This window comes from Haloarcula pellucida (genome assembly GCF_014647235.1).
In the GTDB taxonomy this organism is placed as follows: domain Archaea; phylum Halobacteriota; class Halobacteria; order Halobacteriales; family Haloarculaceae; genus Haloarcula; species Haloarcula pellucida.
In genome coordinates this window covers 328,495-381,450 of sequence record NZ_BMOU01000001.1, presented here as the reverse complement: position 1 = coordinate 381,450, position 52,956 = coordinate 328,495, and the positions used below count along the sequence as shown (strand labels likewise).

62 protein-coding genes (2 of these 62 cut by a window edge) are annotated in these 52,956 nt (G+C 66.3%); 33 read left to right on the top strand and 29 right to left on the bottom strand.

Annotated features, from left to right (window positions below; genetic code table 11):
• On the bottom strand, positions 1–1,437 hold the 5' portion of the coding sequence (locus tag IEY28_RS02060; protein ID WP_188994083.1) for an RtcB family protein. 24 nt of this gene lie to the left of the window's left edge; only the first 1,437 of its 1,461 coding nucleotides appear in the window; its start codon is at positions 1,435–1,437; its stop codon lies off the left edge, out of view.
• Between the two features lie 216 nt (positions 1,438–1,653).
• Here IEY28_RS02060 and IEY28_RS02055 point away from each other — a divergent pair, with 216 nt between their 5' ends.
• The 3 genes from IEY28_RS02055 (at position 1,654) to IEY28_RS02045 (ending at position 3,072) form a co-directional block, all read left to right on the top strand.
• The gene (locus IEY28_RS02055) at positions 1,654–2,178 is read left to right on the top strand and encodes a DoxX family protein (RefSeq protein WP_188994081.1); all 525 of its coding nucleotides are present in this window, start codon (positions 1,654–1,656) and stop codon (positions 2,176–2,178) included.
• Between the two features lie 15 nt (positions 2,179–2,193).
• Positions 2,194–2,481 (top strand): hypothetical protein, encoded by a 288-nt coding sequence (locus IEY28_RS02050; protein WP_188994079.1) that lies wholly within the window; start codon positions 2,194–2,196, stop codon positions 2,479–2,481.
• Positions 2,482–2,607: 126 nt separating this feature from the next.
• Positions 2,608–3,072: a redoxin domain-containing protein gene (locus tag IEY28_RS02045; RefSeq protein ID WP_188994077.1), complete on the top strand. Its 465-nt coding sequence runs from the start codon at positions 2,608–2,610 to the stop codon at positions 3,070–3,072.
• On the opposite strand, the gene IEY28_RS02040 is transcribed toward IEY28_RS02045, so the two are convergent.
• On the bottom strand, positions 3,069–3,602 hold the full coding sequence (locus IEY28_RS02040; RefSeq protein WP_188994074.1) for a GNAT family N-acetyltransferase: 534 nt from the start codon (positions 3,600–3,602) through the stop codon (positions 3,069–3,071). The genes IEY28_RS02045 and IEY28_RS02040 overlap by 4 nt on opposite strands.
• Before the next feature lie 112 nt (positions 3,603–3,714).
• On the opposite strand from IEY28_RS02040, the gene nth reads away from it, so the two are divergent.
• Complete coding sequence (gene nth / locus IEY28_RS02035; protein ID WP_188994072.1) at positions 3,715–4,401, top strand: endonuclease III; 687 nt, start codon at positions 3,715–3,717, stop codon at positions 4,399–4,401.
• An 18-nt stretch (positions 4,402–4,419) separates the two neighbouring features.
• Here nth and IEY28_RS02030 read toward each other — a convergent pair whose 3' ends face one another.
• The 3 genes from IEY28_RS02030 to IEY28_RS02025 form a co-directional block, all read right to left on the bottom strand.
• Positions 4,420–4,938, bottom strand: coding sequence for a universal stress protein (locus IEY28_RS02030; RefSeq protein ID WP_188994070.1), 519 nt, complete (start codon positions 4,936–4,938; stop codon positions 4,420–4,422).
• Positions 4,939–5,042: 104 nt separating this feature from the next.
• Positions 5,043–5,177 carry a hypothetical protein gene (locus tag IEY28_RS20730; protein WP_268239414.1) on the bottom strand — a complete coding sequence of 45 codons (135 nt, stop codon included), beginning with the start codon at positions 5,175–5,177 and terminating at the stop codon, positions 5,043–5,045.
• Positions 5,174–5,656 carry a DUF7321 family protein gene (locus IEY28_RS02025; RefSeq protein ID WP_188994068.1) on the bottom strand — a complete coding sequence of 161 codons (483 nt, stop codon included), beginning with the start codon at positions 5,654–5,656 and terminating at the stop codon, positions 5,174–5,176. Before IEY28_RS02025 ends, IEY28_RS20730 begins: the two co-directional genes overlap by 4 nt.
• A gap of 85 nt (positions 5,657–5,741) precedes the next feature.
• On the opposite strand from IEY28_RS02025, the gene IEY28_RS02020 reads away from it, so the two are divergent.
• The 8 genes from IEY28_RS02020 to IEY28_RS01985 all read left to right on the top strand — a co-directional run bounded on the left by IEY28_RS02020 (position 5,742) and on the right by IEY28_RS01985 (position 10,928).
• The gene (locus tag IEY28_RS02020; RefSeq protein WP_188994066.1) at positions 5,742–6,611 is read left to right on the top strand and encodes a DUF7319 domain-containing protein; all 870 of its coding nucleotides are present in this window, start codon (positions 5,742–5,744) and stop codon (positions 6,609–6,611) included.
• A 61-nt stretch (positions 6,612–6,672) separates the two neighbouring features.
• Entirely contained in the window at positions 6,673–7,338 is a 666-nt protein-coding gene (locus IEY28_RS02015; RefSeq protein ID WP_188994064.1) for a halocyanin domain-containing protein, read from the top strand.
• Positions 7,338–7,757, top strand: a complete 420-nt coding sequence (locus IEY28_RS02010; protein ID WP_188994062.1) for a DUF7318 family protein — start codon at positions 7,338–7,340, stop codon at positions 7,755–7,757. Before IEY28_RS02015 ends, IEY28_RS02010 begins: the two co-directional genes overlap by 1 nt.
• 1 nt (position 7,758) lies before the next feature.
• Complete coding sequence (locus tag IEY28_RS02005) at positions 7,759–8,619, top strand: ubiquinol-cytochrome c reductase iron-sulfur subunit (protein ID WP_188994060.1); 861 nt, start codon at positions 7,759–7,761, stop codon at positions 8,617–8,619.
• 3 nt (positions 8,620–8,622) lie between these two features.
• A complete protein-coding gene (locus tag IEY28_RS02000) occupies positions 8,623–9,426 on the top strand; it encodes a cytochrome b (RefSeq protein ID WP_188994058.1) in 804 nt (267 codons plus the stop codon).
• A 4-nt stretch (positions 9,427–9,430) separates the two neighbouring features.
• Positions 9,431–10,198: a cytochrome b family protein gene (locus tag IEY28_RS01995; protein WP_188994056.1), complete on the top strand. Its 768-nt coding sequence runs from the start codon at positions 9,431–9,433 to the stop codon at positions 10,196–10,198.
• 126 nt (positions 10,199–10,324) lie between these two features.
• A complete protein-coding gene (locus tag IEY28_RS01990; RefSeq protein WP_229783065.1) occupies positions 10,325–10,663 on the top strand; it encodes a DUF7315 family membrane protein in 339 nt (112 codons plus the stop codon).
• Complete coding sequence (locus tag IEY28_RS01985; RefSeq protein ID WP_188994054.1) at positions 10,656–10,928, top strand: DUF7314 family protein; 273 nt, start codon at positions 10,656–10,658, stop codon at positions 10,926–10,928. The genes IEY28_RS01990 and IEY28_RS01985 overlap by 8 nt, the downstream gene beginning before the upstream one ends.
• A 145-nt stretch (positions 10,929–11,073) precedes the next feature.
• On the opposite strand, the gene IEY28_RS01980 is transcribed toward IEY28_RS01985, so the two are convergent.
• The 3 genes from IEY28_RS01980 to IEY28_RS01970 are packed head-to-tail and all read right to left on the bottom strand — an operon-like array spanning position 11,074 to position 13,597.
• Complete coding sequence (locus IEY28_RS01980) at positions 11,074–11,535, bottom strand: DUF7313 family protein (protein ID WP_188994052.1); 462 nt, start codon at positions 11,533–11,535, stop codon at positions 11,074–11,076.
• A gap of 51 nt (positions 11,536–11,586) precedes the next feature.
• The gene (locus IEY28_RS01975; RefSeq protein WP_188994049.1) at positions 11,587–12,306 is read right to left on the bottom strand and encodes a diacylglycerol kinase catalytic domain-containing protein; all 720 of its coding nucleotides are present in this window, start codon (positions 12,304–12,306) and stop codon (positions 11,587–11,589) included.
• Between the two features lie 55 nt (positions 12,307–12,361).
• Complete coding sequence (locus IEY28_RS01970) at positions 12,362–13,597, bottom strand: digeranylgeranylglycerophospholipid reductase (RefSeq protein ID WP_188994047.1); 1,236 nt, start codon at positions 13,595–13,597, stop codon at positions 12,362–12,364.
• A 126-nt stretch (positions 13,598–13,723) separates the two neighbouring features.
• On the opposite strand from IEY28_RS01970, the gene IEY28_RS01965 reads away from it, so the two are divergent.
• On the top strand, positions 13,724–14,878 hold the full coding sequence (locus tag IEY28_RS01965; protein WP_188994045.1) for a hypothetical protein: 1,155 nt from the start codon (positions 13,724–13,726) through the stop codon (positions 14,876–14,878).
• 12 nt (positions 14,879–14,890) lie between these two features.
• Here IEY28_RS01965 and IEY28_RS01960 read toward each other — a convergent pair whose 3' ends face one another.
• Positions 14,891–16,258 (bottom strand): cryptochrome/photolyase family protein, encoded by a 1,368-nt coding sequence (locus tag IEY28_RS01960; RefSeq protein ID WP_188994043.1) that lies wholly within the window; start codon positions 16,256–16,258, stop codon positions 14,891–14,893.
• Positions 16,259–16,643: 385 nt separating this feature from the next.
• Between IEY28_RS01960 and IEY28_RS01955 the strand changes: the two genes are divergently transcribed.
• Entirely contained in the window at positions 16,644–16,919 is a 276-nt protein-coding gene (locus IEY28_RS01955) for a hypothetical protein (RefSeq protein ID WP_188994041.1), read from the top strand.
• Here IEY28_RS01955 and IEY28_RS01950 read toward each other — a convergent pair.
• A complete protein-coding gene (locus tag IEY28_RS01950; protein ID WP_188994039.1) occupies positions 16,916–17,779 on the bottom strand; it encodes a 2-oxoacid:ferredoxin oxidoreductase subunit beta in 864 nt (287 codons plus the stop codon). The two genes, IEY28_RS01955 and IEY28_RS01950, sit on opposite strands and share 4 nt — an antisense overlap.
• Entirely contained in the window at positions 17,776–19,554 is a 1,779-nt protein-coding gene (locus IEY28_RS01945; RefSeq protein ID WP_188994037.1) for a 2-oxoacid:acceptor oxidoreductase subunit alpha, read from the bottom strand. Before IEY28_RS01945 ends, IEY28_RS01950 begins: the two co-directional genes overlap by 4 nt.
• Before the next feature lie 142 nt (positions 19,555–19,696).
• On the opposite strand from IEY28_RS01945, the gene IEY28_RS01940 reads away from it, so the two are divergent.
• Positions 19,697–20,332 carry an FAD-dependent oxidoreductase gene (locus IEY28_RS01940; protein WP_188994035.1) on the top strand — a complete coding sequence of 212 codons (636 nt, stop codon included), beginning with the start codon at positions 19,697–19,699 and terminating at the stop codon, positions 20,330–20,332.
• Between the two features lie 77 nt (positions 20,333–20,409).
• On the opposite strand, the gene IEY28_RS01935 is transcribed toward IEY28_RS01940, so the two are convergent.
• Both IEY28_RS01935 and IEY28_RS01930 read right to left on the bottom strand, forming a co-directional pair.
• Positions 20,410–20,604, bottom strand: coding sequence for a hypothetical protein (locus tag IEY28_RS01935; protein WP_188994033.1), 195 nt, complete (start codon positions 20,602–20,604; stop codon positions 20,410–20,412).
• A gap of 55 nt (positions 20,605–20,659) precedes the next feature.
• Entirely contained in the window at positions 20,660–21,103 is a 444-nt protein-coding gene (locus tag IEY28_RS01930; RefSeq protein ID WP_188994032.1) for a pyridoxamine 5'-phosphate oxidase family protein, read from the bottom strand.
• Positions 21,104–21,193: 90 nt separating this feature from the next.
• On the opposite strand from IEY28_RS01930, the gene IEY28_RS01925 reads away from it, so the two are divergent.
• The gene (locus IEY28_RS01925; protein ID WP_166969058.1) at positions 21,194–21,484 is read left to right on the top strand and encodes a transcriptional regulator; all 291 of its coding nucleotides are present in this window, start codon (positions 21,194–21,196) and stop codon (positions 21,482–21,484) included.
• Positions 21,485–21,515: 31 nt separating this feature from the next.
• On the opposite strand, the gene IEY28_RS01920 is transcribed toward IEY28_RS01925, so the two are convergent.
• Positions 21,516–21,932 carry a Rieske (2Fe-2S) protein gene (locus IEY28_RS01920; RefSeq protein ID WP_188994031.1) on the bottom strand — a complete coding sequence of 139 codons (417 nt, stop codon included), beginning with the start codon at positions 21,930–21,932 and terminating at the stop codon, positions 21,516–21,518.
• A 98-nt stretch (positions 21,933–22,030) separates the two neighbouring features.
• Here IEY28_RS01920 and IEY28_RS01915 point away from each other — a divergent pair, with 98 nt between their 5' ends.
• Both IEY28_RS01915 and IEY28_RS01910 read left to right on the top strand, forming a co-directional pair.
• Positions 22,031–22,207, top strand: coding sequence for a hypothetical protein (locus tag IEY28_RS01915; RefSeq protein WP_188995717.1), 177 nt, complete (start codon positions 22,031–22,033; stop codon positions 22,205–22,207).
• 290 nt (positions 22,208–22,497) lie between these two features.
• Positions 22,498–23,769 (top strand): alpha-amylase domain-containing protein, encoded by a 1,272-nt coding sequence (locus IEY28_RS01910; RefSeq protein WP_229783064.1) that lies wholly within the window; start codon positions 22,498–22,500, stop codon positions 23,767–23,769.
• A 56-nt stretch (positions 23,770–23,825) separates the two neighbouring features.
• Here IEY28_RS01910 and IEY28_RS01905 read toward each other — a convergent pair whose 3' ends face one another.
• From IEY28_RS01905 to IEY28_RS01885, 5 genes are read right to left on the bottom strand one after another with little or no spacing between them, the layout of a single operon-like run.
• Positions 23,826–24,698 carry an aminotransferase class IV gene (locus IEY28_RS01905; RefSeq protein ID WP_188994029.1) on the bottom strand — a complete coding sequence of 291 codons (873 nt, stop codon included), beginning with the start codon at positions 24,696–24,698 and terminating at the stop codon, positions 23,826–23,828.
• On the bottom strand, positions 24,683–25,351 hold the full coding sequence (locus IEY28_RS01900; RefSeq protein ID WP_188994027.1) for an anthranilate synthase component II: 669 nt from the start codon (positions 25,349–25,351) through the stop codon (positions 24,683–24,685). The genes IEY28_RS01905 and IEY28_RS01900 overlap by 16 nt, the downstream gene beginning before the upstream one ends.
• Complete coding sequence (pabB, locus tag IEY28_RS01895) at positions 25,348–26,820, bottom strand: aminodeoxychorismate synthase, component I (protein WP_188994024.1); 1,473 nt, start codon at positions 26,818–26,820, stop codon at positions 25,348–25,350. Before pabB ends, IEY28_RS01900 begins: the two co-directional genes overlap by 4 nt.
• Positions 26,821–26,868: 48 nt before the next feature.
• Positions 26,869–27,336 (bottom strand): helix-hairpin-helix domain-containing protein, encoded by a 468-nt coding sequence (locus IEY28_RS01890; protein ID WP_188994022.1) that lies wholly within the window; start codon positions 27,334–27,336, stop codon positions 26,869–26,871.
• Between the two features lie 50 nt (positions 27,337–27,386).
• Positions 27,387–28,184, bottom strand: coding sequence for a shikimate dehydrogenase (locus IEY28_RS01885; RefSeq protein WP_166969042.1), 798 nt, complete (start codon positions 28,182–28,184; stop codon positions 27,387–27,389).
• 114 nt (positions 28,185–28,298) lie between these two features.
• Between IEY28_RS01885 and IEY28_RS01880 the strand changes: the two genes are divergently transcribed.
• The 7 genes from IEY28_RS01880 to IEY28_RS01850 all read left to right on the top strand — a co-directional run bounded on the left by IEY28_RS01880 (position 28,299) and on the right by IEY28_RS01850 (position 34,981).
• Positions 28,299–29,684, top strand: a complete 1,386-nt coding sequence (locus IEY28_RS01880; protein WP_188994020.1) for a sodium:calcium antiporter — start codon at positions 28,299–28,301, stop codon at positions 29,682–29,684.
• Positions 29,684–31,039 carry a D-aminoacyl-tRNA deacylase gene (locus IEY28_RS01875; RefSeq protein WP_188994018.1) on the top strand — a complete coding sequence of 452 codons (1,356 nt, stop codon included), beginning with the start codon at positions 29,684–29,686 and terminating at the stop codon, positions 31,037–31,039. The genes IEY28_RS01880 and IEY28_RS01875 overlap by 1 nt, the downstream gene beginning before the upstream one ends.
• 103 nt (positions 31,040–31,142) lie before the next feature.
• Entirely contained in the window at positions 31,143–32,303 is a 1,161-nt protein-coding gene (ftsZ, locus tag IEY28_RS01870; protein ID WP_188994015.1) for a cell division protein FtsZ, read from the top strand.
• 123 nt (positions 32,304–32,426) lie between these two features.
• Positions 32,427–33,965 (top strand): methyl-accepting chemotaxis protein, encoded by a 1,539-nt coding sequence (locus IEY28_RS01865; RefSeq protein WP_188994013.1) that lies wholly within the window; start codon positions 32,427–32,429, stop codon positions 33,963–33,965.
• A gap of 69 nt (positions 33,966–34,034) precedes the next feature.
• On the top strand, positions 34,035–34,301 hold the full coding sequence (locus tag IEY28_RS01860; protein ID WP_188994010.1) for a hypothetical protein: 267 nt from the start codon (positions 34,035–34,037) through the stop codon (positions 34,299–34,301).
• Between the two features lie 58 nt (positions 34,302–34,359).
• Positions 34,360–34,539: a protein translocase SEC61 complex subunit gamma gene (locus IEY28_RS01855; protein ID WP_166969032.1), complete on the top strand. Its 180-nt coding sequence runs from the start codon at positions 34,360–34,362 to the stop codon at positions 34,537–34,539.
• A 4-nt stretch (positions 34,540–34,543) separates the two neighbouring features.
• Positions 34,544–34,981 carry a transcription elongation factor Spt5 gene (locus tag IEY28_RS01850; RefSeq protein ID WP_166969030.1) on the top strand — a complete coding sequence of 146 codons (438 nt, stop codon included), beginning with the start codon at positions 34,544–34,546 and terminating at the stop codon, positions 34,979–34,981.
• A gap of 143 nt (positions 34,982–35,124) precedes the next feature.
• Here IEY28_RS01850 and IEY28_RS01845 read toward each other — a convergent pair whose 3' ends face one another.
• Complete coding sequence (locus tag IEY28_RS01845; protein WP_166969028.1) at positions 35,125–35,415, bottom strand: DUF7565 family protein; 291 nt, start codon at positions 35,413–35,415, stop codon at positions 35,125–35,127.
• A 101-nt stretch (positions 35,416–35,516) separates the two neighbouring features.
• On the opposite strand from IEY28_RS01845, the gene IEY28_RS01840 reads away from it, so the two are divergent.
• Entirely contained in the window at positions 35,517–36,278 is a 762-nt protein-coding gene (locus IEY28_RS01840) for a PHP domain-containing protein (protein ID WP_188994008.1), read from the top strand.
• Here IEY28_RS01840 and IEY28_RS01835 read toward each other — a convergent pair.
• Complete coding sequence (locus IEY28_RS01835; protein WP_188994006.1) at positions 36,275–36,781, bottom strand: metal-dependent hydrolase; 507 nt, start codon at positions 36,779–36,781, stop codon at positions 36,275–36,277. The two genes, IEY28_RS01840 and IEY28_RS01835, sit on opposite strands and share 4 nt — an antisense overlap.
• Positions 36,782–36,818: 37 nt before the next feature.
• Positions 36,819–37,328: a CinA family protein gene (locus tag IEY28_RS01830; protein ID WP_188994004.1), complete on the bottom strand. Its 510-nt coding sequence runs from the start codon at positions 37,326–37,328 to the stop codon at positions 36,819–36,821.
• A gap of 80 nt (positions 37,329–37,408) precedes the next feature.
• Between IEY28_RS01830 and IEY28_RS01825 the strand changes: the two genes are divergently transcribed.
• Together IEY28_RS01825 and IEY28_RS01820 are read left to right on the top strand one after the other, a co-directional pair.
• Positions 37,409–37,552 carry a hypothetical protein gene (locus IEY28_RS01825; protein WP_188994002.1) on the top strand — a complete coding sequence of 48 codons (144 nt, stop codon included), beginning with the start codon at positions 37,409–37,411 and terminating at the stop codon, positions 37,550–37,552.
• Between the two features lie 37 nt (positions 37,553–37,589).
• Positions 37,590–38,708 carry a pyridoxal phosphate-dependent aminotransferase gene (locus IEY28_RS01820; RefSeq protein ID WP_188994000.1) on the top strand — a complete coding sequence of 373 codons (1,119 nt, stop codon included), beginning with the start codon at positions 37,590–37,592 and terminating at the stop codon, positions 38,706–38,708.
• Between the two features lies 1 nt (position 38,709).
• On the opposite strand, the gene IEY28_RS01815 is transcribed toward IEY28_RS01820, so the two are convergent.
• Genes IEY28_RS01815 through glmS form a run of 7 tightly spaced genes read right to left on the bottom strand, consistent with a single transcriptional unit; the run spans position 38,710 to position 45,865 of the window.
• Entirely contained in the window at positions 38,710–39,498 is a 789-nt protein-coding gene (locus IEY28_RS01815; RefSeq protein WP_188993997.1) for an ABC transporter permease, read from the bottom strand.
• Positions 39,491–40,477 carry an ATP-binding cassette domain-containing protein gene (locus IEY28_RS01810; protein ID WP_188993995.1) on the bottom strand — a complete coding sequence of 329 codons (987 nt, stop codon included), beginning with the start codon at positions 40,475–40,477 and terminating at the stop codon, positions 39,491–39,493. Before IEY28_RS01810 ends, IEY28_RS01815 begins: the two co-directional genes overlap by 8 nt.
• A gap of 47 nt (positions 40,478–40,524) precedes the next feature.
• Positions 40,525–41,571 (bottom strand): L-malyl-CoA/beta-methylmalyl-CoA lyase, encoded by a 1,047-nt coding sequence (citE, locus tag IEY28_RS01805; RefSeq protein WP_188993993.1) that lies wholly within the window; start codon positions 41,569–41,571, stop codon positions 40,525–40,527.
• Entirely contained in the window at positions 41,568–42,656 is a 1,089-nt protein-coding gene (gene mch / locus IEY28_RS01800) for a 2-methylfumaryl-CoA hydratase (RefSeq protein ID WP_188993991.1), read from the bottom strand. Before mch ends, citE begins: the two co-directional genes overlap by 4 nt.
• Complete coding sequence (locus IEY28_RS01795) at positions 42,653–43,978, bottom strand: methylaspartate ammonia-lyase (RefSeq protein ID WP_188993989.1); 1,326 nt, start codon at positions 43,976–43,978, stop codon at positions 42,653–42,655. The genes mch and IEY28_RS01795 overlap by 4 nt, the downstream gene beginning before the upstream one ends.
• A complete protein-coding gene (locus IEY28_RS01790; RefSeq protein WP_166968980.1) occupies positions 43,968–45,422 on the bottom strand; it encodes a methylaspartate mutase subunit E in 1,455 nt (484 codons plus the stop codon). Before IEY28_RS01790 ends, IEY28_RS01795 begins: the two co-directional genes overlap by 11 nt.
• A gap of 2 nt (positions 45,423–45,424) precedes the next feature.
• A complete protein-coding gene (gene glmS, locus IEY28_RS01785) occupies positions 45,425–45,865 on the bottom strand; it encodes a methylaspartate mutase subunit S (protein WP_188993987.1) in 441 nt (146 codons plus the stop codon).
• Positions 45,866–45,986: 121 nt separating this feature from the next.
• Between glmS and mct the strand changes: the two genes are divergently transcribed.
• The 5 genes from mct to IEY28_RS01765 all read left to right on the top strand — a co-directional run.
• On the top strand, positions 45,987–47,177 hold the full coding sequence (gene mct / locus IEY28_RS01780) for a succinyl-CoA:mesaconate CoA-transferase (protein WP_188993984.1): 1,191 nt from the start codon (positions 45,987–45,989) through the stop codon (positions 47,175–47,177).
• Between the two features lie 200 nt (positions 47,178–47,377).
• Positions 47,378–49,348 (top strand): methyl-accepting chemotaxis protein, encoded by a 1,971-nt coding sequence (locus IEY28_RS01775; protein WP_188993982.1) that lies wholly within the window; start codon positions 47,378–47,380, stop codon positions 49,346–49,348.
• A 129-nt stretch (positions 49,349–49,477) separates the two neighbouring features.
• Entirely contained in the window at positions 49,478–51,922 is a 2,445-nt protein-coding gene (locus tag IEY28_RS01770) for an ATP-dependent DNA helicase (protein WP_188993980.1), read from the top strand.
• A 90-nt stretch (positions 51,923–52,012) separates the two neighbouring features.
• Positions 52,013–52,174, top strand: coding sequence for a DUF7563 family protein (locus IEY28_RS20885; RefSeq protein WP_262176004.1), 162 nt, complete (start codon positions 52,013–52,015; stop codon positions 52,172–52,174).
• 117 nt (positions 52,175–52,291) lie between these two features.
• Positions 52,292–52,956 carry the 5' portion of an ArsA family ATPase gene (locus IEY28_RS01765; protein WP_188993978.1) on the top strand. The gene runs 412 nt beyond the window's last position, so the window shows 665 of its 1,077 coding nt (coding positions 1–665); it begins with the start codon at positions 52,292–52,294; its stop codon lies beyond the right edge, outside the window.

Sequence of the window (52,956 nt, the reverse complement as noted above, 5' to 3'; positions counted from 1 at the left end):
GACGGCGTCTAACCACTCCACGACCGCCGCGGTCGGTTCGAGGGCGTCGACGATCCGCCGGGCGTCCTTGTAAGCCATCGGTGCCTCGTCGCGGACGCTCTCGACGACGGACTCGGAGTAGACGTCGGCCATCGCGTCGGCGAAGTCGTCCATATCGACCACGTCGTGGGCCTCGCTCCGACTCATCACCCGCCCCGCGCCGTGCGGGGCCGTCTGGTGGTACGCGTCGTTGCCCTTCCCCCGGGCGAGGACGGACCCCTCGGCCATGTTGAACGGGACGACGAGTCGCTGGCCCTCGCGGGCCGGGGTCGCACCCTTCCGGATGGTCAGGTCGCGGAAGTCGACGTAGTTGTGAATGCTCTGGAACCGGTCGACCGGGTCGACGCCCAGCGACTCACAGATGGCGTCGCTCATCAACTCGCGGTTCCAGCGGGCGTACTGCTGGGCGAACAGCATGTCGACGTAGTAGCCGTGGGCCTCCCGCCCCTCCAACCAATCGAGGTCACTGTCGCGGCCCTCGTCGTCCCCACCCACGTGCGGGCCGAGCGACCCCAGTGCGTCGAAGGCGTCTTCGATGTCGCTTCCGTCGAGTTCCCGTCGGAGTCGGTCCTTTCGGATGTGGGACTCGCCCTTCCCGCCCGTGACCCACTCGTAGAGGTCCGGGTCGCTCACCGTCTGGGGGTCGAACTTCAGGAACTCGGCGTACTGGTCGGGAATCCGCTCGCGGATAGCGCCGATGGCGCGGCGGTCCGTGGCTTTCGACTGCCAGTACTCGGCGACGGACTTCCCCAGATAGCGCGAGCCACTGTGGACGACCACCCAGTAGTCACCGCTCTCGCGTGCGCGTGCGAACTCCACGAAGTGATTCCCGCCGCCCAGCGTCCCGGCGCTCTGGATGACGTGCCCCATCCCCTGTCGCTGATCCGCGAGGACGCGGTCACACAGCGACTCGAAGTACTCGCCGTCGTAGCCGTCGAAGTCGAACTCGATGGGATCGACGCGCTCGCCGAACCGCTCGGCGAAGGCGTCGTCGAACTGCTCGAACACGCGGTTGGCTCGCTCGAACGGGAATTCGTCGACGAGGTGCGGGGCGTCGTCGTAGTCGTGGACGTCTCGTCCCATCGGGACACCCTCGCGGACGCGGCGCTCTCGCTCGGCGTCAGACAGCGGTAGGTCCGGGCCGATGTTCGTCGCCGCCATCCCACACCCCACGTCGACGCCGACGATGTTGGGGACGATGCGGTCACCCAGCGGCATCGTAAAGCCGATGGGCGCACCGGCACCCCAGTGGGTGTCGGGCATCACGCGAACCGGTTCGGTGAACGCCGGGTGATCGACGAGACGCTGGATCTGGTCGCGACAGCCGGCCTCGACCAGCGACTCGTCCTCGACCATCACACGCGCCGTCGTGTACGCACCCTCCAACTCCAGTACCATCTCGATGGAGGGTAGTCGAGTCGGTGTGTTGAACCTCACGGTGGGGTGTCGAGCGGTCCCACCCACGTTCGACATAAAAACCCGTAACCGAACGGGGCCGTGTCACCGACCATCCGCAATTCACCATTCTCAGCCGCTCAGAACCGTTTTCAGTCGGTGGGAACGCACTTCTGATTATATCAGTATAGCATGCGGACGTCTATATGTGAGGTAACGATGTCCTATCAAGCAACCAACCCCCTGGCCGACGAGTTCGAACTCGCACTGGACGGGCCGTTGACGGCGTACTGGCTGGCGTTCCTGCGAGTGGTCACCGGATGGTGGTTCTTCCACGCCGGCGTGACCAAACTCATCGAGGACGGTCTGGCCTTCAGCTACGGGCCGGCCTACATGCAGCAGATGACCGGCACCGCGCTGGGCCCCATCCCGGTCTGGATGGGCAACAACCTCGCGTGGCTCATCGCGCCGGGCGTCCCGCTGTTCGAGACGCTCATCGGGCTGGCCCTGATGGTCGGCGCCCTGACCCGACTGGCGGCCTTCGGCGGGGTCATCTTCATGGTCCTGTTCTGGGTCGGCAACGCGGGCTTCGGGCACGGCCTCGTCAACGGCGACCTGATGGGCCTGCTGCTGTTCGCCACGATGATGGTCGTCGGCGCCGGCCGGTACTACGGCCTCGACGCCATCGTCGAGAAACTGGCGTTCGTAGAGCGCCACCCCAAACTCCGGTACATACTCGGCTAACGAGGTGACAAAACCATGACTGACATAATCGACAAGGCGGCAATGGCACTGAGCGGCGGACTGATGCTGCTGGGCATCGTCGGATTGGGCATCGTGGAGATACTCGCCGGCCCGCCCTACGGGGCGGCCCCAGTGACGAACGACGCGGGCGAAATCGTGGCGACGCCGATGGTCGATCCCACGCTTCGGACTGGCCTCGTCCTCGCCGGACTGGTCGTGCTGGGCCTGTACGCGGCCTACAAGCTAGCGACCCCGGTCGAGGAGGCCGACACGGCGAAAGGCGCCGAGACGATGGCCGACTGAGAACCGTGCGGCCCGACTACCGACCCTGATTGTCCTCCGTTATCGTGACGCCGACGAGCGACCGCTGTCGGCGGACCGAGCGCCACCCGCCCGTAGGCTTTTTTCGCCGCCGTGCGTCCGGCCGGTATGCTCGACGCAGGTGACCCGGCACCGGACTTCGACCTCGACGGCACTGCCGGTGCCGGGGTCGGTTCGTACCGTCTCTCCGCCGCGAGCGAGCAGGTCCCCGTGGTCGTCGCGTTCTACACCGAGGACTTCGCGCCGGCCTGTACCACCTATCTCGAAGCCCTCCGTGACACCGACTGGGGGGCGCTGACCGACGCTATCGCCGTCTTCGGCGTCGCGCCCGGCACGCTGGACGACCATCGGGCGTTCGCCGCGGACCTCGACCTCCCGTTCCCGTTGCTGGTGGACCACTCGGGCGTCGACGCCCAGTTCGGCGTCCAGCGACCCGACGGCAGCACGCGACAATCGGCGTTCCTCGTCGACGCGACCTGTCGAGTCCGGTTCGCGTGGGCCGACGACCCGGAGCGGCCGTCGGACGCGCCGCCGGACATCGGTCCGGTGCAGGACGCCGTCGCGTCGCTCTAGTCCCGCCACTCCGGTTCGAGGAGGCCGTAGACGTGGACGTCCTCGTGGGTGCCATCGCGGTACCAGTGGTCCCGAAGCACGCCCTCTCGCTCGAACCCGACCTTTTCGAGGACCCGCTTCGAGGCCGCGTTACCGGCGAAGGCTTTCGCCTGTATCCGGTGCAGACGCAGTTCGGCGAAAGCGTAGTCGACGAGGGTCCGTGCCGCGTCGGTGGCGTAGCCGTTTCCCCACGCGTCGGCAGCGACGTAGTACCCGAGTTCGCCGATGCCGGCCCGTTCGTCGACGCCGTCCAGACCCACGGTACCGACCGGGTCGCCGTCGGCACAGATCAGGAGGTGCACGTCGTCGGCGTCGGGGTCGGCGACGGAGTCGACCCACTCGCGCTCTGCCTGTGCGGTCTTCGGGCGGGCGAAGGCGAGTCCCGCGCGGACCGCTGGGTCGTTGATAGTCGCACAGAGGAAGTCGACGTCGGCGTCTTCGACGACGTGCAGCGTCACGTCCTCGCCGTGGAGGAAGGCTGGGCCGGGCATACGCCCCACATCGGTGGTATCGGGCAACAACGTTTCGCTGCGGTGACACGGAGCCCCACACCGGCCTGCCGCGAACGATAGCCCAAAGAGTGGGCCGTCCCGTCGTGGTACCATGGGAACACCGCTGGCGAGTCGCGAGGCACAGGCCGAGGCAGTCGTCGAGCGACTCCACGGGGAGTACCCTGACTCGACCATCTCGCTGAACTACTCGAACCGGTTGGAACTGCTCGTCGCCGTCGTCCTCTCGGCACAGTGTACCGACGAGCGAGTGAACGAGGTCACGAAAGACCTCTTCGAGAAGTACCGGACCCCGGAGGACTACGCCGCGGCAAGCGAGGACGAACTGGCCGACGACATCTACGGCATCACGTTCCACAACAACAAGGGTGGCTACCTCAAGGGCATCGGTGAGAAAATCGTCGCCGAACACGACGGCGAGGTACCCGACGAGATGTCGGCGCTGACCGACCTGCCGGGCGTCGGCCGCAAGACGGCCAACGTCGTCTTGCAACACGGCCACGACGTCGTCGAGGGCATCGTGGTCGACACGCACGTCCAGCGGCTTTCGCGCCGTCTCGGATTGACCGAAAAAGAGCGGCCCGAAGCCATCGAGCAGGACTTACTCGACGTGGTGCCCGAGTCGGAGTGGCAGCAGTTCACCCACCTGCTCATCGACCACGGGCGAGCGGTGTGTGGCGCTCGGTCTGCCGAGTGTGGTGAGTGCGTGCTGGCCGACATCTGCCCCTCGGAGAAGGGCGACAGCGACGTCGACCTCGCCTCTGGCGAGGCGTGGAACTAGCGCTCTCTGGGCCGGGGATTAGGAGTCTTCCGACCCCTCTTGCAGACGGACAGTCAGGACCGGGACGTCGGCGCTCCGGACGACTTTCTCGGTGACGCTCCCCAGCAGGAACCGGTCGATACCGCGTCGGCCGTGGGTCGGCATCACGACGAGATCGACGTCGGCGTCCTCGGCGTAGTCGATGATAGCCCGATACGGGTTTCCGCGACGGACCGACGTGACCGTCTCGACGTCGTGGTCCGCGAACACGTCGGCCGCCGCAGCGACGAGTTTCGTCCCTGCCGCCTCTAGCTCGTCCATCCTGCCGCTTCCCGTCTCGGTCATCCCCGACTCGCGCTCGATCTCGTCGGGTTTGACCATCCCGGAGAAGCCGGTGTCGTCGTCGCGCATCACCATGTGCGAGACTTCGTTCTCGCTGTCGGCCACGTAGAGCACGTGGACCGTCGCCCCGCACAGCGACGCGAGGTCGATAGTCTGGTTCATCGCCGCTTTAGCACCCGGGCTCCCGTCCGTCGGAAAGAGGATTCGGTCGTACATGGGCCGTCACCTAACAGTTCGGCTGACGTTGTTGTCAACCTACCGTCGTTTCTACGAGTCCGGCCGGCGAATCTGGGGCTGTGGGAACGATTCGTACAGAAACACTACGGGTCGCCAGCGATGGAGACGACATCTTTGACGAGCGTGTACAGTGCCACCGTGCCAGCGAGGACCTGCGACAGCGTCGCGGTGTCGGCGGTCGGCGGCGTCAAAAAGAGGTGGCGAGCGCTCCATCTCACACGACGTAACGCAGGACGTACCGGGAGACGCCGACGACGTACGCCAGCATCCAGAAGATGACGTACCCGAACACGCCGATCCGGAGGCGTGAGCGCCAGTGGCTCATCTGGTCGCCGCCGATTTCGTCCAGCAACAGGTCCTCGTCGTAGTCGTTGTACAGGTCGTGTTCCCGTTTGGCCCGGAAGATGCGGACGATACCGGTCCCGCCGAATAGGAGGAGCGCGTACGCCTGCAGGCCGAGGTAGGCGTGGACCGCCGACAGTCCCCCCAGTTGCTCGGGCAACCGTGGCGCCATCCAGACCAGCATCGGTACCGTCGTCAGGACGAGTCCGGTGACGACGAACTTCAGGTGGTGCAACAGGACGTCCCACGTGACCGGTTCCGTCTCGATGATGTAGTACGCGCCGTAGACGAAACAGGGGAAACTCAGCGTCACCGACACGAGCGCGACTGAAGCTACGACGCCGTCCGACACCATATCCCGGGTTAGGACAGGGCGCGCTAAAACGTGCCGGATACGGAAGGTCAGAAGGCGTAAGTCGGAGGAAACCCTATCCTCGCCAATGGCAGACTCCGACTCGACGTCGCCCGAGGCGGACGCTGACGCGGACAGCGACGCCGACCGGTCACGGCCCGCTCGGGCGGCGAGCGAGCGTGCGGAGATGGACGAGGTGGACACCGAGGCGCTCCGCAAACAGGTCGAGGAGAAGTACGACTTCGACGACTTCGGCCCGGCCGACATGGCCGAGATGACCGCCGAGGAGTGGGACGTCGCCTTCGACGAGGACTCGTGGATAACCGGCGACGAACTACTCGACCGAGTGACCCGGGACCTCCGGAACCGCGTCTCGACCCGCGACGTGTTCGCGCGCATCGAGCGCCACCAGACCCCGCCGCGAGTGCTCGCGTACTCCGACGAAGGGTACGCCATCGTCTATCCGGACGGAAGCGTCGAGGGCGAGGGGACGGTGTTGCGGGACGTCAAGCCGACCGTCGCGCTCTGCTCGATGGACTCCTACGACGTGCCCGAGTCGGTCCCCGACAACCCGCTCCCCGAACCCGAAGCCGTCCCGGAGGGCGGCGGCGAACTCGGCAACCGGATGTTGCAGGTCATCGCCGGCGCCCAGCTGCTTGCCGGCCTCGGCCTCCTCGCCGGTGGCGTCCTCGCCATCGCGGGCGTCGTCGGCGGCCCGGGGGCAAACATCGTCGCTCTGTTCGTCGCCGGCCTGGCGTTCGTCGGCATCGCGTTGGTCCTCTTTTTCACCGTCGCGAACGCTCGGCTCTCCGATAAGTTTCGGGCCGAGGAGTACCGCGACCGACTCAGAGCGGTCGGCCTCGAAGACGGGGAGCGACCCGACTTCGTTCCCGAGCTAGCCCCCAAGAACGGAGGGGAGAACTCGGAGAACGACGAGACGGACGAAGCCGCGGCGTGACGGTGCCTGCGGGCGGTATCCGGTGGGTTTATACAAACACAGTCCTGACTTCGGGACGTACATGAACAGGCGGGAGTTCGTCCGGACTGCAGGGGGTGCCGCAGGCGCTGCGGCCACCCTCGGTGCCGCCGGCACAGCCGCTGCCCAGGAAGAGGGCGGCGGTGACGGCGGCCAGACAGCACCGGACTACGGCGGCTATCTCGATCAGGTCGGGAACTTCTCCGGCCCCACGAGCACTGTCGACGCGACTGGACAGGACACTGCCACCGTCGAGGTCGGTGTCAACGCGAACGGCGGGGCCTACGGGTTCGGCCCGCCCGCGATTCACGTCGACAACGGCGCGACCGTCCAGTTCGAGTGGACCGGCGAGGGCGGCGGCCACAACGTCAAGTCCGACGGTGACGGCCCGCTGGATTCCGGATCGACAGTCGCGTCCGCCGGCGTCAACTACGAACACACGTTCGAGAACGACGGTATCTACCCGTACTACTGCGCCCCCCACGAAGGGCTGCAGATGAAGGGCGCTATCGTCGTCGGGGAGGACTACCCCACACAGACCATCGGTGGCGGCGGACCCAAGGAGGTCAACCCCCACGAGGCAGGGGTGCCGATTCAGCCCCACTACGTCGGCTTCGGCGCCGGGCTGGCGGTCATCATCCCGCTCATATTCACCTTCTTCCAGTTGAAGTACGGTGAATCGCCACACACCAGCGGAGGGAACAACTGATGGCATCCGAAGGCTCCACCTACGGCGACATCCATCGGTACGAACCGCCACGCGAGAGTACCGCAGCGGCGGTCGGCATCGTCCTCCTGACGGTCATCCAGATCGTACTCGTCGGGCTGTTCACCTACGGGATGCTCATTGGCTGGGCGTCCGGTATCGGGACGTCGCTGACCGTTCGCCTCATCGAGGCCAACATGTTCCTCGGTGGCGTCCTGACCGCAATCTTCCTGGACCTGGCGTTCATCATGCTTCTGTACCGCAAGGAGTTCCTCCCGGACGTGATGATCGTCAAGAAGCGCCGTCGCAAGTGGGAAGACCTCTACATCCGACAGGAAGACGTCGAGGGCGAGACGCTCGCAGACGAAGAGCAGCTAGTCGAGACAATCAAACGCGCAGTCTACCCCTACTACAAGAAGTAATATGCCACTAGACGAAGACAAGTATCCAGCCGAGACGGGTCGGCGTCGTTTCGTGAAGGGCGTCGTCGGCAGCGCGGCCCTCACCAGCGTCGGTGTCGGTGGGGCCGCCGCCGTCGACGCGACGACGGACGCCGCCGGCGAAGGTGGCGGGACGACGACGTTCGTCGGTGTGGAGAACACCGACGGGCCGGCACCGCGCGGGATGCCCATCATCCCCATCCAGATAGACGGCGGCGAACTGAAGGGCATCTGGCCCGAGTTCGACTCCGAAGCCGGCGTCGCCATCGCTCGGGACTTCGGCGGTAGCGGCATCGACTACTCCTCGGCTTGGTTCCAGTACTGTGGTATCCAGAGTTCTTCGGGTATCTACCCGCAGGCCGAGCGAAACAACACCTTCCTCAACAGTCCCGGGTCGTTCACCTGGCAGGGCGAAATCGAACAGGGCGCGCCGCTCACCGTCGACATGTTCGAGGACTATCAGGAGTGGGGCAACGGCATCGGGAAGTCCGGCCTCGGGAAACCGGCGAGCGCCAACTGGCGCGACGGCGAGGGCGGCGGCGTCCCGGTACAGCTGATCCGGTCCGTCGAAGTCGAGAAGATGGCAAACGGCGAGGGCAAGTACGGTGACCTCCCGAGCAGCGTCCAGAGCTTCATCTCGGAGGCCACACAGGACGGGTTCATCGCCTGGCTCAACAAGTGTACGCACTTCTGCTGTGTCCCCGGCTTCAAGACACAGGAAGGGAGCGTGAACTTCGGCGCCGAGGACCGAATCTACTGCCAGTGCCACCAGTCGGTGTACAACCCGTTCAGCCCGGTCCAGAAACAGTTCGTGGCGCTCCCACGCCCGCCACAGGAGGGCTAACCCATGAGCTTAGAACGCAAAGACGAACACGACCACAAAGGCTGGATGGAATCGCGCGAGCTGTCGCCACTCGAATCGATATACCTGACCACGCTCATCTGGCTCGATAAGCGCCTGCGCGTCGTTGACTACCTCGAGATTCTCGAGGACCTGTACTACAAGGTCAACATGCAGATGCCAAAGAGCCACACTGAGCAGTACAACCTCGACAACAAGTTCTGGTACTGGTACCCACTGTACGCGCTCGGGTCGTTCTCCACCATCGCGTACATTGTGGCTGCCATCTCCGGCGCGTTGCTCGGGTTCTACTACGCCCCGGCCGCAGCGGCCGCCGACGGGTCGCCGACCGTCGCGTATGACTCGGTGATGCTCATCATGGGCCAGTTGAACCTCGGGTACTTCCTGCGCTCGGTCCACCGCTGGGCCGCACAGGTCATGGTCGCGGCGGTGTTCCTCCACATGCTGCGCGTCTACTTCACGGGCGCGTACAAGGAGCCCCGTGAGCTCAACTGGCTCATCGGCATCATCCTCATCTCGCTGACGCTGGTGTTCGGGTACACGGGCTACCTGCTCCCGTGGAGCCAGCTATCGTTCTGGGCCGGCCAGATCGGCGTCGAGATGTCACTGTCCATCCCGCTCATCGGCGAGTGGGTCGCACAGCTGATGTTCGGGGGGTTCACCCTCTCGCAGGCCACGCTACAGCGGATGTACATCCTGCACGTGTTCTTCCTCCCGTTCATCACGACGGCACTGATCGCCGTCCACATCGGCATCGTCTGGATGCAGGGCATCGCGGAACCACACTGATACAATGAGCACCAACGACACAGACGACGAGGTTCGCACAGACGGCTCGGGCGGCGGTATCGTCGCGCCTGACGACGAGACGCCGACGTGGTCCGAGCGCAAACAGCGGTCACAGGGCCTCTCGCGACTTACCTACGAGTACTTCGAGCGGTCCCGTCGTGAGGATCAGGACCTGCGCCAGCAGTCCGACTACGTCGAACGCGACGTCCTCGCGTTCCCGGCGTGGCCCCACGAGATGATTCGGAACCTCGCTCTGACGAGCTTCTTCGTCGGGATGATCCTGTTTCTCGCGGCGACGCTCCCGCCAGAGATGCCGAACCCGGCGAACTCCGCCGTGACGCCGGCCATCATCCTGCCGGACTGGTACCTCTACTGGTCCTTTGGCCTGCTCAAACTCGGGCCGCTGAACCCCGACCTCTCGATACTGGGCGGACAGAAGCTGATGGCCGACCGAACGTACGGCGTACTGGCCAACGTGGTCGTCGTCGGCTTCGTCGCCATCGTGCCCTTCATCAACAAGGGGTCGGCGCGACGACCGGTCGAGCAGCCCTTCTGGGCCGCCGTCGGGATGTCCGGCGTCATCTTCAGTCTGACCATCGCCGCGCTGTCCATCAAGAACCTCATCCCGATGGACTCGCACCTGCTGTTCGACCTGACGTTCCTCGTCCCCATCGTCAGCGCCACCATCACCTACGCGGTGCTGAAGACGATGCGCGAGGGCTACATGTTCGACCTCAACCGCCGGTACTACCGGCTCCGACCGCCGAAGTAACTCGTCGCCGTTTTCTCCCGCCTTCGTCCCGACGTGACTGCGCTTCGAGAGCGGTCGCCGTCTCCATCGCCGACCGACTTGCCCCGTCTCGCCGCAGTAAAGTACCTCGCGTCCCTAGCTATCGTGATGACCGAGGACCAGTCGGGCGTGCCGACGACAGAGGCCGAGGCCACGGAGGACGCCGGGCGGTCCCGAGAGGTCGTGGTCCCGCTTCGCGTCTACAAGACCGTCACGGTGTTCTCGACGCTCATCGCGGTTTTCAGCGTCGTCGGTGGGTTCATCCTGGTCGACGTCGCGACCAACCGAGCGTCGGCACCGGCCTCGGAGATAGACGTCCCGGTGGCTATCGCCGGCATCGGCCTCATCCTCTTGGGCACCGTGGTCTATGCCTTCTCGACGCGCTTTCGCACCGAAGAGATGGGAAAGTCTAAAGACGACGCTGACGAACTGTCCGATAATGGCTGACGAGTTCATCAAAGGGTTCGCCGCGCTGATGGTCGGCGGACTCGGTTGGATGACCATCGCGGGCTGGTACCGAACACCGAGTTTTGAGGGCGCACAACTCATCGGCGAACTGCCCCCGGCGGAGACGCGGACGGTGTTCGACAACATGGCCATCGCCATGATGGACGTGTTCTTCTGGTTCGCCGTCCTCGGCTGTCTCACCTTCTGGGTCCTCATCCCGCTGTTCGAGGAGGCCCGCAACTACTTCAGCGAGCGGTCGGCCTGAGGCGATACTTCTCCCCGTTGTCGACACGTCGAGTAGCGGCGGCTACAGTCGGCTGCTGTGGCGAGTCGTCCGGAAGCGTCGGTACCGTCGATACGTAGAGCGACCGCTGGCGAGCGAGGAGAGCGCGGAGAACGCCGTCGGCCCGTCAGACGATGGCGGACCAGGGGCCCTTGATGACCCAGAAGAGGCTCTGGTAACCGGCATAGAGGAAGACCACCATCGCGGCGACCAGTGCGCCCTTCGGTCGTTCGAGGGTGAGGTCACGGCGCGCTTCGACCTTGCGGGACTCGAACTCGAAGAAGTCGGTAATGACCATGCCGAGGACGAGCACCGACAGGACCATCCCGCCGTGGTGAGCGAGAGTCAGGTAGTAGAACGACGTGACGACCAACAGAACGTTGCTCACGACGTGGACCGGATGCCGACTGATGGCCTCGGCCCCACCGTCGTCGTACTGAGCGGTGTAGCGTCTGTGTGCCAGCATACGCGTCCCGAAGTTGGCGACCACCAGCGCGAGGAGGACGTACTCGACGAGGAGCACGCCACCGGGACCGGTGGTCCCCATGATGGTGTCCAGTGGCCCGAAGAGGGTGACGGATGGCTGCATACGCAATCCTCTGTCCGAGGGCCATTAGTGTCTTTCCAATCTCAGCAGGAATCAGGCGAAGCGGGACCGGCTCTCGGTGACGACGGCGACCCGCATCGTCCCGGTCCGCGAGATGGAGATCGTCTGTCCGCAGGCGACGGTGCCCTCGTCGACACCGTCGACGTACAGCGCAACGGTCGCCTCGTCGCGTTCGACAGAGACGGTGAGGTCGTCCAGCGGGAGTACCCAGTGGTCGGGGTTCGTCGCGAATGGCGCGATTGGCGCAGTGACGCCGACCGCTCCCTCCGGCCCCAGCACCGGACCGCCGACCCGGCGGGCGTACTCCGGCGACCCGGCGGGCGTCGCGATAGTGACGCCGTCAGCGCGGAACTGGCCGACTGAATCCGTCGGCGTCGCTACTGCGTACTCGGAGATCCGGGCGGCGTCTGCGGTGACGGCAGTCACGTCCCACACCGCCTTCCCGACCGTGTCGCCGGCGGTCGTGACCGACACGACGGGATGTCGCTCTACGTGGGCGTCGTCCATGGATCGGACAGCCGCGAGAACGGCGTCCCGCGTCACCGATCTGACGCCGCGCCCGGCGGCGACGGGGAGCAACAGCGGGTCGTGGCCGCTCGTCCCGACCCCACTCACGGCCGTCTGGCCGACGGCGACGACCCGGTCGGTACTCGGCGGGTCCGCCGGCGACCCCGTCACGACGGAGACGCCGACGTCGCGGAGGCGGTCGGCGACGGCCTCGTCTCCGACGACACCGAGCGCGCTGTCGCTCATTGTCAGAGGGTTCGACCGGCCGGAGAAAAAGTTGCCGCACCGGGTTCGCCTGCCATCAGTTCGTCAGGCGCCGGCGGGCGTATCTGGCCAACAGCGGGACGTCAGAGAGGTGCGTGAGCTTCGCGATGGCCCGACGGTCGCCGTTGTTTATCTGCGTGAGCGTATCGTCGTCGGTCCGCCGGAGGTCGGCCATCAACTGGTCGTATCGCTCGTTCGGCGCGAGATACAGCAGTTCGGTCATCATCAGGCGCGAGGAGTGCTTCGGGGCGACCTGACTGTGCCACAGTTGGTCGTAGACCGACAGCGACTCGGCGGAGGTGTCCGGCGTCTCGGGTGTCAGCGCCGCGTCGACGGTCGCAGCGGCGGCCCGGGCGGACTTCATGCCCTTGTGGATGCCTTCGCCCCACAGCGGGTCGATAGTCGGGACGGTGTCACCGATAGCCATGAAGTTGTCCGTGCTGAGCGACTTCGGCGGCTGGATGTGGGCGGACCCGCGGTGGGCCTGCGTGCCCTCGATCTTCTCGGCGTCCTCGAATCGCGGGTCCGTATCGAGCCAGTAGTCGAGATAGTCGTCGATACCCATCCCGTCTTTGGCGTACTCGTGGTGAGACGCGTTCTGGATGTAACAGAGGCCGACCTTGGCGGTGTCCTCGCCGGTGTGAAAGATCCACGAGTAGCCGCCGGGCGCGAGGTCGTGGTCCAGTCGGAGCATCATCGCGTCCCGCAGGTCGGCGTAGCCGTCGTGGTTCAGGTCCACGTTCTCGAACTCGTACTCGATGCCGATGGCCTGATGGTCGCGCTTGAGGTCACAGACGCCGAGTTTCTTCGCAAGCGGCGCCGCCGGTCCGGTCGCGTCGATGACGATGTCGGCGTAGACCTCCTCGTCGCCGTCGTAGCGGACGCCGACGACTTCGCCGTCCTCCATGATGGGGGCCGACACCCGCGAGTCGAAGCGATACGTCGCCCCCTTCTCGCGGCTGTCGCGCACGAGGAAGCGTTTGAAGTCGGCGAACTCCAGGACGGCCCCGGTCTGGGTGCGGACGTAGTGGTCGTTCGGGGACTCGAGGACCACCTCGTCCGTGTACTGCATGACCACCTCGTCCGGGATGGCAAAAGAGGTCATCGCGGAGGGGAAGGTTCCGGCGGTGGACTTGTTGCTCTGACGCGGGAACTCCGATTCCTGCTCGGTCTCGAGTACCAGCACGTCGTAGTTCCGCTCGGCCAGGTCGCGGGCACACTGCCCGCCAGCGGGCCCGGCCCCGGCTATCACCACGTCAAAGCGGTCGCGCATGATTGTGGGTTACTCGTGTGCGTAATCAGTCTTGCTTTATCCACTGCCGACCCGAAGCAAGCGCTGCCTCTCGAAAGGGTAAAGGAGCCACCAACCACACCAGTTGCCAGACGCGGGAGACGATACATGGTTCTCAAGACAGGTGCTGGCGTACTCGCCGATAGGCCGAGGTTACCGACCGCCGTCCGGTCGGTGCTGGGGTACTACGCCGACTCGGGCGTGTTCGACTACGCTAGCCTCGCACTCAAGTCCGAAATCGACGACCGAACCGAGCGGATGATGGCCGACGTCTACGACCGCGTCGAGACCGCGCTCGAAGCGGAGTTCGGTCAGCCGGTGTCCTTTACGTACGACACCAAACTCATCCTGCCCGCACAGTTGACGCTTGGCTACGTCTACCGCGAGGCAAGACGGGAAGCCGACGGCGACCCCGTCACCGAGGAGATAGCGACCGGCGTTCCGCCCGTCGAGAGCGCGGCGCTGAGCGGCGACACGCCGGACCTCTCGCCCCGCGAGATGGTCGTCCGGGCCGAGCAGATGACCCGGCTCTCTATCGAGGCGCTCGTCGACGGCGACATGCGTGATGCCATCAACGACGACGAGTTCGAGGACTTCGAGACGGACGCGGACGTCGACCCCCGACGGGTCGCCGAGACGGCACAGGCGGCACTCCAGTCCCACCTCGACGGGCTCTTAGACGAGATGCCGTCCATCGTCGCCGACGCCTACCAGTGGGCCGTCGACTACTCCGAGGCCCATCAGGACCGGGACGAGCACTTCCGGGCACTGCTGGAAGCGGCCGAAGACGGCGACGAGGACGCACGCGAGGCCATCCGCGAGGAGTACAAGTTCGCCGACTACGAGGAGGAACCGGCGACGCTCACCGACGCCGAGAAGGACCTCCCCTACAGCAAGACCCAGTACGCCCGCGTCGGCGTCATCTACGACGGCATGCTGGACCTCTACCGGCTGGCCGGCATCGACGTCGACGACGACTTCGCGAAGGCCATCGTGCTGGCGATCATCGGCGCGCAGGTGTGGCTCGACGACGTGGACGACTACGCCGACGACCGCGCCGAGGGGCAGTTGACGCCGGTGACCGCCGAGTACGTCCTCGCGCCGGACGACCGGGCGGCGTACAACCGCGTCGTCGACGTCACCGAGCAGTATCTCGACCTCGCGAAAGCCTACGCCACCGACGCCGACTCGCCGCTGACCGGCATCGCCGTCGAGTACATCTACCGCTCGGGGGATCCGAGCGTGTTGCCCGGGCATCACTGACGCCCGACCGGACTACCGCTTACCGAGCGCCCGCTCGAACACCCGCTGGACGCGCTCGTAGGCGGCGTTTCGGTCCACGATGGGGTGTGGGTAGTCGGGCGCCAGCGTCTCGCGTTCGGCGTCGGACAGGGTCGGCCAGTCGACGAGTTTCGAGGCCGGGACCCCGCGCAGTTCCGGGACGTACTCGGTGACGTAGTCGGCGCCGTCGTCGTACTTGTGCATCTGGGCGACGGGGTCGAAGATGCGCACGTCGACGGAGTCCGTGCCGGTGGAGGCGGTCCACTGCCACCCGGCGGCGTTCGAGGCCGGGTCGTGGTCGAGAAGCCGGTCGGCGAAGTGGCGGGCACCCACCCGCCAGTCGACCAGCAGGTGTTTCGTGAGAAAGGAGGCGACGTTCTGTCGGGGGCGGTTGTGGACGTACCCCTCGCGTTCGAGCTGGCGCATCCCGGCGTCGACGAGCGGATACCCCGTCTCGCCGCGTTTCCACGCCGCGACGTGGTCGGGGTCGTTCTCCCACTCGATGGCGTTGGGGAACTGCTTGTAGTTCTCCGTCAGCAGCGTCGGAGTGTAGTACAGCAGGTGGGAGCTCTGCTCGCGCCACGAGAGTTCGTAGCGGTACTTCTGGACGTTGCGCCGGGCGTCGCCGGTGGCCGCCGCGTGGCGCTCGCTGGCGTCGCGCCACAGTTCGCGGATGCCTATCATCCCGGCGGCGAGGTACGGCGACATCCGCGAGACGGCCCCGACCGGGCGCTCGACGGCCGCCCGCATGTCGTCGCGAGTGTCGGCGTAGGTGTCGATACCGTCGGCGAGAAAGCGCTCCCAGCGCTCGCGGGCGGCCTCGTACCCCGCGTCGGGGAGGTCGATGTCGGCCTCGGGGCTGGGGACCGGCTTCTCGTCGCCCACGTCGGCGAGGGCGTCGTCGGCCACCTCGACCGGCTGGCGTTTGTCGTGGGCCTGCCAGTCGTCGTAGAAGCGGCTGTGGTTCTCGTAGCGGGCGTCGAGATCGGCAGGGTCCACGAGGACGAGGTCGGTCACCGACGCCGTCGGGAGCGCGTCGTCCACCCGGCGCTGGCGGTTACGACGCGCCGGTCGGTAGTGTTCGTTGTAGTAGACGCGGTCGGCGCCGAACTCGTCTACGACGTCGACGAGGACGTCGGCGGCCGACCCGGAGCGAACGACGAGGTCACTTCCGCGTTCGCGGTACTGCCGTTTCAGGTCACGGACGCCGCGCATGAAGAAGGCGCGCTGGCGCGTCCCGACCTTGTTCAGAACGTCCGAGTCGACGACGTAGACCGGGAGGACGGTGTCGTCGCCGGCGGCGACCGCCAGCCCCCGGTTGTCCGGGATGCGGAGGTCGCGCTGGTGCCAGAAGACGTGCATACCGGACGTAGGGCACGCCCGGGTATGGCTTCGGTCCCAACGCTGTTGGGTGTGTCACCCGTCCTCCCGGGACCAGAGCCGGGCCTCGACGATCCAAAGTTCCTCGTCCACCCGCAGGGTCAGCGTCTCGCCCCCGTGGTCGAAGGTGAGCCGAGCGTCGGCAGGCTCTCCAGGCGCGTCTCGTTCCCGAGGACGGCGAACGCCTCGTCGGGCGCCAGCGGCTCGCTGTCGTCGGACGTGTCACCGATTGCGAACTACGGGGCGGTAAATCGCAGTCACAGCGCGGTGAAACCTCCGCGGGAGTTACAGAAAGTAGCTTCGGCAAGCGAGTTTACAGAAATATCTGTCAGATTATACTTTTCTGGGCGGGCGCCCACTGTCACGTATGCGCCGTCCATTCGACGCCGGTGACCGACAGTCGCTGCACGCCCGCCCGACCCTCCGCGGGAGCGTCGGCCTCACGGTGGTGCTCGCGGCCGCGCTCGTCGCGGTCAGTCACCCGCTGCCGACGCTGGCGGTCGGAGTCGCAACTGCGGTGGCGCTGTCGACTGCCAGACTGCTGGCCGGGGGCGACGCCGGGGCGCGTCGCCCGGGCCTGTGGTTCGAGGGCCGTGCCGGCCCCGACCGACCGGACCACGACGGGGTGGACACCCCCGACTAGTAGAACTCTCGCACCAGGTCCATCGCGCCCTCGGGGGCGCCGTCGGGAATCTCGGCCATCGAGCCCTCGACGCCCTCACGCTTCTCGAAGGGCACCGAGTCCTCGTCCTGGTAGAGCACGCCCATGTACTCCTTGTCGCTCTCCAGAATCTTGTCCTTGGCCTGGTCGCGGTTGTTCGAGTCGTGGTCCGTCTCGTCTAGGTCCACGATCGTATCGCGGAAGTAGTCGTAGGTGTCGACGTCGTTGAACGTCACGCAGGGGCTATAGACGTTGACGAAGCCGAAGCCGTCGTGTTCGATGGCCTGCTGGACGATTTCGGCGTGACGCTGGGAGTTCGAGCTAAAGGACTGGGCGATGAACGTCGCGCCCGAGGCCAGCGCCAGTGCCTTCGGATTGACCGGGGGCTGTTGGGGCCCGTCGGGGGTGGTACCCGTCTCGAAGTCCTCGCGCGAGGTCGGCGAGGCCTGCCCCTTCGTCAGCCCGTAGATGCGGTTGTCCATCACGACGTAGCTCATGTCGACGTTCCGGCGCACCGCGTGAATGAAGTGGCCGGCACCGATGGAGTAGCCGTCGCCGTCGCCGCCGGCGACCATCACTTCGAGGTCGGGATTGGCCATCTTCACGCCGATGCCCACCGGCAGGGCGCGGCCGTGGACGCCGTGCAGCGCGTAGCTGTGCATGTACGTCCCGATTTTCCCGGAACAGCCGATGCCGGCGACCACGAACGTGTTGTCCGGGTCGTTGCCCGTCTCGGCCAGCGCCTTCATCATGCCGTTCATCGTCCCGAAGTCCCCACAGCCGGGACACCACGTCGGTTGCTTGTCGGACTTGAAGTCTGTGAATCGAACGTCTGAGCTCATTCTGCTTCGACCTCCGTTGTCGTGCCCGCGTCACCAGCGAGCGTCTGTTTGATCTCGTCTGCCAGTTCGTCCGCCTTGAATCGGACGCCGGTGTACTTGTTGATGCGGTCGACGCGCTCTAAGACGTCGTGTTCGACGACGTCCGCGAACTGGCCGGTGGCGTTACATTCGACGACGATGACGTCGTCGGCCGCTTCGACCTCCGCTGTGAGGTCCGGGCGCGGGAAGATGTACGGCACCGAGATGAAACGGATGTCGTAGCCGTCTTCCGCTAAGAACTCCAGTCCCTCGCGCATCGCGCCCTCGTTGGACCCCCACGAGATGACCAGCGTGTCGGCGTCTGGGTCCCCGTACTCGCGGTAGTCGAAGTCCTCCTCCTCGCGAGCGGTCTGGACCTTCCGTTCGCGCTTGTCGACCTGTTCGACGCGAACCTCGGTGTCCTCGGTCCGCCGGCCCAGTTCGTCGTGTTCGAGGCCGGTCGTCATGTGTGCGCCGTCGGTGGTGCCGGGGAACGCTCGCGGCGAGACGCCGTCGGCGGCCGGGAAGTGCGCCTGAAACCGCCCTTTCTCGTCGAGCCACGCGTCGATGTCGTCCTCGTCGACGACCTTGCCGCGTTCGACTTCGACCTCGTCCATGTCGAAGGCCTCCGGCGGGAACGTCTGCTCGGTGACCGCCATCGCGAGGTCCGAGACGAGGAAGACGGGAGTCTGGTACTTCTCGGCGAGGTTGAACGCCTCGACGGTCTTCCAGAAGCACTCGGAGATGCTCGTCGGTGCGATGACGAACCGTGGAATCTCGCCGTGGCCGCCGTACAGCGTCATGTTGAGGTCGCCCTGTTCCTGTTTGGTCGGCATCCCCGTCGAGGGACCCGAGCGCATCACGTCACAGATGACCATCGGCGTCTCGCTGGTCGCGACGAGACCGAACGTCTCGGTCATCAGGTCGATGCCCGGCCCGGAGGTAGCGGTCATGGCTCGTGCCCCGGCGCGGGCCGCACCCAGCGTCATGTTGATAGCCGAGAGTTCGTCTTCGGCCTGGACGACCTTGCCGCCGAACTGGTCGATACGGCCGGTGAGGTACTCCATCACGTCTGTGGCCGGTGTGATGGGATAGCCAGCGTAGAACCGACAGCCAGCGGCGATAGCGCCCATGCCGATGGCCTCGTCCCCGTTCAGCAGGACGTAGTCCTCGTCGGTCGTTTCGAGGTCGTAGCCGAACTCGTGGTCGAACTCCTCTTGGACGTACTCTTGGCCCATCCGGGCGGCTTTCTTGTTGTTCTCGACGATGGCCTCGCCCTTGTCGCCGAAGCGCTTCTGGAGGCTCTCGTCTAGGTTCTCGATGGGGAAGTTCGTCACTTCACAGGCCGCGCCCAGCGCGACGACGTTGAGCATGATGGCCCCACCCGCGTCCTCCGCGAGGCGCTTGAGCGGGACTTCCAGCGCCGTGGCGTCGCCGGGCACCTCGACGTCCTGCATCGTCGTTCGCTCGCCGTCGTAGATGATGACGGAGTCGTCGTGCAGTTCGTCCTCGTTCTCGTGGATGGTGCGCTCGGTCAGCGCGATGAGGATGTCGAGGCGGTCGACGACGCTCTCGACGCGGTCCACCGAGGTCCGAACCTTGTACGCGGTGTACCCGCCGCGAATCCGTGAGGCGAAGTCCTTCGACGTGAAGACGTGTCGACCGGCCCGGGAGAGCGCCTGTGCGAATATCTTCCCGGTCGAGTCGATTCCATCGCCGGCCTCCCCGCCGATGGCCCAGTTGAGGTCGTCTGGCATACTACCGCATGGGTAGCAAACCGGGGGTGAAAAGGCTTCTGTGTGTGCCCGCGCGCGTGCCTACTCGGTTTTGAAATAATGTTCGATACATCCGGCAGAATCAACCGAAATCCCCTTATCGGGCCCCGACTTCGTCGGTGATATGGACGAACGTTCACTCCCCGTCACTGCAGTCAGGTCGGTGGGCCCAGACGCCGTCGCCATCGACATCGAGACGCCGTCGGCCTTCGACGCACAACCGGGCCAGTTCGTCAAACTGACGCTCTCCGTCGACGGCGAGGACGAGTCGCGCTTCTACACCATCTCATCGCCCGACGTCGAGGACGAGTTCGAGATTACCGTCGGTATCGACCCCGAGGGGGCCGTCGCGCCGTTGCTCGCGGACCTCGAAGCCGGAGATTCGGTCCGCATCGCCGGCCCGTTCGGCTCCGACTACTACGAGGGCGAGGAGCGAGCGGTGCTACTGGCGGGTGGCCCCGGTATCGGTCCCGCCGTCGGCATCGCAGAGCGCGCGCTGGACGAGGGCAACGCGGCGGCCATCGTCTATCAGGACGCAACGCCCATCCACGAGGACCGGTTGGAGGCGCTCGAAGCGGCCGGTGCCGTCGTCCACGTACTGGACGGCGATGCGGACCTGACCGACGCCGTCGCCGACGCCGTCGGCGACGGCGGACAGGTGTTCATCTACGGGTTCGCAGACTTCCTCGACGACGCGACGGCCGCACTGGAGGCCGCCGGCGTCGACACCGACGACGCGAAGGTCGAGAACTTCGGCTGACCTCCCTTTTCAGCGCCGGAATCACGCCGCTCTCGGTCGGTCTCGCGGGTCGGAGTGCGAACGCGACGCAGTCGGTGCTACGACAGCGAGCGGCTAGCTCGGAAGCCCAGATACCCCGCGACCACGAGCAGGGCGAGGCCGGGGAGCGTGGTCGCGAAGTTGCCGTACCCGAGCCATCCCGCCGCGGTGAGAACCACGACGACGGCCGCGGCCACGAACAGCGCGGTTCGGAACTGCCGTCGTCGGACGGCGTCCATCAGGGGGCGCGTCATACTCGAACACACTCTCGCACGGATTGTAAACTTCGTGTCGGTGGCGTCGGTGTGGTCACGCCCCACGCGTCCGTCGGGTCGTCAGTTCCTCCGGTACGAGGCGGCGGAGTTCGAACGACACCTCCGACAGCGGTTGGTCGAAGACGTCGACGGCCGGAATGTCGACGTTCTGGAGGCCCGCCAGCGACCGGTCGGCCACGTCCTCGATGCGGACCGGTTCCAGTCGGCCAGTGGCGACCACGCTTCTGAACTCGCCGTCGCCACCGTCGTAGGTGACGAACGTGACGGCCCGCCCCTCCAGTCGTCCCTTCGTGCTGTCGTCACCGCTCGCGAGGCGGAAGTAGAACGTCGTCTCGCCGGGGTCGTAGCCGTAAGAGACCGGAATCGCGTGTGGTGGGGCGTCGCCGGACTCACCGAAGGCGAGGACACCGGTTCCGCCGAAGCCGAGGAGCGCGTCTCGCTCGTCGGCGTCCATCTCCACCGGCGTCGTCTCGGCCATGCCCACGTATTGTGTTGGGAAGCTAATAAATATCGGCGGGAGACGGGGTCGGGGAACAAGACCTATTGTCGACGCCTGCTAAGGTATTCCATGCGCGAGGCAAGTCGCACGACGCGCCAGCGCATCGCCGACCGATTGCGCGACGAGGCGATGGCCGCAGGGACGATCGCGAACACGTTCGAGATACAGACCAGCACCGCGCTCACGCACGTCGAACACATCGCGAAGTCACTCGACGCGACAGACGAGCAACTGCTCGTCGCGCCGCCGGAGTGCGAGCGCTGTGGCTTCACGGACTTCGACGACCTGACGAACCGACCGAGTCGGTGCCCGGAGTGTAAGTCCGAGAGCGTCGCCGAACCTGCCTATCGGATCGGATAGGCGGATCGCCGCCGGGTGGCGAAGGGCCGGCTTACTGGCCCGAAAAGCCGATGCGCCCGCGCGAAGACCGGTCGTGGTCCCCCGACGGCCCCTGCTGTTCGAACTCGTATCGGTCGTCGGTCAGGTACACCGCGCCGTCGTCGACGGCGACGGCTATCTCTTCGAGGACGGCCCCCTCACACGGCCCGAACGTGCAGGTCCCGGTGTCCGATTCGAACGTCGCGCCGTGTTTCTCACAGACCAGCTCCGCGTCCCGCATCGTTGCACCGCTGCCCTTGTCCAGACGAACGTCCGTCCAGTGAGGGCAGTAGTTCTCGAAGGCGACGACGCCGTCGGCGAGTCGCACCAGAATCGCCTCTTCGGTGTCGAACCCGTCCCGGACGGTAAAGAGGAAACTGCCGTCCTCGGGGACGTCGCTGACTGCCGCGATTCGACTGTCCTCGTCCATGCTGGGTCAGGGTAGGTGAGTCGTCGGTTTCAATTCCCCGGTCGGAAACCCGACTACGCCGCTACCCTTTATCCGCGCCTCCGCCGAACACCGCGGGCATGGGCGAGTTCGTCATCTACGGGTCCTACGGCTACACCGGGTCGCTCGTCGCGAACGCGGCGGACGACCGTGTCCTCGACGGCGACGCGCCGACCGGGTTCCAGACGCCCGCTGGGGCCAACGGCACCGATCTGATTCTGGACGTCGACGGCGTCGAGCGAGAAGACGTTGTCTGAGAGGGCGGGGAGCGAACCCGACAGCAGCCAGATTTCTCTTGGGTTGTCAACAGTCGACCATCGGTGACTCGAATGGTGCGTCGAAAACGTTCCTCACAGGCCATCTAACACGATTCAACAGTCATTTTAGTTGTGAGTTTATTACGTTTGTCTGCAAATATATTACTATTAGATGACATCCTTATCTTTAATGTTATGTAGGATTTCATCATAAGTTGTGGTTTGGCAGTCCGAACCACATTCGGCCAAGGGAAACCACGCAGATGACACGACACTTCACAAGGGGAGACGTGAACGTCTCCCGCCGTGACGTACTCAGAGGAATGGGCGCACTCGGCGCGGCAGCGACGGGTGCTTCACTAACGACTGGCGGTGCCGAGGCGGTCGGTTCCAGTGCGGTGTATCAGTACTACCACACCGACTGGAACCAGGTCAAGAGCAACCTCTCGACCATCGCAGACCAGGGCTACGACGCGATTCAGGTCCCGCCGGCACAGTACAGCCGTCTGGACCGGAGTCACCAGCAGGGGGTCACCGACCCGCCGCTGGGATATCAACCGGTCGACTTCAAGAACTTCAACAGCGTGTTCGGCACCGAAGCCGAGTACGAGGATATGGTGGCCGAGGCCCACGCACAGGGACTCGACGTCATCGCCGACGCGATCATCAACCACATGGCCGCCAACGACGACTTCCGCGGTGCGCCGGGCATCTCCTTTGCGGACCTGCCGTACTTCAGCGAGCAGGACTTCCACCCCGAGTCGTCGATAGACTACAGCGACCCAGAGTCCGTCGAGAACGGCTGGCTCGTCGGGTTGAAAGACCTCAAACAGGAGTCGTCGTACGTCCGCGGTCAGCTAAAGGACTACGTCGAGAAGTACGCGGCCCTCGGCGTCGACGGCATTCGGTGGGACGCCGCGAAACACGTCCCCGAGTGGTTCTTCAGCGACTACGCCAACCAGTGGGCAGACGACCTGGGCCTCTACAAGGTCGGCGAAGTCCTACAAGGCGGCGTGGGCTACTGTCAGGGGTACGCCGACACCGGAATGTCTGTCACGGACTACCCGCTGTACTACACGATGAAGGAGGACGTGTTCCACCAGAACGGTGATATGCGCGCCCTCGACGGCGCCGGACTGGTGAACCAGTCGCCGTTCCAGTCGCTGACCTTCGTCTCCAACCACGACAGCAGTCCGCCCCAGTACGAGAAACTGGCCTACGCGTACATCCTCACCTACGAGGGGTATCCGCGGGTCTACAGCAACCGCATCGCCGTCGACGACGGCGACATCCAGAACCTGCTGTGGATAAAGAACAACCTCGCCGGCGGTGCGACCTACACGCGCCACGTCGACCAGAACCTCTACATCTACGAGCGGGACAACAACCTGCTCGTCGGCCTCAACCGCACCGGTTCGTGGCAGAGCAAATGGGTGTACACCACCTGGACTAGCCAGCCGCTACACGACTACACCGGCAGCTCCGGCGACGTCACCACCAACGGTGACGGCTGGGTCCAGATTTCGATTCCGCCACAGGGGTGGGTCTGCTACGCGCCGTAACGCGCCGATACGCTCTCGCCGGCCGGCGGAGCGGGCCGCCGGCCACGGTTTCGTTTTCAGTAGTGTTCGGTCTCGACGCGTTCGTCGTAGAGCCGCTGGAGCAGTTTCGTCATCGGACCCGACCCGACCTCCATGCCGTCGACGGCCGCGATCGGGCGGATCTCCCACGTCGAGTTCGTGAGAAACGCCTCGTCCGCGTTCCGGACGGCGTCGAGCGAGTAGTGGCCCGTCTCCACCGGGAACTCCTCCTCGCGAGCCAGTTCCATCACGACGTCGCGGGTCACTCCCGGAAGGAGGTCCAGATCCTCACTCGGCGTCCGGAGACCGTTCTCCGTCACGAAAAAGAGGTTGCTCGTCGCCCCCTCCGCGACGTGTCCGTCGACGGTCCGCATCAGGCATTCGTCTGTGACATCGCTGTCGACGGCGGCCCGCCGGAGTTCGAGTCTGCCGAGGATGCCGTTGAGGTAGTTGTGTGTCTTCACGTCCGCCGGAATCGCCTCGCTAGGGGCCCGTCGGGTCCGCACCGTCTGGACGTCGGCCGGGCCGTCCCACACTCGCTCCCCGTCGCGGCCGCCACGGGGGAGTTCGTTGACGACGACGATCACCGTGGGGTCCACCTCGGGATCCGGCGTCAGTTTGCCGGGTTGGACCCCACGAGTTACCGAGACTTTGACGTACGCCTCGGTGAGGTCGTTCGCGTCCAGCGTCTCGTCGACACGCTCACGCAGGTCGCCGGGGACGGCGTCGGCAAACCCGAGCGTTTCGGCGGTGTGCTGGAGCCGGTCACGGTGGGCGTCCCACGCGAACGGGTCGCCGCCGTAGGCCCGTACCGTCTCGAACGCCGCGTCGCCGTACATAAACCCGCGGTCGAGCACCGATACCGTGGCCGCCTCGGCCGGAACGACCTCGCCGTCTACGTGATAGTACATAGTTGACAGAAGTTCTCGACCATCTGTTTCCCGTGGTCGGTGAGGATGCTCTCGGGGTGGAACTGGACGCCGACGTGGGGGTGGTCGCGGTGCCGCACGCCCATGACGATTTTCGCCTCGTCTTCGGTGTATGCCGTCTCTTCTAGCACGTCGGGCAAGTCGTCTCGCCGCACCGCCAGCGAGTGGTACCGGCCCACCTTCACGGGGTCGGGAACGCCCTCGAAGACCCCCTCGCCGTCGTGGGTCACGAGCGAGGACTTGCCGTGGACGACGTCGTCGGCGTGGCCCACGGTCGACCCGTTGGCCGCACATAGCGCCTGATGGCCCAGACAGACGCCGAGCGTCGGATAGCGGAGTTCGGCGAACGTCGGCATCGAGACGCCGGCCTCGTCGGGCGTCCCCGGACCGGGTGAGACGACGATACCGTCCGGGGAGCGGTCGTGTATCTCCTCGACGGTGACGGCGTCGTTGCGCCGGACGACCACGTCGTCCTCGTCACCGCCGAGTCGGCAGACCACCTCGCCGACGTACTGGACGAGGTTGTACGCAAAGGAGTCGTAGTTGTCGACGACGAGGACGGTCGGCGCGAGGTCGTCGCTCGGCGGTGTGCCCCGGCCACGCCGCCGGCCCTCGCTCCCGAGGGGGTCGCTCATCGCGACCCCTCCACGGAGAGGTGCGCCCGCCGACCGAGCGCTTCGTCGACGGCCGTGACGAGCGCCCGACCCTTGTCGAGCGTCTCGTCGTACTCGCTGTCGGGGTCCGAATCGTGGACGATGCCGGCCCCGACCCGGAGGTGGTACTCCTCGGCGTACCGCACCAGCGTGCGGATGACGATGTTCAGCGTCGCCCGGCCGTCGAAGCCGAAGATGCCGATAGAGCCGGTGTACGGGCCGCGCCGGGTCGCTTCGACCTCGTCGATTATCTCCATCGTCCGGGGCTTGGGCGCGCCGGTGATGGTCCCGCCGGGGAACACCGCCGCGATGGCGTCTTCGAGGGTCGCTCGCTCGCGCATCTCGCCGGTCACCGCCGAGACCAGATGCATCACTTCGGAGTAGCGGTCGACGCGGCGGTAGTCGGTCACCTCGACAGTGCCAAAGCGACTCACCTTCCCGAGGTCGTTTCGCTCTAAGTCGACCAGCATCGCGTGTTCGGCCCGTTCCTTCTCGTCGTCCAGCAGGTCGGCTTCGAGTCGGTCATCGGCCTCGGGAGTATCGCCGCGGGGACGGGTGCCAGCGATAGGTTCGGTCACGAGGTGGTCGCCGTCGCGGTGGAGCAGTAGTTCCGGACTGGCACTGACGAGGTCCACGCCCGGGAACTCCACGAGGGCGGAGTAGGGAGCCGGATTGACCGCCCGGAGTGCGTCGAACGCCTCGACGGGGTGGACCGCCGCCGGGGCGCTCAGTCGCTGGGAGACGTTCGCCTGAAAGGTGTCGCCGTCACGGATGTACTGTTTGACCGTCCGGACTCGCTCGGCGAACGCTTCGCGGGTGCAGTCGCTCTCGAACCGGGCGGTGTCCGTCTCCACGGGCGGGTCCCCGACGGACGGGTCGCCCTCGACGGCCTCGCGGGCGAGGTCCAGTGCGTGTTGCTTGCCGAACTCGTAGGCCAGTCCGGCACTGTCGTGGTCGTCGAGTCGGGGACAGGCGGTCACGGTGAGCGTCACCGGGCCGTCCCCGCGGGGCTCCGTCCACGCCGCGACGCGGTCGTAGGTCGCCAGCTGCAGCTGTGGGAGCGCCCGGTCGGCGACGGCGCTGTCCGACAGCGTCTCCAGTTCGCGGACGACGTCGTAGGAGAGCCAACCGATGGCACCACAGGGGTAGGGGACGTCGCAGTCGCCCCGGACCAGCGTCTCCTCGTCGAGCAGTCCGGCGAGCGTTCCGAGTGTGTCGCCCTCGTCGGGAGCCACCTCGGTGAACTCGGCCGGTGCGGTCGCGAAGTAGCCCCACCCCGACTGCCCTCCGGTGGTCGACAGATAGACGCCACCGACCGAATCGCGCGCCCGGCGATAGGCCTCGAACGGGTCGTCGACGGTGATCCGGACCGCGACGGGTATCCGGGCCGTCTCCGGCGCGTCCGCTGTGAGGCGCTCGAAGGTGTCCCGGTCGGTCTCGACCGTTGGCATTACGCAGAGAGAACAGGTGCGAGAGTAATTCGCTTGCGGTTCGGGCAGTCAGTACGCCCGGGCCCGTTCGATCCAGCCCTCGACTCGGCTCTCTGAGAGGTCCGTCTCGGCCGCGATCTCGGCGGCGTCGGCCGCGGCGAGTTCGCCGACCGTCTCGATGTCGAGCCCCGAGAGGCGTTTCGCGTACGCCGGGCCGATGCCCTTGATCTCGGTGACCGGGTCGTCGCTCCCTTCGGGCACCGCGGGTTCTGGCTCTTCATCGGCGTCGTCCGTCGCGTCCGGTTCGGCTTCGGGAACTGTCGCGTCGACGTCCGCTGCCGTCTCGTCGGATTCGGCCGCCCCGACATCTGATTCGCGCTCGGTCGTCGCCGTCTCGGTCCCTTTGACCGCGTCTTCGCTCTCAGTAGATGGTTCGCGCTCGACAGTGACGTCTACGTCACTAGACGACCCCGCCGCAGACGTAGATTCTGCCTCGTCGAGTCCGAGTGCAGATTTCAGTTTCTGAAGGAGACCCATATCCGGTCATACTGCCCCCCGGCACTAATCTCTTGCTGGTACGCTATCGGTTACAGGCCGCTTCGTAACGCCTCGTTCATGGGGTCGACCGGGGCGTCTTCGCCGGTCCACAGTTCGAACGCCTCGACACCTTGATACAGTAACATCCACGCGCCGTCGACAGTCGTCGCACCGACGGCGGCCGCCTCCCGCAACAGACGCGTCTCGATGGGCGAGTACACTGCATCGAGAACCGCGAGGTCGGGCGTGAGTGCCGACTTCGGCACCGGCGTCTCGTCCTCGTCCATCCCGACGCTGGTGCAGTTGACGAGGACGTCGGCGTCGGCGAGCAGCGCATCGAAGTCACCGAGTCCGTGGCCGGTGGCGTTCGGAACCTCGTCCGCCAGCGCGTGGGCCTTCGACGCCGTGCGGTTGGCGATGCGGACCGACATCCCCTCGTCTGCGAGGCCGAAGGCGACGGCGCGACCGGCCCCGCCGGCACCGACGACGACGGCCGTTCCCGATAGCTCGACCCCGTGGTGGTCGAGCGCCCGGACCGCACCGACGGCGTCCGTGTTGTACCCCCGCGGCGTCTCGCCGGAGAAGTCGACGGTGTTGACTGCACCGATACGTGCTGCCAACGGGTCCGGGTCGACGGCGTCGAGTACGTCTTGTTTGAACGGAATCGTGACGTTCAGTCCGGCGACGCCGAGTTTGTCGGCTGCCTCGACGGCGGCGGCGCCCTCGTCCGCCGGCGGTTCGAAGGTGACGTACTTCGCGTCCAGTCCGAGTGCCTCGTACCCCGCCTCGTGCATCGGCGGCGACAGCGAGTGCCCGACCGGATTGCCGATGAGACCGTAGACGTCCATACACCCGCCAGCGCGCGCCTCGGATATGAACGCCACGCTCCCGCCCCGCCAGGAGTTCGGTGGTCGTCCGGGCTTTCGCAAGTTTTTCACGCTGACCTGTGCTGTCCTCACTTAGTGAGTCGTCTACGTCACCCCCTGGTACAGGTCGCCCTCGCGGTGTCACTGACCGCCGGATGGGTCAGTGCCGGCCTCCTCGGCGTCGGCCTCGGCACCGTCGCGACCGTCGCTGTGAGTGGACTGGCCGTGCTCGGTGCCTCCTTCCTGCTGGCGTGGGGTGCGGAGACGGCAGAGAAGGACGTCCCCCGTGCGTTCGCCATCGCCGTCCTCGCGGTTCTGGCCGTCGCGCCGGAGTACGCCGTCGACGCGCTGTTCGCGTGGAACGCGGGGGCCGGCGGGGCGACGACGGAGGCGTGTGCCAGACTCTCGGCGGCCGCCATCGAGGCCGGCGAGACGCCCCTCGCGCGGGCCTGTCACGACGCCAACCTCGCGATCGCGAACATGACCGGCGCCAACCGCATCCTCATCGGTATCGGGTGGGCGGGCATCGCCGTCTTCACCATCCTCCGGTCCACGTCGACGCAGGACCCTGCCGTCGAGAAGCGAGACGGCTTCCTGGCCGACGTGGTCCAGCTCGACACGGACATCGCGACGGAGATCGCGTTCCTGCTGGTCGCCACCGCGTGGGCGTTCGCCGTACCGCTGGGCGGCGGCATCGGTGCGCTGGACACGCTGTTCCTCGTGGGACTGTACGTGGCCTACATCGGCCTCGTCCTCAAGTCCGACATCGAGGCACACGACCACACCGTCGGCGTTCCGAAGTACTTCCAGAAGTGGTCGCTGCCGTGGCGGCCGCTGGTCGTCCTCGTGCTCTTTGGCTACTCCGGGGCGATGATATTCACCGCCGTCGAGCCGTTCGCCCACGGGCTAGAGGAGATCGGCCTCCAGATCGGCGTCCCCTCCTTTTTCATGATCCAGTGGATCGCGCCGCTGGCGAGCGAGTCGCCGGAACTCATCGTCGTCGCCGTCCTCGTCAACAAGGCCCGGTCGACGGCGGGGTTCAACGCGCTCATCTCCTCGAAACTCAACCAGTGGACGCTGCTCATCGGGACCATCGCGGTCATCTACTCCATCGCGCTGGGCCGGTACGGCGTCCTCCCGTTCGACGCTCGACAGGCCGCGGAGATATGGATTACCGCCGGTCAGTCGTTCTTCGCGCTGGCACTCCTCTGTAACTTCGAGATATCCATCCGCGAGGCCGTCGTGCTGTTCGCCCTGTTCATCAGTCAGGTGCTCGTCGAGTTCGCGCTCATCCAGGACTACCTGGTCCTGCCGATAACGAGCCACGACCTCCTGCTGGGATACACGGCGCTGTACATCGTCGCCGGCGTCGTCCTGTTCGCCCTGCGGTGGCAGTCGTTGAAACACCTCCTCGGACTGGCCGGTGACGCCTTCCGGACCGCGCTGGGCAACGACCCGGTCCACATGGACAAAGCCGACTGATGCTCGCTATCGTCGTCTCCCGGGCCGACGAAGCGTCGACGCACATCGGCGAGCACCTCCTCGAACTCGCGCCGTGGACCGAGACGACCGACGAGGACCGGGCGGACGGCGAGGGCGGCGGGACCGTCTACCGGACGGACGGGGCCGAACTCCGCGAGTTCGACGCGCTCCACCTCGAACTCGACGGCGTCGCAGACGCCTTCGACGACCCGGACTGTCTCGTGTTCGCCTCCCGGCACGCCGGCGAGACGGACGAGTTGCTGACCGCCCACCACGCGGGGAACTTCGGCGCGGCGGAGTTCGGCGGCGAGGGCGGCCACTTCGCCCGCGCGTGTCCCAGCACACACCGCGCCGTCGTCCACGCGCTGACCGACCACGCCCCCGAGGAGTACGAGGTGGGCATGGAGTGTACACATCACGGCCCGACCGAGGTGGGCGTGCCGTCGATGTTCGTCGAAGTCGGGAGCGCCGAACCGCAGTGGCGAGACCCAGACGCCGCCCGCGCCGTGGCACAGGCTATCCTCGACATCCGCGGCGTCCCAGCAGACGCTCCGAGGGAGAACGGCACCCGTCGACACCTCGTTGGCTTCGGCGGCGGCCACTACGCGCCCCGGTTCGAGCGCGTGATCCGCGAGACGGACTGGTCGGTCGGCCACGTCGCGGCGGACTGGTCGCTGGACGCACTCGAGGCGTGGGCCGACGACGAGACTGAGCGTGCCGCAGTTCTCGACAGGGCTTTCGACGCCAGTGTCGCCGACTACGCGCTGCTGGAAGACGACCGGCCGGCCCTCGTCGAGACGCTGACGGCGCTGGGTTACCGTGTCGTCGACGAGACGTTCGTCCGGGAGACCAGCGGCGTCCCGCTCGACCTCGTCGAGGCGCTCGAAGCGGCGGTGACACCCGTCGGTGGCGGCCTCCGCTTTGGCGACCCGGCGACGGAGTACGCCGGCGAGTGGACCGTGGTCGAACTCCCCGGAGACCTGCTCTCGGAGGCCACCGGAATCGACGAGGCGGCGGTCCGATCGTGGCTCGACGGTCACGCGCTCGCGTTCGACACCGAACAGAACGGGACCGTCGTCACCGGCCCCGTCGTGTTGCCCGCCGACCGCTCGCACGACGACGTCGTCACGGTGCTTGCCGACGTCCTCCGCCAGCGCTACGACAGTGTCGAACGCGACGGCGAGCAGCTAGTCGCTCGGGAGGAACGGTTCGATCCCGACCTCGCACGCACCGCGGGCGTTCCGGAAGGGCCGAAGTTCGGAAAACTCTCTGCGGGCAAGCCGGTGGAAGTCGATGGTGAAGAGATCGGCCCCGAACGGTTCCAACGTGAACGTATACGCCGATTTACGTTGTAGAAAACGGCCCGCAAAACGCCCGAAGGCGGCGACCAAATCGTCAGACGAGTGTCAGACGCAGGGGGAAAACTAATGAGTGTTCGTCTGTAACGGGGATTTAAATATGGACTCGATTATCGACGACGCCATCGACGAGGCCGAGGAGGAACAGGACGTGGCCTCCGACGGCGAGACGGCGACCGAGACGACGCCGAGCAGAGAAGAGATGTCGACTTCGGGAACGATGACCGACGACGAACTCGCGAGCGTCGTCAAGGACCTCGAAACGAAGATCACAGTGGTGGGGTGTGGCGGTGCCGGCGGCAACACCGTCACCCGGATGATGGAAGAGGGAATCCACGGGGCGAAACTCGTCGCCGCGAACACCGACGCCCAGCACCTCGCCGACGAGGTGAAAGCCGACACGAAGATTCTCATCGGCCGCAAGCGCACCGGTGGTCGCGGTGCCGGCTCGGTCCCGAAGATCGGCGAGGAGGCCGCACAGGAAGACATCGAGGACATCCAGCAGTCTATCGACGGTTCTGACATGGTGTTCGTCACCGCCGGTCTCGGCGGCGGGACCGGGACCGGGTCCGCCCCCGTCATCGCACAGGCCGCACAGGAGGCCGGTGCCCTCACTATCTCTATCGTCACTATCCCCTTCACTGCGGAAGGCGAGCGCCGGCGGGCCAACGCCGACGCGGGCCTCGAACGCCTGCGTGCGGTCTCGGATACAGTCATCGTCGTCCCGAACGACCGACTGCTCGACTACGCGCCGTCGATGCCCCTGCAAGACGCGTTCAAGATCTGTGACCGCGTCCTGATGCGCTCGGTCAAGGGCATGACCGAACTCATCACCAAGCCCGGCCTCGTCAACGTCGACTTCGCCGACGTTCGCACCATCATGGAGAACGGCGGCGTCGCGATGATCGGTCTCGGCGAGTCCGACTCCGAGAACAAGGCCCAGGACTCCATCCGTTCGGCGCTTCGCTCGCCGCTTCTGGACGTCGAATTCGACGGTGCGAACTCTGCGCTCGTCAACGTCGTCGGCGGCCCCGACATGAGTATCGAGGAAGCCGAAGGCGTCGTCGAGGAGATCTACGACCGCATCGACCCCGACGCCCGCATCATCTGGGGCGCCTCCATCAACAACGACTTCGAGGGCAAGATGGAGACGATGATCGTCGTCACCGGCGTCGAGTCCCCGCAGATCTACGGCCAGAGCGAGGCCGAACAGGAGAAGGCCGCCCAGCAACTCGGCGACGACATCGACTACGTCGACTGAGTGGACCCGTCACGGGCGGCGCTGTTTTCGCCGTAGTCGGTCCGCTATCGAACGACCTACTCGGCGTCTTGTCGGTAATTAAAGATAAGTATTATACGAGTACATCTGGGTTTGTTCAAATATATGGGAACAGGTCGGTCGGCATCTCACGAACAATCGGACGCGGAAGTCGGCACAGACGAGACACGAGTCACCGGTGGCGGGACAGCCGGCGGCCCACTGGACTACCGGCTCATTCTGGACCACGTCGATACCCCGATTTTCGTCCTCGACGGCGACGGCGACATCACGCACTGGAACAGCTCTATCGCGGCGCTGACCGGTGAATCACAGGCCGAGGCTGTCGAACTCGCCGAGGAACACGGCGTCGTCGGGCCGGCGTTCTACCACGACGGACGCCGGTCGATGACCCTCGCGGAGAAGGTCATCGAAGCACCCGAATCCGCCGACGAGGAGTACGGCGTCCCGCGGGTCGAAGACGTCGACTACACGCTCTACGCCGACCAGAGCGTGATGAAGGACGCCCGCGGGGAGGACCGCCACATCCGGTTCAGCGCGGCCCCGATGTACGACGAGGACGGCACGCTCACCGGCGTCGTCGAGATGATACAGGACCGGACCGAGGACGCACGCCGGCAGGACCAACTCCGGGGGATGGTCGCGGAACTGCAGGGGACGATGGCCGACATCGAAGCCGGAAACCTGCAGGCCCGCGCGTCCGTCACCGAGACCGACTACGTCGACGACGAACTGCTCGACGTCGTCGACTCGCTCAACCAGATGGCCCAGCGACTGGACGACATCGTCACCGACGTCGCCGGACGGACCGACAGCCTCCACGACTCCGTCGAGTCGGTCGCGGACAGCAGCCAGCGGGTCTCCGAACTGTCGACGGAGCAGTCCGAGACGCTCGCGACCGTCAGTCAGGAGGTCGAATCGCTCTCGGCCACCATAGAGGAGATAGCCTCGACGAGCGACGAGGTCGCCTCGACGGCGCGGAACGCAGACGACGCCGCTACGGAGGTCCAGAAGACCGCAGAGGAGACGGAACGGGTCATGCAGGACGTCGGCGAATCCACAGACCGGGTCGCCGACGACGTGTCCGCACTCCGTGACCGGGTCGACGAGATAGACGAAATCGTCGCCGTCATCGACGACATCGCCGACGAGACGAACATGCTGGCGCTGAACGCCTCCATCGAGGCCGCACGCGCCGGTGAGGCCGGCGAGGGGTTCGCCGTCGTCGCCGACGAGGTCAAGGGCCTCGCCGAGGAGTCCCAAGAGCGAGCGTCCGAGATCGAGGCGATGGTCGGGCGAATCAAGGCCGACACGCAGGACACCGTCGAGAACCTCGAAGAGACGAACGAACAGGTCAAGCGTGGTATCGAACAGGTCGAGAACTCGACCGAGGCGCTGACCGACATCGTCGCCGCTATCGAGGAGACGGCGAGCGGCATCGAACAGGTCTCGGAGGCCACCGACGACCAGGCCGCGAGCACCGAGGAGATAGCGAGCATGCTGGACGAAGTCGTGCGCCGGGCGGAGGAAGTCTCGACCGAGATGCAGGACGCCGCGGCCAACACGCGCGAGCAGACCAGACAGGTCGAAGAGATAAACGAGACAGTCAGTCGTCTGTCCGACGGACAGTCGACGAGCCGCTGACTCGGTCGACCGTCGGTTCCTAACTCGTTAGGTATCCAAGCGAGGTTCGACGACCGTGTAGTACTGTGTATGACCGAAACCGGCACAGACGACGGTACCGACGTCGGCGACGCGCTATCGGCGCTCGGCGACTCGATGGAGCGACTCAGCACCAACACCACTGGTCTCGGAGATGCCGTCGAGCGGTTGCAGGCCTCCACGCAACGGCTGAGCGCTCAGCAGTCCGCCATCGCCGAGCGGATGACCGAGACTGCCGACACGCTCGGTCGGGACGACACGGCCCGACAGCCGTCGTCGAGGCGTTCGCACGGTCGGTCGGCGGTTGCGGACGACTGACACCCGCAGGCCGTCGCGCACCACAATATAGAAAAGCCACCAGTGGGTACGCCTCGGTATGGACGTCCCGTACGACCTCACCTCCTACGTTCGCGTACTCAAACTGGCGAGTACGCCGTCCTGGGAGGAGTTCTCGCAGATCGCAAAGATTGCCGGTGCCGGCATCATGCTCGTCGGCCTCGTCGGCTTCATCATCTTCGCCATAATGACCTTCGTCCCCGGCAGCAAACCGGTGTAAACAGATGGGTATCTACGCAGTCAAGACGACGGCGAGCCAGGAACGCACCGTCGCGGACATGATCATCAACCGCGAGGAACCGGACATCCACGCGGCGCTGGCCCCGGACTCGCTGACGAGTTACGTGATGGTCGAGGCCGACGACCACGCCGTCTTCGACCGTATCTTAGACGAGATTCCACACGCCAACGGCGTCGTGCAAGGCGAGTCCTCCATCGCGGAGGTCGAACACTTCCTCTCGCCGAAACCCGACGTCGAGGGTATCGCCGAAGGGGACATCGTCGAACTCATCGCCGGGCCGTTCAAAGGCGAGAAGGCCCAGGTCCAGCGTATCGACGAGGGCAAGGACCAGGTCACTGTCGAACTGTACGAGGCGACGGTCCCGATTCCGGTCACCGTGCGTGGTGACCAGATTCGCGTCCTCGACTCCGAGGAGCGGTAAGCGAACGTCCGGCGGCGACGCCGCCGGGTCACTGTCGACGAGCGACGCGAGTCAGCGGCGGTTGTTCCAGCGTTTTTGCGAGAAGGGCTCCAAACAGACCGTCGAAGGCGGCCGAGGAAACCCGACAGAATACAAATCGGTCGTTAGCCTTCGAGTCGGTCGATGACCTCGCTCATGTCGGCCGTGGCCTCGACGGATTCCTTGATGTTCTCACGGCGGCGGACCTCCGCGGCAGAGGCGTCGTAGGCGCGGACGTACTCCGCGCGTGAGTGTTCGTCGAAGGCGTGCTTGATGGCGAAGTAGCCGTCGGGGACGACGGTCCCACACACCTTACACGAGACGCGGTCGTGTTCGGTCGATTGGTGGACGATGAGGTCTTCGACGCGGTCGAACTGGCTGTCGTCGCCCTCGATAGCGCACTCCCAGCGTGGCATTGCTGAGAGGCAGGCCGTGCGACACCAAAAGCGTTCGCCACGACGACGGGCGACTCCGGTAAATGGAAACCTCTAATTGTGACACCGGGATAGCGAAAGCCGTGACGAGTGAGGGGTTCCACGTCGACCTACACGTCAAGATTCTGGACGAGCGTGTCGTCCAGCGAGCGAAGGCACGGGGACTCGACGCCCTCGTGTACGCCCCACACTTCACGCGGTTGCCGGACATCCGTGCGAAAGCCGAACGGTTCTCCGACGACGAGTTGACCGTCATCCCGGGTCGAGAGCTGTTTACGGGGACGTGGCAGCGTCGCCGGCACGTCCTCGCCGTCGGCCTCGACGAGCAGGTCCCGGACTTTCTGACCCTCGACGGGACGATGGCCGAGCTAGAGCGACAGGACGCCGCCGTCTTGGTCCCGCATCCCGGGTTCCTGAGCGTGAGCCTCGGCATCGAGGAACTGCGGACGTACGCCAGTGTCATCGACGCCGTGGAAGTGTACAACCCGAAACACCTCCCACACCACAACCGGCGTGCGCGGCGGTTCGCCCGCGAGACGGACCTGCCGACGTTCGCCTCCTCGTACGCGCACCTCCACGGGAGCATCGGCGAGGCGTGGACGGCGTTCGACGAGGCCTTGCAGACGGCCGACGGATTGGCACGGGCCCTGCGAGACGAGGTCCCACGCCGAATCGTCCACCGCGACGGTCTGCGCCACACGCTCCGCCGCGGGCTGGAGTTCGCACACTTAGGGTACGAGAACAGTTGGGAGAAGTTCGACCGGGTGATGTTGCAGGGGACGGCACCGACCCACCCGGACCACGTCGCCTACGACGGGAAGTTCGACGACATCAAGGTGTACTAGGCGACGAGCGCCGTGCTCTCGGCGAGCGCCCGTGTCACTTCCGGCGGGAGGTACTGCGGCAGGACGTGGACCAGTACCGCGATAGCCGCGAGCTCGAAGACGGTGATGGCCACCGTGACTATCTCGGCCCGGTCGCTAGACGTCGTGACGCCGGACGGGAAGCCGTACTCCGTGTCCGAGAGCGGGTAGAACAGGGCGATACCCCGCCGCGACCCCAGATAGTCGAGGACGTAGTGGGTCAGCACGCCGAGCCACACCCACTGGAGGTTTCCGCCGTGGTAGATTGGGTGTGCGAGAAAGAGTAGCAGGACCGGGAGGTTGTGCAGCGTCTTCCGGTGTTTGCCGAAAGCCGTGTCGACGTCGGGAAACAGCGCTCCCAGCACCACCGGGAGGAACACCTCCGCGATGGTCGCGAACGTCGAGACGTCCCCGGAGGGGTCGAGGACGTACCCCAGCCCGATGCTCAGCAGGACCGCGTTCAGAACGTGCCCGCGTTTATTCATCTACGCGGTCCGATGGCCGGCCGTCCGATAGGTTTTGCTACTCCTCCTGTGTGGCGGCTAACAGGTCCGTGAGCGCCTGTCTGGCGATACGGTGTTTGACCTCGGTTCGTGACCCGTCGAACTCGTAGTGAGCGACTGTACAGTCGGAGTCGTTCGTCTCCCACGGCGCGGCGTGCGCGACGGCGATGTAGACGGTGCCGACCGGCGTCTCCGGAGAGCCACCGGTGGGACCGGCGACGCCCGTCGTCGCGACGCCCCAGTCGGCCCCCGCGGTGTCTCTGACCGCTTGGGCCATCTCGCGGGCGACGGGTTCGGAGACAGCACCGTGGGCGTCGAGTGCCTCGCGAGAGACGGCCAGCAGTTCCTGTTTCGCGCGATAGGAGTACGAGACGATGGAGCGGTCGAAGTAGTCGCTAGAGCCCGGAACGTCGGTCAACAGCGACCCGACGAGGCCGCCGGTGCAGGACTCGGCGACGGCGACTGTCTCCTCTCGGTCCCGGAGTACGTCGCCGACGCGCTCCTCGATAGGTGTCTCGTCGTCGGTCATAGCCGGTCGTTGTACGCGGCCGGGAATAAGCGTTCAGTCGTCGGCCCCGAACCTTTCTGTCTCTGTCACCAACACGTCGTATGGCCTACCAGACCACGCTCGGTTGGTCGCTCGTCTCCTCCGGTATCGTGACGCTCGTCCTCGGGTTCCTGCCCGGGTCGGACCTCCTGTGGGGGTTGTTGCTCCTCGCGCTCGGCGTGCTGACCCTCTACGTCAGGCAGTAACGGAAAGAAAGACGGCCGCGGAGCGTCGAGCGACGGTATGGACTACGAGACGCCACAGTTTTTCCGGGTGATGCAGTACGCGGCCCGGGCCGACCGAGACGTGGTCGACATGGTCTCGGGCAACCCCGACTGGGACCCGCCCGAGGGGGTCCGGGACGGTCTGCGAGACTACGCCGAGGCCGACGCCGACGCGTTCCAGTACGCCCCCAGTCGCGGCCTCAAGTCCCTTCGTGAGGAGATAGCCGCCAGACGCGGGGTCGACGTATCGCGGGTCGTCGTCACCAACGGCGCGGGCGAGGCCAACCACCTCGCGATGACCGGCGGCATGGACCACTTCCCCGGCGACGAGATTCTGCTGACCGACCCCGTCTATCCCTACTACGCCGGCCGTGCGAGCTTCCTCGATGCCGAGACGACGATCGTCTCCGTCGACGAGGACGGCCACCTCGACCCCGATGCGGTCAGAGCCGCCGCCAGCGAGGAGACGAGCGTCGTCGTCGTCAACTCGCCGAACAACCCGACCGGCGCGGTGTACGGCGCCGACGCCATGGCCGAGTTCGTCGCAATCGCCGAGGAGTACGACGCCCTCCTCGTCAGCGACGAGGTGTACGACCACTTCGACTACGCCGGCCGGTTCACGTCGGCACTGGAACAGGACTCGCCGAACGTCGTCGCGACCAACTCCTTCTCGAAGTCGATGGCTATCACCGGGTTCCGGGTCGGCTACGCCGTCTTCCCGTCGCCCGACGGCCCGGCCGGTGATCTCGTCGACCGCGCCGGCACACGACACATGCTGACCAACGTCAGCGGGAGTCGCCCCGCCCAGTACGCCGTCGAGCGAGCCTTACGGACCACCTCGCCGGAGTACTACGCGAAGTGCCGCCGACGGCTCGAACGACGCATCGATACGTTCTGTGGGGCACTGGACGCCGCCGGTGCGGAGTACAATCGACCCGAGGGCGGGTTCTACGTGATGGCTCGCTTCCCGGAGTTCGCCGGCAGTTTCGCGAACGTCTACGAACTTATCGACGACGCCGGCGTCGCCGGGATGCCCGGCGAGGCCTTCGGCGAGTCGCGGTCGGACTGGATACGGTTCGCACTGGTAACGCCACGCATCGAGGAGGCGGCCGAGCGACTGGCGGCGTTCTTCGAGTAGGTCAGACGGCCTCGACCCGCCGGAACAGCGCCGCGCCGAGTGCCACCGTCAGGACGGCGGCGATCACCATCGCGCCGAAGTCGACGACGAGCGCTCGCTCGGAGTAGCCCACCAGCGCCCCTCGGAGGCCGTCGACACCGTAAGTGAGCGGATTGAGGTAGCCGACGACTTGGAGGGGCGCGGGCAGGTTCGAGAGGGGGTAGAACGCCCCCGAGAGGAAGGCCAGCGGAAAGAGCGCGAAGTTGACGATGAGGTTGTACCCCTGCGTGTCCTTGAACTGCGAGGCCATCGCCAGTCCGAGGCCGATGAACGTCGCGGCGACGAGGACGAGGAAGACGACGGCGACGCCGACGCCGACGAGCGACACCGGTCGGAACCCGAGCGGCACCGCCAGCACGAGGATGAGCAGTGCTTGCAGCATCGTGGTCGTCGCACCGCCGGCGATGCGGCCGACGACGACGGCGGTACGACTCACCGGCGCGACCAGAATCTCCTTCAGGAAGCCGACTTCCCGGTCCGAGAGCACCGCCAGCCCGGTGAACGACGCCGAGAACAGCATCGTAAAGCCGAGGATGCCCGGCACGAGGTACTCCAGATACGACAGCGACGACGGAATCGACCCGAAGCGGGCGTCGCTGAACCCGAAGCCGAAGAACACGAGGATGAAGAAGGGGCCCAACAAGAGGCCGACGACGCGGCTCTTGGCCCGCCAGAACCGCACGAGGTCGCGCTTCCAGAGCCCGTAGACGGCGACGGCCTCCCGGCCGAGTCGGCCGGATCCGTCAGTCATCGTCGGCCTCCGTCTCTGCCGCCACGGCGACACCAGGGCCCGTCTCGTCGGCCGCTTCGACGGTGCGGCCCGTCAGCGAGAGGAACACGCGTTCGAGCGTCGGGCGGTCGACGGAGACGGTCGAGACGCCGGCCACCTCGCTGGCGGCGGTGACGAGCGCCGCGACCCGACGCTCGCCGTCGTCGACGCCCACGTCGAGGCCGTCACCAGTCCGGGTCACCGACCGGACCCACGGCGCGTCGCCGACCGCCCGCTCGACGGCCGCCGGGCCGTCGGTCCCGAGCCGTATCACGTCACCGCCCAGTCCGTCTTTCAACGCGTCGGGCGCGTCGAGTGCGACGACGCTGCCGTCGTCGACGATAGCGACCCGGTCGCATAGGGCGTCGGCCTCCTCCATGTAGTGGGTCGTCAGCACGACGGTGACGCCGGCCTCGCGGTTCAGGCGAGCGACGTACTCCCGGACGGTCTTGCGCGTCCCCGCGTCCAGTCCCACGGTCGGTTCGTCCAGAAAGAGGACCGCCGGTTCGTGGAGGAGGCCGCGGGCGAGTTCCAGCCGTCTCGCCATCCCGCCGGAGTACTCGCCGACGGGCTTGTCGGCGTCGTCGGCGAGGTCCACGAGGTCCAGCACCGTCGCCGTCCGCTCCCGGCGACGCTGCTTGCGAATGCCGTACAGACGGGCGTGAAAGCGGAGGTTCTCCCGCCCGGTCAGTTCCTCGTCCAGAGCGGGTTCCTGAAACACGACGCCGATGCTCGACCGGACGCCGCCGGGGTCGGCGACCACGTCGTGGCCGGCGACGCGAGCGGTCCCCTCGCTCGGTCTGAGCAGCGTACAGAGCGTGTTGACGAGCGTGGACTTCCCGGCCCCGTTGGGGCCGAGCAAGCCGAGAATCTCGCCCTCGGCGACCGAGAAAGAGACGTCGTCGACGGCCACGAGGTCGCCGTACCGTCGCGTCAGTCCGTCCACCTCGATGGCGTTCATCGACGGCTAAAGGGGCTGGACGGGCTTGAAGATTGGTCCGCCGCCGGTCAGTTGAAGACGAGGTCCACGTCGAGTGCGCGCTCCAACAGACTGTCGTCGTAGTACTCGCCGGTCTGGTCCGGGTGGGCCTCGTCGATGGCTCGCACCGTCAGGACCGTGTTGGCGAAGTTCTTGTACGTCGCTTCGTCGACCATCTGCCCGTCGACGACGACGGCACCGGTGCCCTCGCGTTTGGCGTCGTTGAACGCCTCTATCTTCGAGAGGTCCCGGTCCAGTTCCTCGGTACTGGGCATGTGGATGCGGTTGGCCTGCGCGGTCTGTTTGGGGTGGAGCGACCACGACCCGTCGATGCCGATGGTCGCCTCGTGTTCGACCTGGTCGGCGTACCCCTCGGCGTTGTAGTAGGTGACGCCGGCGCGTTCGTGGAACAACTGGTCGAACGGGCCGCCGATGGAGACGATGCCCGCGGCGCTCGTCTCGTTGGACATCGCTTCGAGTAGCCCGTCCCAGCGCGGTCGCTCGCCGTGCATCGCCCGGCCGCCCAGTTCCGCCGTGTAGTCGACGGGGCCGAAGACGATGCCCGAGAGTCGGGAGTCGGTGGCGAACTGGCAGATCTCCCGGAGGTCCGAGCGGGCGGCCGCCGTCTCCAGAATGATGGCCATCTCCAGCGTCTCGTCCCCCAGACCCGCCTCGCGTTCGGCGTCGGCCAGCACCCCGGCGGCCTCGCGCACGTCGTCGAGGCGGCCGACCTTCGGGAAGACGACGCCGTCGAGATGCTCGCCCACCTCGCTGGCGAGGCGGCGGACCTGCTCGGTCCCGCGCTCGCGGAACTGCGCGCCGTCGTAGGCCCACTCGACGCGCGGGAGAATCTTCCCGGCGAAGTCGGGGGCGTGGTCGGGGACGCGCTCGACGATGTTGTCGACGGCCTCCTCCTTCATCGACGGTGCGGTGCCGTCCTCGATGTCAGGCACCAGCCAGTCCGGCGTGTTGAACCCCTCGCTGGTGAGGCCGGATTCGAGGAACTTCGCGCTGTCGTCACGCGGGACGGCAGCGGGTGCGGTCTGGAACGTGCGGCAGAGTCGTGTGTCTGTCATTGGTATCGCTGAACGAGTGCGGTTCGCCGGCCGCTGTAGACCGGGGTGTTGTCCTGATTGAACGCGACGTGTTCGAACGTGACCGCACCGACCGCCTCGGGGCCGGCGTCGCCGTCACAGTCGAGGACGCGGGTGAAGCCGTATATCGTATCGCCGAGCGTGACGAACGAGTGGAACCGCTCGTCCGCGAAGCGGCGTTCGCGGTAGGTGGCCTCGTCCGAGCGAGCGTGTGCGAGTGCGATAGAGCGCGTCACGTCGCCGTAGGCGACGATGTCGCCCGAGGGCGAGTCGGCCATCTCGTCGCGGTTGTGGTGCTGACGGGCGGTGTTGAGCGTCGCCAGCGGCAGGCCCGCGACCAACTGGTCGTCCATCGTCCGGCCGCGCTCGTGACGGTAGGCGACGGCGGCGCTCTCCGCCTCGGCGTCGTCGAGGGCGTCACGGAAGTCCTCGAAACGACCGCCCTCGGGCGCGAGTAGTGTCTCGGGCAGGTCCGGCCCGCCATCCGGGTCGTCGGGACGGCCAGTGGCCTCCCCGCCGCCGTCCGTCGCCGCCGGCTCCCGGCGCGGAATCATGTTCGTCCGCTGGTAGGAGACGAGCGTCTCGCCCGTCTCGCGGTCGCGGCCTTCCGTCGCCCACGTCACGATGCCGTAGGCCGGCCGGGACGAGGAGGTCCGCGTGTCGACGACGCGAGAGGTGACGGCGAGTTCGGTGCCCGGCCGTGCGGACCGGTGGAACTCGACGTCGGTGCGCCCGAGGAAGTAGCCGCCCTTCTCCGAGAGGTCCTCGACGGTGATACCCATCACGCAGGCCAGCAGGTAGTCAGGGTGGACGGGCACGTCCTCGAACCCGCGTTCGCGGGCCGTGTCGGAGCGCCAGTACGCCGGGTCGTGGTTCAGCGTCTGGCCCATCCACTGCTCGCTACCGTGTTGGGAGAGGCGGAGTCCGGGGTCGTGGGTGAGTTCGTCGCCCTCCGCGAAGAACTCGAAGTAGTGGCCCTTCTCGCGGGTGTCGGCCCGGTCCAACAGGGCGTCGAACGTCGCCCCGTCCGAACAGTCGATGGCGTCGGGGTCGCTCCAGTCAGTCATCGGCCTGCCCCTCCCGTCGGCCGCCACGCCTCGCGGCTACCGCCGCTCGGCCCTCCGGCGGACTCGCTCCCGGTGGGCGCTGCGTCCGCCCGAGCGAGCGCCCGTCGCATCTCGTTGGTGACGACCATGAACCCCTCGTCGAAGCCCATGCCGGGCTTGGCGAGGACCTGTGCGGCATCGGTGGCGAGTGCGACGTGGGCGCAGGCCCGCGCCGAGGTGACTGTCTCGTTGCAGGTCCCGCCGAGGTACGCGCGGGTGTCCGTGCCGTCGCAGTACAGCACGGCCTCTGCGGAGCGCTGGACGCCGCCGAGGTCCGGCGTCTTCACCTGCACCACGTCGGCCGCGCCCGCGTCGACGAACGCCCGCACGTCCTCGAAGGTGTTGCACCACTCGTCGGCAACGACGTCGACGTCGACACCCGCGTCGGCTAACCCGTCGCGCAACTCGGCCATCTGCTCGATTTGCGCGGTACGGCCGCCGGCGTCCATCGGTCCCTCGACCTGGAGGGGGTACGGCGCGGCGGCCTCCCGGAGCGTCTCGAAGTAGTCGGTGACCTCGGTGCGGTCGTACGGCGGGCCGAACACCTTCCCGAGGATGCCGTAGACGTCGACGTGGAACCGCGGCGCGTAGTTCTCGGGGCCGAGTTCGGCCGCTCTGTCGGAGAGCCACGCGAGATACTCGCGCAGGCCCTCGCCGTCCTCACCCACCTTCTCGACGCTGTTGAACAGGCCGTGGGGGAGGACGGGGACGCCCTTGATGAGCATCTTCTCGGCGTTGGTCCGCCGTTCGTCGCCCGACTGGCCGAACACCGGGACGGGCGTCGTCGCCGGGTCGGTGTCGTAGGCCGCCGCGAGGACGGCCGTCGGTGTCTGCCCCCGGGCGCGAGCGGCGGCGTTCAGGAGCGCCTGCGAGACGCCGTAGCGGACCGCCGTGTGGAGGCGGTCGCCGCCCGAGCGCGCTGGGTCGATAGCCTCCAGCGCCTCCGCGTTCTCCCGGAACAGGGTCGCGTCCCGGCCCCGGAGCGTGTCGGCGACGCTCCCCTCGACGACCGGGCGGTATTCGCTGGCCCGAAAGAGCGGGTCCCGACCGCCCGCGCCGGAGTACTGGACGGCGGCACAATCGCCCGTGACGACGGAGCCGTCGGCGAGTTCGAGTTCCACGATGAGACACTCGCCGGCCTCGCGCACTCGCTCGAACCCGTCGGTCTTCGGTTGGCCGTCGTAGGCAAAGCCCCGCTGGGTTGCGCCGTCTTTGATAGCGCGCTGGTCGTCGAAGAAGAACCCGGAGAGGCCCGGCACCGCACGGATTTCCTCAATCCGCATCGCTGGCACCTCCCTGTTTGCCGCTCGGTCGCCCGATGAGTTTCCCGTCGCTGATGGCGTCGACGTCGTCGGCGACCATCCGGAACGACTGGTCACGGCCCTCCGTGCGGGCGCGTTCGCCCAGTCTGGCCTTGTGGGTCTCCTTGATGTCGTCGGGGAGAGCGAGGTCCGCGAACTCGAAGATGCGCACCCGGCCGTCGTCGTCACGGGCCGGGAGGACCGCACCGGCGGCGGCGTCGCTCGGCGCGAACGGGACGTCCATCGCGCCGGAGTCGAACGCCTCGATGACCCCCTGTGCGACGTCGCCGTCGCCGGCCTCGTAGATGGCGTCCATCAGGTGGCGGGTCGCACGCTCGATGAGTTCTCGTTCCTCGGCGATACCGTTGAGGTCGATGTCTTGCTCTATCATCATATCGATGAGCTGTCTAGTAGTGCGCAAGCCGGAGGCGTTGGCCTCCTTCGTCGGGACGCCCTGGAACTCCTGTGGGGACTTCGTGATGACCTTGTCCGGTTTGGCGACGGCGGCCGTCGCGCCGCCGAGGCTGATGACGCCGTTGGCGCGGGCCTCGTCCGGCGGGAACCCGCCCATCCACTCGTGGAAGACGGTGGTGACGGTCACCGAGTCTGGCAGGAACTCCTCGCCGAGTTTCCGCAAGGCTCGGAGCGCGGCGACGTCCTGTACGACGTTGCCGACCTGTCCGTAGCCCAGCGTAATCGAGCGGACACCCTGTGTCGCGGCGAGTTGGCCCTCCACGAGCATCACCGCGATGGCGATACACGGCGGGACGAGGGTCCCGGTCAGCGGGCCGAACGGTTCGCGGTTGATGGTGACGCCGCGCTCGGTGTAGGCACCACAGAGCCGGTCGACGAACTGCCAGTGTTCGATTGTCGTCGCCAAGTCGTGCCGTTTCGTGTAGGGGATGTTGTAGGAGATGGGGCCTCCCTCGAAGGACTGGAACCCACCGGCGAGGGTGACCATCGCCAGCAGGCGGGCGTCCGGCGTGCCGTGGCGCACCTCGATCGGGGCGTCCAGTGCGCGGATGAGTCGGCGACAGTCCTCGACGCCGTGGTTCACCGCGGGGAAGCCGTTGAGTTCGTCCGTGTCACCGTTTCGAGAGGCTGCGAGGCCTTCCTCCGCCTTCTCGTACTGGTTGTCGCGCGTGTACGAGTCGATAGTGGTGGGTAACAGGTCGGCACCACCCTCTTCTTGGAGGTAACGGAGGAGGTCTATCTGGTCTTCGAGCAGGGGAACGCCGGCACGGGGCTGTAGCAGTGGTCTGTCTGCGGATTCGAGGACGGGCGCGAACTGCTTGCTCGCGGGAAGGGACTCGTGGAAGACGATAGCCTCCTCGAAGTCGACCTGTCGGCCTGTGTGCCAGTTGTCCCGCAAGTCGTTCGCGATGTGCTGTAGCTCGTCGGCGTCGAGCTTCGTGTCCGTGAGCATGGTCAGCTATCGACCCTGACCTGCTCGCCCTCGGTGGTCGTGAGGTTGAGGTCCCTGCGGAGGTCCGCGATGGCGTCTTCGGGGTCGGTCTCCGCGTCGAAGACCCGGTCGAAGCCCATCTCGCGGAACGTCTCGCGCGTGGACTCGAAGTCGTCCTGCCCGACGGCGAGGTTGCCGCCGACGTACGTCAGGACGTCGAGCCCTTCGGAGTCCAATAGGTCGTGGAACCCCTCACAGTCCTGCCGGGCGTGCCCGTACAGCGAGGAGACCAGTACAGCCTCGGCGCCGTGAGCTTTCGCAGCGTCGGCGAACTCGGCCTGTGAGGTCTGGACGCCGAGGTTGACGACCTCGAAGCCAGCGGCCGAGAGCGCCTGCTCGAGAATCGTGATACCGACGACGTGGGCGTCGGATCCAATCACGCCGAGAATGACGGTCCGGGGCATGTACGACACTCTGGTCGCGGCGGCGGTATAAACTTAATGGTCTTTCATGATAATACGTCCCTAGAGAATATATAATGATTTATCACCAAGATTTATCACGTCGCCGGCTGTCGGATTCGCCATGGGTGCGCTTGCCGACCTGCGGGTGATCGACCTGACGCAGGTCCTGTCCGGACCGTACTGCACGATGCTGCTCGCGGACATGGGCGCGGACGTGGTAAAGGTCGAGCGACCCGGCGGGGACATGATTCGCTCGAACCCGCCGTTCGTCGACGACCCCGAGGCGGAGGCCTACGGCGGCTACTTCCAGAGTGTCAACCGCGGCAAGCGCTCGCTGGAACTGGACCTGCGGACCGACGAGGACCGCGAGGCGTTCCTCTCGCTGGTCGACCACGCCGACGTGGTCGTCGAGAACTTCAAGGCCGGGACGATGGAGAAGTTCGACCTCGGCTACGAGACTCTACGCGAGCGCAATCCCCAGCTAATCTACTCCTCGATTCGGGGCTTCGGCGACCCGCGTACGGGCGAGACACATCGGCAAGGGCAGCCGTCGTTCGACCTCATCGCGCAGGCGCTCGGCGGCGTCATGGAGATAACCGGCCCCGAGGACGGCCCGCCGACGAAGGTGGGGCCGGGCGTCGGCGACATCTTCACCGCGGCGCTGAACGCCGTCGGCATCCTCGCCGCCGTCCATCACCGGGAGCGGACCGGCGAGGGGCAGTACGTCGACACGGCGATGTACGACGCGATGGTGTCGCTGGCCGAGCGGACCGTCTATCAGTACTCCTGTGACGGCGAACCGCCGACTCGACAGGGGAACTCCCACCCGACGCTGTTCCCCTACGACGCCTTCGAGGCCGCCGACGGCCACGTCGTCGTCGCGGCGTTCAACGACCGCCACTGGCAGACGCTCTGTGAGGCGATGGACCGGCCCGACCTCGCGGCGGCGTACCCGGCGACGCCCGACCGCCTCCGTAACCGCGAGCAGTTGCGCGCCGAGATCGCCGAGTGGACCCGCCAGCAGACGACCGACGACCTCGTGGAACTCCTCGACGGCCGCGTCCCGGTGGCCCCGGTACAAGACACCAGCGAGATATTCGAGGATCCGCACGTCCACGCCCGGGAGATGCTCGCCGACGTCACCCAACCGGGTGCCGACGACGAGATGACTGTCGCCGGTAGCCCCATCAAGATGACCGAGACGAATCCTCGGCCCCGTGGTCGCGCTCCCCTGCTGGACGAACACCGGGAGGAACTGCTCGGGGACGAGGAGTCTACGGGCGACCGCCAGCGCGCGGAAAGCGACGACTAACGCCGTTCGTCGTGAAGCGTCGGGGCGTCCCCGTCTACGGCACGGCGGTGCTTCTGGCGATGATGATCGTGGTTCTGCTCTTCGTGGCCGGCGAGTCGAGCGCAGCGAGACGCCGTATACGATGACCGGTTAGTAGTGTGATTACAATTATTGATAACACGCCCCATTCGCTTTTGTCGAATTGTAACGAGTCTAGAGGTATGACAGGCGCTACTTCGAGATCCGAAGACAGCGTCCCCGGTGTGAATCGGTGGATGCAGATGCTTCGGGATTTTGTCAAGTACACCCCGAGCGGTGACTCGATTCCCACGGAGACGTGGCGGAGTCGGCACCGGAAAATCGTCGGCCTCGTGCTGGCACACGTCCCGTTTCTCCTGCTCCTCGGGCTGTTCGAGGGGACGGAGACGCTCGTCACGGGTGCGACGATTCCGTCGGTTCCGCTGTCTACCGCCCTACTCGAACTCGGTCTCATCGTCGCTATCGTTGCCGTCTCGACCGTCTCGCGACTCCCACGTCGGCTACGGACCGCGCTTGCCACAACAGGACTCCTCTCGACGTCCGTCGTCCTCGTTCACTTCTCCGGCGGGTACATCGAGGCGCACTTTCACTTCTTCGTCGGGATGGCCGTCGTCGCCGTCTACGAGGACTGGGTGCCGTTCGCCCTCGGAATCGGATACGTCGTGCTCACACACGGCGTCTTCGGGATGATCAATCCGAGTCGCGTCTACAACCATACCGCCGCCATCAACAACCCGTGGGTCTGGGGCCTCATCCATGGGGTGTTCGTCCTCGCGCTCGCCATCGCGTTGATGTCTCACTGGTACTCGACCGAGCGGTCGCGTGAAGAGGCAAACGAGCGACTCCAGCAAGCACAGGAGAGGAGTCAAGAGATAGCCGATCTCGAAGCCAAACAGGCGGAAATAGAGGAGGCCAGGGCCGAAGCCGAGGAACTGAAAGCCGAGGCCGAGGCCAAACAGCGAGCCGTCGAGCAAACCAACGAGGCCCTCGAAGCGAAAGCCGACGCCTACAGTGCGGCCATGACACGGGCGGCCGACGGTGACCTCAGCGTCCGGCTGGACGCCCAGAGCGAGAGCGAGGCCATGGCCCAAATCGCCGAGTCGTTCAACGAGATGATGGCCGAGACGGAATCGGCGATGCGAGAGATACAGACGTTCGCAGCGGAAGTCACGGCCACCAGCGACGAGGCGAACGTCGGCACGGAAGAGGGAAAGCAGGCGAGTGAGGAGGTGAGTCGGTCGATTCAGAAGATTGCCAGCGGGGCGAGCGACCAATACGAGATGCTCGAAACCGTCTCCGCCGAGATGACGGAGCTATCAGCGACGGTCGAAGAAGTCGCCGCGTCGGCCGAGACAGTCTCCGAGGCGGCCAGTGAGACGACCGAAATCGCCGACACCGGTGAACAGACCGCAGCGCGAGCGCTCGACGACGCACGGGACGTGCAGGCGGCCATCGATACGACGCTCGAGAACGTCGAACGGCTCGACGAACAGATGGCCGAGATCGGTGACATCGTCGAACTCATCGGCGATATCGCCGAACAGACGAACATGCTCGCGCTGAACGCGAACATCGAAGCCGCGCGGGCCGGTTCCGGCGGCGAGTCGACGAGCGGTGACGGCTTCGCTGTCGTCGCCAACGAAGTCAAACAGTTAGCCGAAGAGACGCAGACGTCCGCGACGGAAATCGAACAGCTCATCGAAGAGACACAGTCCCAGACGGAGACGACCGTCGAAGAGGCCCGAGCGGCCGAGCGGTACATGGAAGAAAGCGCCGAGGCGGTCGAGGAGGTCGCCGACGCGTTCACCGACGTCGCCGAGAACGCCCAAAAGACGGACAGCGGCATCCAGGAGATAAGCAATACGACCGACGAGCAGGCCGCGAGCACGGAAGAAGCGGTGTCGATGGTCGAAGAGGTGGCCGATATCAGTCGGACGACCGCCGACGAGACCGAGACCGCGTCCGCGGCCGCAGAGGAACAGGCCGCCTCGATGTCGGAGGTCAGCGGCAACGTCGAATCGCTCAGTGAGCAGGCCGAGCGCCTCCAGTCGCTGCTGGCAAAATTCGACGTGAGCGGTGCGAACTCGACAGGGCGGCCCGATTCTGTGACGGGTGCGGCGACCACTATCGAGGACGGCGGACAACCGGAGTAGTCCGGCGTCGTCCTCGGCCCGTTTTTCGACCTGTCTGCGGTCACTGCGTCGCCCGCGGTCGAGGCGTGATGTCGCTCCGGTACCGGCGAACCCGGCGGTTCAAATACCGGGCCGCCTAATCCTGTGCCGATGCGGGACACGGCCTCGTCAGGCGACGAGTCATGGCGGCAGTACTTCGGCTTCGAGGCACCGTACGAGAACCAAGCCGACGCCGTCGAGCGCGCCATCGAGGCCGGGAAATCGCGTGGCTTTCTGGCGATGGAGGGACCCTGTGGCACCGGCAAGACGATGGCGGCGCTGACCGCCGCGGCCCACCTCGTTCGGGACACCGACCGCTACGAGCGAGTCGTCGTCGTCACGCCAGTCAAACAGCAGTTACAGCAGTTCGTCGACGACCTGCGCACGCTGAACGCCGGCGTCGAGGACCCGTTCGACGGCATCGCGCTGGTCGGGAAGACGGACCTCTGTCCGTACGGACGGGAGGGCCAGTTCCCCGACGACGTGGGCACCCACGACCGCTGTGAGGACCTGCGCGAGGCGACGGCCAGACTCGTCGAGGACGACGGCCGCTCGGACGGGGCCGCCGTCGCCGAGACGGCCATCCAGACCGACGTCGACGACGAGGACCAGTGGTGGGACCCGCGCAAGGGCCAGAACCTCGCCGCGGCCGCCAGACCCGACGCCACCGCTCAGACCCGAATCGGCGAGGACACGCTCTCGACGGCGGGCGCGGCCTCACCGTACCGCCCCGAGCAACCCACAGCACCCGAATCGATGGCCGAGAGCGACGACCCGCCGCTCTACTGCCCGTTCGAGGCAGACTGGTACGCACGGAACAAGGGGTCTCCGGTGGACTTCTCGGCCGGACCGAACAACGTCGTGACGCTGGAGGACTACCTCCCGGCGGCGGTCGAACGGGGCACCTGCCCGCATCGCGTGATGGGCGTGATGCTGGAGCAAGCCGACGTGGTCGTTGGCAACTACAATCACCTCTTCGACCCGACCGCTCGACCGCTGCTGTCGTCGATTCTCGACGACCAGACGTTCGTCGTCGTCGACGAGGCCCACCGCCTCGAAGAGCGGGTTCGGGACCTGCTCTCCGATAGACTGGGCAGGCAGACCATCACGCAGGCGCGCAACGACTGTAACCTGCTGGTCCAGCGCGCCCAGCAGAGCGCCGACCACAAGCAACAAGTCCGGGAAATCCTCTCGGCCCGCGAGGTACCGCTCGAAGCGGTCGACCACGCCCGGAAGTTCTACGACGACCTCGGTCGGTGGCTGGACGACCGCGTGGCGTCGTTCCTCGACGCGGAACACGAGGGATGGCGGGCGAACCCCGAGACACTGCCCGAGCACGACCGAGAGATACCGCTCCGGGACCCCGACACCGTCGAACAGGACGAACTCACCGAGTGGGCCGAAAAGAAGGGGTACGACGGACAGCTCTGGCGCTCGCTGTCGAAAATCGGGGCGGCCGTCGAGGACGCCATCGACCAACTCGGACTGGCCCGCCAACCGGTGTGTGCCGCCGTCGGCGTCATCGCCGGACAGTGGTGGGAGCGGGATCACTCGACGTTTTTGCGGGAGATAGAACTCGAACACTCGCCGAAGGAGTCCCGGAGCACCGACGCCGACTACGAGGTCGTCTACACGGCGGGCCTGCTCTGCTACAACTGCATGCCGGCGATGGCGCTGCGGGACGCCTTCGACGAGTTGGGCGGGGGTGTGCTGATGAGTGCGACGCTCGAACCGCTCGGCGTGTTCACGCGCGTCTCTGGACTGGACGCGTTGGCCGAGACGGACGACGGCGACGACGCGGACGACCTGACGCGCCCGGTCCGGACGACGACGTACGACCTCCCGTTCCCGCAAGCGAACCGCGCGTCGTACCTCGTGGACGCGCGGCCGTTCACCGCTCGCAATCGAGGCGACCCCGAGGCGATGAAACCGCTCGGCGAGAACTGGAACCCGACCCGCGACGAGTACGCACAGGCGCTCCGGGCCATCGCTCGCTCGCCGGGCAACGTCATGGTGGCGATGCCGAACTACCGGGAGGCGCGCTGGGCGGGGGCGTATCTACAGGAGGCCGTCGAGAAACCCGTCGTCGTCGACGAGTCGTCCAGCAACGAGGCGACCGAACGCCGCAAACAGGCGTTCTTCGGCGGTGACGGGAAGGTGCTGGTCACGTCGACCCGGGGGACGCTGACCGAAGGCGTCGACTACGACGGCGAGAAGCTGTCGACCTGTGCCGTCGTCGGCGTGCCGCTTGTCAACATCGGCTCACCTCGGGTCCGAGCGGTCCAGCGGGCCTACGGCGACGCCTTCGGCGACGAGAACGCCTTCGAGTACGCGCTGACCGTCCCGGCCGTCCGCCGCGCGCGCCAAGCCATCGGTCGCGTCATCCGCGGGAGCGAGGAGGTCGGCGTTCGTGCGTTCGTCGGACGGCGGTACACGCCGGACGCGCGCCACTCCGTCTATCCCTTTTTGCCGGAAGGCGAACGCACAGAGTTCACCCGCATGACACCGGCGTTCCTCGCCGACCAACTCGATTCGTTCTGGCGAAACCGCGATTAATGCCGGGTAGTTCGCCTGGAAGGAGTTATTAACCGGAGCTTTTGGTTGGCAACAAAAAGCCTATACAGAATCATTCGAGTGTTACAAGAGATGCCCGAGTGTCAAAACTGCGGTGAGTTCGTAACCGAGCAGTACGTGCGGGTCTTCACACCAGAAGCCTCCGAAGCACACGGGCCCAGGGTCTGCCCGAATTGCGAAGACAAACTGCGCGACGGTGCCGAAGTGCGCGAAGCACGGTCCTCCCGCCAGTAGCGCCGACCGGTCCCCGTGAGTGGTCCCCCGTCGGACGACGCACCCGACGCCGACGGCACACCGGACCCATCGCGTCGTTTTCGGGAAGTACTCAAGGCCAGAGACGTAGCCCCGGGTATGAACAACCTCGACGTCGAGGCAGTCGACGACATCGACGCGCCGACCGGTGTCGACGCACCTGACTACGTGCTATACGGCGGCAAAGGCGGCGTCGGCAAGACGACGTGTGCCGCCGCCACCGCACTGGCCTCCGCCCGCGACGGGACGGCGACGCTCGTCGTCTCGACGGACCCCGCCCACTCGCTGTCGGACACGCTGGAGACGCAGATTCCCGCGACCCCGACGCGAATCCGAGACGACGTCCCGCTGTTTGCCGCCGAAATCGACCCCGAGGAAGCCGTCGGCGAGGGCCCCCTCGGCATGGAAGACGACGCGCTGGGCGGTCTCGGCGGGATGCTCGGCGGGGACGACGGTCCGCTCGGCGGCGGTGGCGGCGCCAGCGACGGCGGTCCCGTCGGCGGCGAGGACGGCCTCCTCGGCGGGTCGATGCCCGGGGCCGACGAGGCCGCCGCGATGCGTCTCCTGCTCGATTACATCGACGACGACCGGTTCGACCGCGTCGTCGTGGACACCGCACCGACCGGCCACACGCTCCGACTGCTGGAACTGCCCGAGACGATGGACTCGATGGTCGGGAAGATTCTCCAGTTGCGCGAGCGCTTCTCGGGGATGATGGGCAACCTCACCGGGATGTTCGGCGGCGACGAGGAGGTCGACCCCGA

Excerpts from the sequence above, each read along its gene's own strand:
- IEY28_RS02055 (WP_188994081.1), top strand. The coding sequence starts at position 1,654 with ATGTCCTATCAAGCAACCAACCCCCTGGCCGACGAGTTCGAACTCGCA.
- IEY28_RS02050 (WP_188994079.1), top strand. The coding sequence starts at position 2,194 with ATGACTGACATAATCGACAAGGCGGCAATGGCACTGAGCGGCGGACTG.
- IEY28_RS02045 (WP_188994077.1), top strand. The coding sequence starts at position 2,608 with ATGCTCGACGCAGGTGACCCGGCACCGGACTTCGACCTCGACGGCACT.
- IEY28_RS02040 (WP_188994074.1), bottom strand. The coding sequence starts at position 3,602 with ATGCCCGGCCCAGCCTTCCTCCACGGCGAGGACGTGACGCTGCACGTC.
- nth (WP_188994072.1), top strand. The coding sequence starts at position 3,715 with ATGGGAACACCGCTGGCGAGTCGCGAGGCACAGGCCGAGGCAGTCGTC.
- IEY28_RS02030 (WP_188994070.1), bottom strand. The coding sequence starts at position 4,938 with ATGTACGACCGAATCCTCTTTCCGACGGACGGGAGCCCGGGTGCTAAA.
- IEY28_RS02025 (WP_188994068.1), bottom strand. The coding sequence starts at position 5,656 with ATGGTGTCGGACGGCGTCGTAGCTTCAGTCGCGCTCGTGTCGGTGACG.
- IEY28_RS02020 (WP_188994066.1), top strand. The coding sequence starts at position 5,742 with ATGGCAGACTCCGACTCGACGTCGCCCGAGGCGGACGCTGACGCGGAC.
- IEY28_RS02015 (WP_188994064.1), top strand. The coding sequence starts at position 6,673 with ATGAACAGGCGGGAGTTCGTCCGGACTGCAGGGGGTGCCGCAGGCGCT.
- IEY28_RS02010 (WP_188994062.1), top strand. The coding sequence starts at position 7,338 with ATGGCATCCGAAGGCTCCACCTACGGCGACATCCATCGGTACGAACCG.
- IEY28_RS02005 (WP_188994060.1), top strand. The coding sequence starts at position 7,759 with ATGCCACTAGACGAAGACAAGTATCCAGCCGAGACGGGTCGGCGTCGT.
- IEY28_RS02000 (WP_188994058.1), top strand. The coding sequence starts at position 8,623 with ATGAGCTTAGAACGCAAAGACGAACACGACCACAAAGGCTGGATGGAA.
- IEY28_RS01995 (WP_188994056.1), top strand. The coding sequence starts at position 9,431 with ATGAGCACCAACGACACAGACGACGAGGTTCGCACAGACGGCTCGGGC.
- IEY28_RS01990 (WP_229783065.1), top strand. The coding sequence starts at position 10,325 with ATGACCGAGGACCAGTCGGGCGTGCCGACGACAGAGGCCGAGGCCACG.
- IEY28_RS01985 (WP_188994054.1), top strand. The coding sequence starts at position 10,656 with ATGGCTGACGAGTTCATCAAAGGGTTCGCCGCGCTGATGGTCGGCGGA.
- IEY28_RS01980 (WP_188994052.1), bottom strand. The coding sequence starts at position 11,535 with ATGCAGCCATCCGTCACCCTCTTCGGGCCACTGGACACCATCATGGGG.
- IEY28_RS01975 (WP_188994049.1), bottom strand. The coding sequence starts at position 12,306 with ATGAGCGACAGCGCGCTCGGTGTCGTCGGAGACGAGGCCGTCGCCGAC.
- IEY28_RS01970 (WP_188994047.1), bottom strand. The coding sequence starts at position 13,597 with ATGCGCGACCGCTTTGACGTGGTGATAGCCGGGGCCGGGCCCGCTGGC.
- IEY28_RS01965 (WP_188994045.1), top strand. The coding sequence starts at position 13,724 with ATGGTTCTCAAGACAGGTGCTGGCGTACTCGCCGATAGGCCGAGGTTA.
- IEY28_RS01960 (WP_188994043.1), bottom strand. The coding sequence starts at position 16,258 with ATGCACGTCTTCTGGCACCAGCGCGACCTCCGCATCCCGGACAACCGG.
- IEY28_RS01955 (WP_188994041.1), top strand. The coding sequence starts at position 16,644 with ATGCGCCGTCCATTCGACGCCGGTGACCGACAGTCGCTGCACGCCCGC.
- IEY28_RS01950 (WP_188994039.1), bottom strand. The coding sequence starts at position 17,779 with ATGAGCTCAGACGTTCGATTCACAGACTTCAAGTCCGACAAGCAACCG.
- IEY28_RS01945 (WP_188994037.1), bottom strand. The coding sequence starts at position 19,554 with ATGCCAGACGACCTCAACTGGGCCATCGGCGGGGAGGCCGGCGATGGA.
- IEY28_RS01940 (WP_188994035.1), top strand. The coding sequence starts at position 19,697 with ATGGACGAACGTTCACTCCCCGTCACTGCAGTCAGGTCGGTGGGCCCA.
- IEY28_RS01935 (WP_188994033.1), bottom strand. The coding sequence starts at position 20,604 with ATGACGCGCCCCCTGATGGACGCCGTCCGACGACGGCAGTTCCGAACC.
- IEY28_RS01930 (WP_188994032.1), bottom strand. The coding sequence starts at position 21,103 with ATGGCCGAGACGACGCCGGTGGAGATGGACGCCGACGAGCGAGACGCG.
- IEY28_RS01925 (WP_166969058.1), top strand. The coding sequence starts at position 21,194 with ATGCGCGAGGCAAGTCGCACGACGCGCCAGCGCATCGCCGACCGATTG.
- IEY28_RS01920 (WP_188994031.1), bottom strand. The coding sequence starts at position 21,932 with ATGGACGAGGACAGTCGAATCGCGGCAGTCAGCGACGTCCCCGAGGAC.
- IEY28_RS01915 (WP_188995717.1), top strand. The coding sequence starts at position 22,031 with ATGGGCGAGTTCGTCATCTACGGGTCCTACGGCTACACCGGGTCGCTC.
- IEY28_RS01905 (WP_188994029.1), bottom strand. The coding sequence starts at position 24,698 with ATGTACTATCACGTAGACGGCGAGGTCGTTCCGGCCGAGGCGGCCACG.
- IEY28_RS01900 (WP_188994027.1), bottom strand. The coding sequence starts at position 25,351 with ATGAGCGACCCCCTCGGGAGCGAGGGCCGGCGGCGTGGCCGGGGCACA.
- pabB (WP_188994024.1), bottom strand. The coding sequence starts at position 26,820 with ATGCCAACGGTCGAGACCGACCGGGACACCTTCGAGCGCCTCACAGCG.
- IEY28_RS01890 (WP_188994022.1), bottom strand. The coding sequence starts at position 27,336 with ATGGGTCTCCTTCAGAAACTGAAATCTGCACTCGGACTCGACGAGGCA.
- IEY28_RS01885 (WP_166969042.1), bottom strand. The coding sequence starts at position 28,184 with ATGGACGTCTACGGTCTCATCGGCAATCCGGTCGGGCACTCGCTGTCG.
- IEY28_RS01875 (WP_188994018.1), top strand. The coding sequence starts at position 29,684 with ATGCTCGCTATCGTCGTCTCCCGGGCCGACGAAGCGTCGACGCACATC.
- ftsZ (WP_188994015.1), top strand. The coding sequence starts at position 31,143 with ATGGACTCGATTATCGACGACGCCATCGACGAGGCCGAGGAGGAACAG.
- IEY28_RS01865 (WP_188994013.1), top strand. The coding sequence starts at position 32,427 with ATGGGAACAGGTCGGTCGGCATCTCACGAACAATCGGACGCGGAAGTC.
- IEY28_RS01860 (WP_188994010.1), top strand. The coding sequence starts at position 34,035 with ATGACCGAAACCGGCACAGACGACGGTACCGACGTCGGCGACGCGCTA.
- IEY28_RS01855 (WP_166969032.1), top strand. The coding sequence starts at position 34,360 with ATGGACGTCCCGTACGACCTCACCTCCTACGTTCGCGTACTCAAACTG.
- IEY28_RS01850 (WP_166969030.1), top strand. The coding sequence starts at position 34,544 with ATGGGTATCTACGCAGTCAAGACGACGGCGAGCCAGGAACGCACCGTC.
- IEY28_RS01845 (WP_166969028.1), bottom strand. The coding sequence starts at position 35,415 with ATGCCACGCTGGGAGTGCGCTATCGAGGGCGACGACAGCCAGTTCGAC.
- IEY28_RS01835 (WP_188994006.1), bottom strand. The coding sequence starts at position 36,781 with ATGAATAAACGCGGGCACGTTCTGAACGCGGTCCTGCTGAGCATCGGG.
- IEY28_RS01830 (WP_188994004.1), bottom strand. The coding sequence starts at position 37,328 with ATGACCGACGACGAGACACCTATCGAGGAGCGCGTCGGCGACGTACTC.
- IEY28_RS01825 (WP_188994002.1), top strand. The coding sequence starts at position 37,409 with ATGGCCTACCAGACCACGCTCGGTTGGTCGCTCGTCTCCTCCGGTATC.
- IEY28_RS01820 (WP_188994000.1), top strand. The coding sequence starts at position 37,590 with ATGGACTACGAGACGCCACAGTTTTTCCGGGTGATGCAGTACGCGGCC.
- IEY28_RS01815 (WP_188993997.1), bottom strand. The coding sequence starts at position 39,498 with ATGACTGACGGATCCGGCCGACTCGGCCGGGAGGCCGTCGCCGTCTAC.
- IEY28_RS01810 (WP_188993995.1), bottom strand. The coding sequence starts at position 40,477 with ATGAACGCCATCGAGGTGGACGGACTGACGCGACGGTACGGCGACCTC.
- citE (WP_188993993.1), bottom strand. The coding sequence starts at position 41,571 with ATGACAGACACACGACTCTGCCGCACGTTCCAGACCGCACCCGCTGCC.
- mch (WP_188993991.1), bottom strand. The coding sequence starts at position 42,656 with ATGACTGACTGGAGCGACCCCGACGCCATCGACTGTTCGGACGGGGCG.
- IEY28_RS01795 (WP_188993989.1), bottom strand. The coding sequence starts at position 43,978 with ATGCGGATTGAGGAAATCCGTGCGGTGCCGGGCCTCTCCGGGTTCTTC.
- IEY28_RS01790 (WP_166968980.1), bottom strand. The coding sequence starts at position 45,422 with ATGCTCACGGACACGAAGCTCGACGCCGACGAGCTACAGCACATCGCG.
- glmS (WP_188993987.1), bottom strand. The coding sequence starts at position 45,865 with ATGCCCCGGACCGTCATTCTCGGCGTGATTGGATCCGACGCCCACGTC.
- mct (WP_188993984.1), top strand. The coding sequence starts at position 45,987 with ATGGGTGCGCTTGCCGACCTGCGGGTGATCGACCTGACGCAGGTCCTG.
- IEY28_RS01775 (WP_188993982.1), top strand. The coding sequence starts at position 47,378 with ATGACAGGCGCTACTTCGAGATCCGAAGACAGCGTCCCCGGTGTGAAT.
- IEY28_RS01770 (WP_188993980.1), top strand. The coding sequence starts at position 49,478 with ATGCGGGACACGGCCTCGTCAGGCGACGAGTCATGGCGGCAGTACTTC.
- IEY28_RS20885 (WP_262176004.1), top strand. The coding sequence starts at position 52,013 with ATGCCCGAGTGTCAAAACTGCGGTGAGTTCGTAACCGAGCAGTACGTG.